The following is a 57,671-nucleotide window of genomic DNA, read 5'->3' as shown; positions in this document are numbered from 1 at the left end:
GGACCTCGTCGACGCCACCACGGCCGACCCGGACCTGGCCGGCATGGGCACCACCGTCACCGCACTGCTGAAGTCCGGCAACACCCTTGCCATGGCCCACCTGGGTGACTCGCGCGCGTACCTCCTGCGGGACGGGACGCTGGCGCAGGTCACGGTCGACCACACTTTCGTGCAGCACCTCGTCGACACCGGCCGCATCACGCCGGACGAGGCCGAGAGCCACCCGCAGCGCAACGTCGTCATGCGGGTCCTCGGCGACTTCGACCTGGACCTGACCCCCGACCTCTCGATCCGCGAGGCGGTACCCGGCGACCGCTGGATGCTCTGCTCCGACGGCCTGTCCGGGTTCGTCCCGGACGACGAGATCGCCGAGGTGCTCAGCACCGTCCCCGAGCCGTACGACGCCGTCGAGCGCCTCGTCTCGATGTCCATGCGCTCCGGCAGCACCGACAACATCACCGTCGTCGTGGCCGACGTCCTGGACGACGCCGCCGCTGCCGGCACCACTGCCACCGTCACCCCCGAGATCGTCGGCTCCGCCGCCCTCGCGGGCGTGACCGCGGCGGGTGGCGGCACGCCGTCGGCGAGCGCGGCCCCGCACGCGGAGATCGACGGCGACACCGTGACCGGCTTCAGCCGGAACGCCTCGGCGGCGGGCGGCCAGCCCGCCCCGGCGCCCGTGGCAGTGGGCGTGCTGACCGACCCCGCGGCGCAGGACAACCTGGCCGACACGCTCGAGCAGGCCATGATCGCCGGCGGCTCCGACGAGGAGCAGTACCAGCCGGACATCCAGCCCGACGGCGACCTGGCCGAGGACGCCGAGGAAGAGGCGCCGACGCGGAAGAAGCGCGCCTGGCTGACCGTCGTCGGCGCGCTGCTGCTCGTGGTGGGCCTCGGCCTGGCGGGCTGGGGCGGCTACCGCTGGACCCAGACCCAGTACTACGTGGGCGAGTCCGACGGCCAGGTCGCGGTGTTCCGCGGCATCCCAGCGACGGCCGGGCCCCTGACCTTCTCGACCGCGGTGGAGCTCACCGGCACCCGTGTCGACGAGCTCCCCGGGTTCGTCGCCGACCGGGTGAACGAGACCATCCGCGCCACCTCGCTCGAGGACGCGCGCGGGCGCGCCGAGCGGCTGATCTCCGAGGCCGCGCCGGAGCCCGAGCCGCCAGCCTCGCCGTCGTCCACGCCGACGCCGACCGCCAGCTCGACACCCACGCCGACGCCGACGCCTGACGCCAAGGGGAACACCACGGGAGGGAACGGATGAGCGTCCTCCAGCCCGAGGTGAAGGCCCCGGCCCGTGTCGCCGAGGCCGTGCTGCTCGTCGTCGCGCTCGCGCTCGGCATGGGCGGCATGTGGATGGTGGGCTACTCGCTCGAGGACGGCCTGCCCGAGGGCTTCTGGACGTACTCGATCGTGCTGGCCGCGCTGGCCTTCACGATGCACATCGTGCTGCGCCTGCGCGCGCCGTACGCCGACCAGGTGATCCTGCCCGCCGTGGTGCTGCTGAACAGCATCAGCATGGCGATGATCCTGCGACAGGACCTGGTCGGCATCAACGGCGCGAACGCGTCCCGGCACCTGATGTGGACGTCGCTGGGCATCATCGTGGCGGCCGTCGCCCTCTTCGTGATCCGCGACCACCGCAGCCTGCGCCGCCTGACCTACACGGCGATGATCGTCGGCATCGTGCTGGTGGTCCTGCCCCTGATCCCGGGCCTGGGCCGCGAGATCAACGGCGCCCAGATCTGGATCTTCATCGGTCCGTTCTCCCTGCAGCCCGCCGAGTTCGCCAAGATCGCGTTCGCCGTGTTCTTCGCGGGCTACCTGGTCGCGAACCGCGACACGCTGGCGCTGGCCGGCAAGAAGTTCGTGGGCCTGCAGCTTCCGCGCCTGCGCGACCTCGGCCCCATCCTCATCGTCTGGGCGGTGTCGCTGGCGGTCCTCGTCGGCGAGAAGGACCTCGGGACCTCGCTGCTGTTCTTCGGCCTGTTCGTCGGCATGCTCTACCTCGCCACGGACCGCGTGGGCTGGATCGTCATCGGCCTCGTGATGTTCGCCGGCGGCGCCGTCGTGGCCTGGTCGATCTTCAGCCACGTGCAGCTCCGCGTGGACATCTGGCTGGACGCGCTCAACCCCGAGCTGATGACCGGCCCGTCGTACCAGCTCGTCCAGGGCCTGTTCGCCATGTCCTACGGCGGCATGTTCGGCGCCGGCTGGGGTGGCGGCTACCCCGAATACGTGCCGTTCGCCTTCTCCGACTTCATCTACGCCGCTCTGGGCGAGGAGCTCGGCCTCACCGGCCTGCTCGCGATCCTGCTCGTCTACCTGGTGATCGTGCAGCGCGGCCTGCGGCACGCGGTGGGTGTCCGGGACGGCTTCGGGAAGCTGCTCGCGGGCGGCCTCGCGTTCGTGATGGCGCTCCAGCTCTTCGTCGTGGTGGGCGGCATCACCCGAGTCATCCCACTCACCGGCCTGACCCTGCCGTTCATGGCGCAGGGCGGATCCTCCCTGCTCGCGAACTGGATTGTCATCGCCCTCATGCTGCGCATCTCCGACGCCGCCCGACGCCCCTCCGCGCTGCCCACCCGCGGCGCGCTGGCCGAGCCGGCGCCCGTCGCCGCAGCCACCAGCGGTGCCATCGAGGTCGGTGGCCCCGGTGTGGGCCCGGTGCAGGCCGGGACCGAGGCCGGCGCGGGCCGTAACTCGACGCCCGACGACGCGACCCAGATCGTGCGGGGGGTGGACCTGTGAACGCCACCCTGCGCCGCCTGTCCACCGTCGTCATGGTCATGTTCCTGGCCCTGATGGTGTCGACCACCTGGATCCAGTTCGTGTCGGCGGAGAGCCTGAACGACAACCCGCGGAACGTGCGCGGCACGTACAGCTCGCTCTCCCGGGACCGCGGCCCCATCGTGGTCAAGGGTGGGGAGGCGATCGCCACCTCCGTCCCCGTGGACGACAACTACAAGTACCAGCGCACCTACTCGGACGGCGACGCCGGTGCCGCCAGCGTCTACGCGCCGATCACCGGCTACTACTCCGTCATCGGCACGATCAGCGGCATGGAGCGGTACGCGAACAGCTACCTCGCGGGCGAGGACGACTCGCTGTGGCTCGACCGCCTGCAGAACCTCATCACGGGTGAGGAGGCGCAGGGGTCCTCGGTCGAGCTGACCATCGACCCCAAGGTGCAGAAGGCGGCCTGGGACGCCCTCGGGGACTACACCGGCGCCGCGGTCGCCCTCGACCCGAAGACGGGTGCCATCCTCGCGATGGTCTCCAAGCCGTCGTACGACCCGAACCCGCTCGCGTCGCACGACTCGGATGCCGCCAAGGCCGCCGCGGAGAAGGTCATCAACGAGAAGCCGGTGATCAACTCCGAGGACGGCGAGGAGCGGCGCAGCGTCTACGGCCCGACGATCAACCGCACGATCAACGCCACGTTCCCGCCGGGGTCCACGTTCAAGCTGCTCACGGCGGCCGCCGCCATCGAGTACGACGGGAAGACCCCGGGCACCCAGATCCCGGCGCCGGACACGTACACCCTGCCGGGCACCTCGACGCCCGTGGGGAACTTCGGCGGCTTCCCGTGCGCGGCCTCGCAGCAGATGACGCTCCTGGAGGCGCTGGAGATCTCCTGCAACACCGCGTTCCTCAACCTGGCCGACGAGGTCGGCAAGGACGGGATGCAGCAGATGTTCCAGGAGTTCGGGTTCACCGACTCGATCGAGGTCCCGATGACGACCTCCGTCGGCGCCTACCCGGGCCTGATCGGCGGCGAGAACGACGACGACTCGGACGCGCGCATCGCGCTCTCCGGCATCGGCCAGGGCAGCGTCCGCATGACGCCGCTCCAGGTCGCCATGATCTCGGCGGCCATCGCGAACGACGGCGACCTCATGGAGCCGTACCTCGTCCAGAGCGTCCGGGACAGCGACCTCGAGCTCGTCAGCCAGACCAAGCCGAGCCGCTACAAGAGCCCGTTCTCCTCGTCCACCGCCGACGCGCTGACCGAGATGATGCAGGCCGTGGTCGACAACGGCTCGGGCAAGGGCGCGCAGATCCCGGGCGTCGCCGTGGCCGGCAAGACCGGTACGGCGCAGGACGAGCCGCGGTCGCCGTCGCTCTGGTTCACGTCGTTCGCCCCGGCCGACGACCCGCAGGTCGCGGTCGCGGTCGTCCTGGAGAACGAGGGCCAGTCCACCAACGAGACCACGGGTGGCGCGCTCGCCAGCCCGATCGCCAAGCAGATCATGCAGGCGGCGATCTCGAAATGAGACCGGTCGAGGGTCTGTCGCTGGGCGATCGCTACAAGCTGGTGCGGCGTATCGCCATGGGCGGCATGGGCGAGGTGTGGGTAGCGCGCGACGAGAAGCTCGCGCGCGAGATCGCCGTGAAGGTGCTCCGTGAGGAGTACACGGGCAACGAGGACTTCCTCCGTCGCCTGCGCACGGAGGCACGGAACTCGTCGACCCTCGTCCACCCCAACATCGCGCAGATGTTCGACTACGGCGAGGAGAACGGCGCCGGCTACCTCGTCATGGAGCTGGTCCTGGGCGAGCCGCTCGCCGACCTGCTCGAACGGGAGCCGGTGCTCCAGCCGGCGCGGCTGCTGCCGATCCTCGCGCAGACCGCGCGCGGCCTCCACGCCGCGCACCTCGCGGGTGTGGTGCACCGGGACGTGAAGCCGGGCAACATCCTGCTGGAGCACTCCGGCACCGTGAAGATCACGGACTTCGGCGTCTCGGTCGCGCAGAACCAGGTGCCCATGACCGCCACCGGCATGGTCATGGGCACCGCGCAGTATCTGTCGCCGGAGCAGGCCGTGGGCCAGTCCGCCACGGGTGCCTCGGACATCTACGCGCTCGGCGTGGTCGCGTACGAGGCGACGGCGGGCCGCCGCCCCTTCACCGGCCGGACGCCGGTCGACATCGCGATCGCGCACGTCAACGCGCCGATGCCGCTGCTGCCGACCTCGGTGCACCCGGGGCTCGCCGAGACGATCACCCAGATGCTGGAGAAGGACCCGGCGCAGCGCATCGCGTCGGCCGACCAGCTCGCACGACACCTCGACATCCTCGCGGCGGAGATCGCCGAGGACCCGTTCGGCAGCTCGCGCTACGCGCGCCGCTCGCGCCGTGACGGCCAGTCCTCCTCGACGACGCGCTCCGGCAACGGCCGGCCGAGCGCGCCGCAGCCCGGGCCGTCGCACGCCCGCAAGCAGAACCCGTTCAGCCCGACCGGCGGCGGGCGGCACACGACCGTGGCCAACGCCCAGTCCGCGCCGCCCCAGCCGGCCGCCGGTCCGGGAACCCCCGCGGGCGGCTACGGCTCCGGCACCGCGGCCGGCGGCTACGGCACGGGCACCGACGCGGGCGGCTACACCCCCGACGGCGGCTACGGGCAGGGCAGCCCGGCGGGCGGTTTCGGTTCCGGCCCGTTCGGCTCCGGCTCCTACGGTTCCGACTCGGCCGGGTACGGCACGACGTCGGGCACCTACGGGACGGACGCCTACGGCCGCCCCTACGCCCCGGCCCCCGGCACCCCGGCCGGCGGCCCCGGTTCGGGGGCCTACGGCACCGACTCCGCCGGGTACGGCTCGGACTCCGCGGGATACGGCACGACGTCGGGCTCCTACGGCTCGGACGCCTACGGCAGGCCCACCGCTCCCGGGTACGTACCACCGCCGGCGGGCGCCGGGAACGGGACCGCGCGCTCCTACCCGTCGCGCCGCGACCTGCACTCGACACGCCAGGACGGGCGAAGGGTCCCCCAGCAAGGGCGCTCGGGAGGGCACCCTGGGAAGGGACGGCGCAGCCTGTCGTCCGACATCCGAGGCTGGGTGAACGGGATCGAGGACCGCCTGGGGGTCCGCGTGTCCTGGCCGCTCGTCGCACTGGTCGCGTTGCTGCTCGTGGTCCTCATCATCACGCTGGTCACCGTGAACGGCAACGACGGCGCTCTGCAGGAGCCGTGGGGTTCCTCCGAAATCTACGCCGAAACGCTGAATCCCCCGGCAGCGGCCGGACTGGCCGCTTCTGGGATGATGCTCTTCAACGAGTCGTATGCCCTGAGGCAGACGGCCACGACATCAAAGGACCTATGAGTGGTGGAGAACACGCCCCGCGTACTCGCCGGCCGTTATGAGGTCGGCGAGCTCGTCGGCCGTGGCGGTATGGCCGAGGTGCACATCGGCCACGACACCCGCCTCGGTCGTACGGTCGCGATCAAGGTGCTCCGTTCCGACCTCGCTCGCGACCCGTCGTTCCTCACGCGCTTCCGGCGCGAGGCGCAGTCGGCCGCCGCGCTGAACCACCCCGCGGTCGTCGCCGTGTACGACACCGGTGAGGACATCCACCAGAACGCCGCCGGCGAGGACGTGCACGTCCCGTTCATCGTGATGGAGTACGTCGAGGGCCACACCGTCCGCGACATCCTGACCGACGGCTCGGCCGTGCCGATCGAGGAGGCCGTGGAGATCACGGTCGGCGTGCTGAGCGCCCTGGAGTACTCCCACCACGCGGGCATCGTGCACCGCGACATCAAGCCCGCGAACGTGATGATCACGCCCACGGGCGCGGTCAAGGTGATGGACTTCGGCATCGCCCGGGCCATGGCCGACTCCGCCGCGACCATGACGCAGACGAACGCCGTGATCGGCACCGCGCAGTACCTCTCCCCGGAGCAGGCGCGCGGCGAGCAGGTCGACACCCGCTCGGACCTGTACTCGACCGGCTGCATGCTGTTCGAGCTGCTCACCGGCCGTCCGCCGTTCCAGGGTGACTCGCCCGTCGCCGTGGCCTACCAGCACGTGGGCCAGGAGCCGCAGCGCCCGTCCGAGGTCGCCACCGACGTCCCCGACGTGCTGGACCGCATCACGCTCAAGGCCCTCACCAAGGACCGGGACCACCGGTACAGCACCGCGGCGGAGTTCCGCCACGACCTGGAGGCCGCGATGCGCGGCGGCCAGATCAGCGCGCCCATGGTCGGCGCGATGATGGGTGCCACGCAGGTCGCGGGCCAGCCCGCGTACGGTGCCACGCAGGTCATGACGCCGGGCCAGGGCGCCTGGGGCCAGACGACGGCGCAGCAGAGCCCGGTCACGCCGGGCAACGGCTACCCGGGCCCGCAGACGCGCGCCGGCCAGCGCGAGCCCGAGAAGAAGAGCAAGGCCCTCATGTGGTGGCTGCTCGGGATCGCGCTGGCCGCGGTCGCGGCCATCGTCATCGCCATGGTGATCAACGGCGGTGGCGAGGAAGAGCCGACGACGGTCGCCGTGCCGAGCATCCAGGAGGGCATCTCCGCCGACGAGGCGAGGGCCCAGATCGAGGCCGCCGGCCTGACGTTCCAGCAGGCCATCGACAAGGACTCCGACCTCGACGAGGGGCTGACCACCGGTCAGACCGACCCGGGGGCCGACGAGCAGGTCGACCCGAGCTCGACGGTCACCGTCTTCGTCGCGGGCGCCCCGGGACAGGTCACCCTCCCCGCGCTGAAGAACCTGTCGGAGAGCGACGCGCGGGCCCGGCTCGAGGAGCTGAACCTCACGGTCAGCGGCACCGAGACGGAGAACAGCGCGGACGTCGGCCAGGGCCAGGTCACCAAGAGCGAGCCCAGCGCCGGGGAGACCGTGCAGGAGGGGTCGGAGGTCGTCCTGTACCTCTCGACCGGCCAGGTCACCGTTCCCGACCTCGCGGGCCAGTCGCGAGCGGCCGCCGAGCAGCAGCTCAAGGCCGTGGGGCTGAGCTACGAGTTCAAGAACGAGCCGAGCGAGGACGTCACCGAGGGACTGGTGGTGCGCACCAACCCCAACGGCGACGTGGACCAGCGGTCCTTCGTCACCGTGTTCCTCGCCTCCGCGCCGGAGCCGAAGGAGACGACGGTCCCGGCCGACCTGCTGGGCAAGCAGCTCGAGGAGGCCCAGGTCGCGTGCACCGGGGTGCAGATCACCTGCCGGGAGGTCTCGCAGGAGCCGTCCGCGATCTTCCCCGAGCCCGGCCAGGTCATCAGCTCGAACCCGGCTCCCGGCTCGACGGTCGACGTCGGCGGCGTCATCGACCTGGTCATCTCGTCCGGCCCTGAGGGCGGCGGCGAGGGTGACGGCGAGGACATCATCCCGTAGCGCGAACGGCCCTGACCGGGAACCCGGTCAGGGCCGTTCCGCACATGGCGTCGCAGGTCACGAGGTGACCAGCGGCGCCATTCCCTTCGCCCGCTCGACCGCGCCGTCGAGCCCGCAGGTCTCCAGCCAGTTCGCCAGCAGCCGGTGCCCGCCCTCGGTCAGCACGGACTCCGGGTGGAACTGGACGCCGTGCAGCGGCAGCTCGCGGTGCTGCAGCCCCATGACGATGCCCGACGCCGTCGTGCAGGTCACCTCGAGCTCGGACGGAACGCTGTCCGGCGTGACCGCCAGCGAGTGGTAGCGCGTCGCGGTGAACGGCGCGGGCAGGCCGGCGAGCACACCCTGGCCCGAGTGCTCGACCAGGCTCGTCTTGCCGTGCATGAGCTCGGGCGCGTGCGTCACCTTGCCGCCGTACACCTCGGCAAGCGCCTGGTGCCCCAGGCAGACGCCGAGCATCGGGGTGCGCGACCGGGCGCAGGCGCGGATCACGTCCTCGGAGGCACCGGCCTCCGCCGGTGTGCCGGGGCCGGGGGAGACGAGCACGCCGTCGTACGGCACGCGCGCGCCGTCGTCGCCGTCGTACCAGTAGCGGCCGTCGGCGTCCGGGGTGGGCACGGCGTCGTTCCGGACCACCACGGTCCGGGCGCCGATCTGGTCGAGGTAGCCGACGATCGTGTAGACGAACGAGTCGTAGTTGTCGACGACGAGGATGCGCGTCATGGACACATGCTACGGCGAGGACCGCTAGGCGCCGACGGTGGTGTCGTTGAACGGCATGTACTCGCTGAGCCACGGGAAGAACTGTGTGAAGCAGACCGCGATCAGGCCGAAGGCGAGCACGAGGCACACCACGAGCTTGAACCAGCCCGGGCCGGGGATGGCCCGCCACAGGAGCGCGTACATCAGCTCACCAGCTCCTTCGGCTTGCCCTCGCCCACGGGCGACCAGTACTCCAGCTCGCCGTGCACGATGTACCGCTCGGTCGCGGAGAACATCGGGTGGCAGGACGTCAGCGTGATGAACCGCTGCGTCAGCTCCGGCATCGGCTGGTCCTTGGTGACACCGGGGACCGGCGCGATGACCTCGACGTTCTGCGGGTAGACGATCTTCGCCTCGGTCACCTTGTAGACGTACCAGGTGTCCTCGGTACGGACCACGACCGCGTCGCCGTTCTTGAGCTCCGCGATCTGGTTGAACGGCTTGCCGTAGGTGGTCCGGTGCGCGGCGACGGCGAAGTTGCCGAGGTCGCCCGGCATCGCGGTGTCCACGTAGTGCCCGATGCCGATGGTGTCGAGCACCGTGGCCTTGTCCGTGCCCTCGGCGACGGGCTTGACGTAGTCGTCCCCGAACCGCGGGATGTACATCTGCGCGAAGAGGGTCCCGGCGTCCGGCGGCTCCGCCATCACCGGCGGCGGCCCGTGGTTCTCGACGGCGGTCTGCGGGCCGGCCGGGGCGGCCTCCCAGTCCATCTCGGCGATGATCTCGCTCTGGGCCCGCGCGCCCTCGACGTCGGTCCACCAGAGCTGCCACACCACGAACAGCCCGAGCACCAGGCCGGCCGTCACCAGGAGCTCGCCCATCACGCCGATCAGCCAGGCGACGGGCCGCATCGGGCCTCCCGACGACTGGGGGCGGCGTGCGTTGCGCGGCCCCATCCCGGACGGGCCGCGCTGGTACGCGATGGGAAACACCTCTTGGGGCAGCGGCACGTTGTGTCCGGCCTGCGCGTGGGTCATCCAAAGACCTCCGTACCATCGGGAACCGTCGCGTACTGCAGACCGCCGCCGTCGTACGCGGGGAGGTCCAGGTGGTCGCTACGTCGCACGTCCCAGCCCAGGTGTACCCAGTCCACGTACTCGAGGTACGTCTGCACACCCTCGGACCTGTCGAGCGACGCCTCCATCTTCGCCGGGTCTCCCACTGCCGTCACCTTGTAGGGCGGTGAGAAGACCTTTCCGTGCAGCAGGAGGATGTTTCCGGAGCACCGGAACGCCGACGTCGACGTCACGCGCTCGCCCTGCAGCGTCATCGCCTCGGCCCCGCCGGCCCACAGCGCGTTGATCACGTGCTGCAGGTCCTGCTGGTGCACCACGAGGTCGTCCGGCTGCGGCTCGACGCCGCCCGGACCCGCGCCCACCGACGTCGACGGCGCGTCGTCGAGGGTCACGGTCAGGCCGGGGCCCTGGACCGGCTCCGTGCCCGACACGACGCCCTCGCGCCGCACGAGGTCGTCGTCCAGCGTGGGGACGGCGGTACCGGCACGGGCGCTCAGCGTCTCGATCTCTCGGTCCAGCACGCCGGTGCGCTCGGTGAGGTCGGTGACGCGCCCTGTCTCGGTGTCCACGAGCTGCGCGAGGTCCTGCGGGTCGCGGTTGTCGGCCCCACCGCCGTCGGCCAGGCGCGCGCTCGCGCTGAACATGAGGCCGGCGAGCACGGCGACGGCGCCCACGCTCAGCCACGAACGCCAGCGCGCGTGGGTGAGTGCACCAAGGAAGCCTCCCGCACCGCCCTTGGGCGACGGCGCGGAGGTCGGCTCGGGTCCGGTCACACGCGTCCCTCCTGCAACATTCGACCAACCCGCGGACGCGTCTGGTCACGACTCGGGCTGTGGACCACTACGCTAGTCCACGAGCAAGCAGACGTCGGCTCGGCACACCCGTCGGGCGGACCCCCCAGGACAGGAGCCCGCCTCGTGCCCGAGTCGAAGTCACGCAACAAGAAGAAGGTCACGCCCAAGGCCGACAAGGCCGAGGCCAAGGTCGCGCTGCCCGGAGAGGCCGTCAACCCGCGTTGGCTCGCCCCCGTGATGGTCGGCCTCATGGTCCTGGGTCTCGCCTGGATCGTGACGTACTACCTGACGAGCTCCGAGCTCGGCCTGCCGATCCCGCCGATCGGTCAGTGGAACCTCGCGGTCGGCTTCGGCCTGATCATCGTGGGGTTCGGGCTCACCACCCGCTGGCGCTGAGAACGGCGGCTCCGCGGCCGCACCGAGGCGGCCGCGGAGCTGTGTACCCATTTATCCACAGCTGTGGGTAAAGCTGGGGAAAAGAGACCGGTGCCACACCGCCGGCCCCGTCGACGACCTGTTCACAGGACGCCGACGGAGGCGTAGCGGAACACCGCCAGGCCGACCAGGACGGCCACGCCGACCACCGGGACGGCCCACGCCACGAGCGCGCGCCGCTCCTTGGGGGCGTACGCGTAGGCGGTCGCCACGAGCGCGCCCGTGACCAGCCCGCCCAGGTGCGCCTGCCACGAGATGTTCGGCACGAAGAACCCGATGGCGCCGTTGAGCGCGAGCAGGACGAGCACCTGTCCCATGCTGCGACCCAGCCGGCGCATCACCGGGAGCATCGCGCCGAACAGGCCGAACACCATGCCGGACGCGCCCACGACGGGCGTCACCCAGGCGTCCGACGTGAACGGGTCGCCCGCGAGGAGCAGCACGCCGACCGAGCCGCCCACCGCGGAGAGCAGGCACAGGACCGTGAACCGCGCCCGGCCGAGCAGAGGCTCGAGGAACTGGCCCGTTATCCACAGGGCGTACATGTTGAACAGGATGTGCAGCGGCGACGTGGAGTGCAGGAACGACGCCGTGAGGAAACGCCACGGCTCGACCGCTCCACCCCAGGGCCAGAACCACAGCGCGTGCGTCCACGCACCTCCCGTCACCAGCTGCAGCAGCCAGCTCACCACGCAGATGCCGATGATCGTCAGCGTGACGACCGGCCGGCCGTTGGCGGTGGTGGTCGTCGCCGTGCCGCCGAAGACCGTCCGGATGCGCGGGGCGGCGCGCTTCGACTCCCGGACGCAGTCCACGCACTGGATGCCGACCGCGGCCGGCCGTTGGCACTCGGGGCACGTCGGCCGGCCACAGCGCTGGCAGCGCACGTAGGACACCCGGTCGGGGTGTCGCGGGCAGACGGGAGCCGCGGCCTCGGTCGGCTCCTCGGCGGCCGGGTCGTTCATCGCGATACGTCCTCAGTCCCCTCGGTCATCGGTGCTCAGGTCGTGCGGGTCCGGTCCGACGGCGGAGCGCCGGTACGACGGCGGAGCGCCGCCAGGGCTCAGGGCTCGATGGTGACGGACTCGATGGTGATGTCCTCGACGGGACGGTCGCCGGGACGCGTGCGCGTCTTGCCGACCTTGTCGACGACCTCACGCGACGCGTCGTCCGCGACCTTGCCGAAGATCGTGTGCTTGCCGTTCAGCCACGGGGTCTCGGCGGTGGTGAGGAAGAACTGGGAGCCGTTGGTGCCCTCGATCTCCCCGGTGACCGGGTTCCGGCGCTTGCCGGCGTTGGCCATCGCGAGGATGTACTTCTCGTTGAACTGGAGCTCGGGGTGGATCTCGTCGTTGAACGTGTACCCCGGGCCGCCGGTTCCCGTCCCGAGCGGGCACCCGCCCTGGATCATGAAGTCGTCGATGACGCGGTGGAAGATCAGGCCGTCGTAGAACGGGTCCTTGCGCTCCTCGCCCGTGCGCGGGTCCGTCCAGGCCTTCTCACCCGTCGCGAGGCCGACGAAGTTCTCGACAGTCTTGGGCGCGTGGTTCGGGAAGAGCTCGATGCGGATGTCACCGGAGGTGGTGTGCAGGATTGCGAACATGTATCAATCCTCCCACGGAGGAGGCCGCAGATGCTGCACCGTCGTCGCGCCGCCCTCGCCAGTAAGGTCAGGCGATGGCAGAGTGGCACCTTGAGGAGTATTGAACAGTTCGGGGGGAGTTACATGACCCGCAAGAAGGTGACCGACTACGTGGACACGAGCAAGATCGACACCGAGAAGGTCAAGGAGAGGGCCGCGGAGGCCAGTGCTCTGCTTTCCGACGTCAGCTCCAAGGCCGCGACACAGGCCGGGTCGTTCGCGGCCCAGGCCAAGGACCGGGCCTCGAACGCGAAGGACTGGGCCCAGCCACGCGTGCACGACTTCATCGCCTGGCTGACACCGCGCGCGGAGAAGGCCTGGCAGGACAGCCTGCAGGCCGCCGCGCCCCAGGTCGAGAAGGTGGCGGGCAAGGCAGCGCCGCTGATCGACACCGCGCACGACAAGCTCGTGGACGACCTGCTCCCGAAGATGGTCTCCGCGTTCAACGCCGCAGCGGACAACGCCGCGGTGGCACAGGGCAAGACCGCCGCACTCGCCGCGAGCGTCACGGACGCGGCGGACAAGGCCAGCAAGAAGGGCTCCAAGAAGGGCTGGCTCATCGCGCTGGCCGCGGGCGGCGCAGCCGTCGCGGGCTACGTCTTCTGGAAGCGCGCACAGCCCCAGACCGACCCGTGGGCCGAGCCCTGGGAGCAGAGCTCCGGGGCCGACTACTCCGACGGCGCCGCCAAGCACTCCTCCGGCGTCGGCTCAGCGGCGGGTTCCGTCGTCGCGAAGGGCAAGGAGGCGGGGGCCAAGGCCGCACAGACGGCCAAGGACCTCGGTGCCCGGGCCTATTCGGCCGCGAGCCCCGCGTTCGAGGCGGCGAAGGAGAAGGCCGGTCCGGTGCTCGAGAAGGCCGCCCCGGTGATCGACGCCGCCAAGGAGAAGGCCGCTCCCGTCATCGACGCCGCGAAGTCCACGGCGCAGAAGGCGAGCAGCGCGGCGTCGGACGCCGCGCAGAAGGCCGGCCGTCCCGGCGACAGCTCCACCGAGCCGCCGGCGAAGGCCACGGACCCGAAGGACGCCAAGCCGGCTCCGCCCGTCAAGGACGAGCCGGTCGTGGACCAGGTTCCGCCCGGGGAGAGCAAGCAGGGCAGCTGACCCTGCTCGTCCCCACGCACACCAGGAGGGCCCGGCCGACTCGGCCGGGCCCTCCTGTCTTCTGCTTGAGCGCCCGACGCGGGGCGACGGGCGGACCGGCGTCAGCCGCCGATCGGTGTGGCCGATCCCGAGAACGGGTCGAGCTGGATGAACGCCTCGGTCGGGTCACCGTCATGCACCAGTGACTCCTGCGCGACGACGTCGTCGAACGCGAATGCGTACGCCTTGCCGTCCGCCATCTGCTCGTGGATGTACTTGGCGTAGTAGTTCGTCACCGAGTCCTGGTAGAAGCCGGCCGGGTCCTGGGTGGGCTGGGTGCTGCTGTCGAGCAGCGAGGACCGGTTGAACCCGGCGCACAGTGTGCGCGCGATGGCGCCGATGTCGTCGTTCGGCGCCGCCAGGTCACCCGCGCAGCCGAAGATGGACTCGCCCGACGGCTTCGGGAACGTGGTCACCACTGCGCCCGAGGTGTCGGTGAACGTCATGGTGTCGCCCGAGACCGCGCCGAGGAACTTCTTCTCCGGCTGGTCGCCGTAGGGCACGACGGTGAGCGTCTCGCTCGAGTACTTGCTCCAGACCCGGTCGACGTAGTCGGACAGGATGTTCGCGTCGACCTGGCCCGTGCCGACGCCGTGGCCGGGCGAGAGGACCCGGAGCACTGAACCGTCAGGTCCGGTCTGCGCGAGGCCGTCCCAGCCGTCCTGCTGCGAGAGCGACGTGACGACGTTGTCCCAGCCGTCGGGCTTGAGCATGCCGGTACGCATCAGCTCGCCGCTCGAGGAGCGCAGACCCGTCTGGTACGGGGCCGAGAAGAAGTCGACCTGGGTGCTGTTGATCCACAGGCCCGAGTCGTTGAGCGTGTACTCCGTCCAGTTGAACAGGGTGTCCCGGTTCGGGTCGCTCGGGTTCTGCACGGCCGGCTGCACGAGCTGGCCGTCGTTGACGATCTTGAAGTCGAGCTTGCTGCCGTACGAGAAGTACACCCGGCCGGACAGCTTGGGCATCTGGATCGTGACGTCCTGCCCGTCCGCGGGCCCGGCGATCGACGCGTCGGGCGCCGGCTCGGGTGCGCTCCCGGCGTCCGGCCAGGGGTGGAACGTCCCCTCGGCGTCGGCGTAGCCGAGCTGGCCGCCGGTCTCGCCCAGGACGTAGATGAACACCTGGTCGCCGCGACCGGAGTCGTTGGTGATGGTCAGCGGGATGGTGTCGGGTACTGCGGTGGCTGTCGGCGTGGCGACCACGGCAGCCGACAGGGCTGCGGTCAGTGCGGCGGCAGTGCCGACGAGCTTCCTGGTCAGGGACACGCTGTCCTCCTCAGATCACGAGGGGCCGAACAGTTGGGTGGTGCTGCCCCTCGCGATCGACGATATGGAAGGGGTCCTGCCGTGTCAGTAGCCCGGAGCAGATCAAGGGTGAAAAATTCGCAGAACGGCCCGAACCTACGGGTATCCCCTCAGGAGGGCGTACGTGGAATCGCTGACGCGGGACGGCCGACCATGAGAGACGGCGGCGGGCCCGGCTCTCGGCGTGCGGCGACAGAGCCCGGGAACGACAAAAGCCCGGACGAATCCGGGCTTCGGTCTGTGGGGTGGAGCCAGGGGGACTCGAACCCCCAACCCCCTGCTTGCAAAGCAGGTGCGCTACCAATTGCGCCATGGCCCCGGTGAGGGCCGCTCAGTCGATCGAGTCGGTGACCTCGGACCAGAGATCGCGGCCAGCCGCGTCCTCACTCAGCTTGCGCCAGAGAACGTAGCCGGCGCCGGCCGCCAGCAGCACTATCAGCAGCTTCTTCACGAGTTCCTCCTGGGGAGCCTCTGCAGGTCCGGGAGTGGGGCTAGGAGGACTTGAACCTCCGACCTCTTCCTTATCAGGGAAGCGCTCTAACCGTCTGAGCTATAGCCCCGGACGAGCGTTACGCACGCTCTTGCGACACTGGAGATTACCCCAGGTCGGGACGATGTCCCAAACCGAAATGATGGTCCGCGGTGTGACGTGCGCCGAGCCGTGCGTGAGAACGCACAGGAACGCTCTGGCAGCGCTGGTCAGTCGTCGGTCAGCGTCATGTGCACGCCGCCGACGAGTGCTGCCGTGATGTTGTACAGGAACGCCATGATCGTCGCGATGGCCGTCAGCAGCACGATGTTGCAGATGCTGATCAGGGTCGCCAGGGAGATGACGCGGGGGAACTCCACGAACTGCGTGAGGTTCACGTTGCTCTGCGGGCCGACGGCGTCCTCCACGAAGCTCTGCACCGTGGTGAACACGCCGAGGCTGTTCAGCACCGACCAGAACACCGCGGTGGCGACCACGGTCATGATCGCGACGGCGACGGCCAGCAGGAAGGCGAGCTTCATGACGGACCACGGGTCCACCCGGGAGAGCGCGAGACGCACCCGGCGCGGGCCGGCCGGAGCCGGACGCGGCGCCTCGGGCGTCGGGGCCGACGCCGGCTGTGCCGGCGCCTGCTGGCCCGGCACGCCGTCGGCGGTCGCACCGACCGGCGTCGCGGTGCCGCGGACGCCGGCGGCCGTGTAGTGCATCTCGGGCCGCGGCTTGGGCTCGTTCTGGGCCGACGCCGTCTGCCCCTCGTCGTCAGGCATGATCGAGGACACCTTCTTCGCCGCGCTGCGGGCCGCGTCGAGAGCGGCCTGAGCGGCCTTCATCGCGCCGGCCTTCACGCCGTCCGCGGCTCCCGCCGGCGCGGCCGCCGGCGTGCTCCCGGGGGTGCCGGGTGCGGGGACTCGGTTCCAGGACTTCGCGTCAGGTTCCGTGGCGGGGGAGGCTTGCGACGCCGAGGCGTCGTTCTTCCCCGAGGCGCGTCCGATCGCCGAGCCGAGCCCCGCGGTCTCCTTGGCCTCGCCGTTCGACGACGCGGTGGGCTGTCCCGCCTGCGGAGACTTCTGCTCCTTGCCCGACTTGCCCGCCTCGTAGGCGGAGCGCCAGACCCCGCCCGTCGTGGGCACGTCCGTGCTGGAGTCAGCGGGTGCGGCCGGCTTCGCCGACTTGCTCTCCGGCTTGGGCTGGTCCGTCTTCGCCGCCGGGGAGGCCACCACGACCGGCTCGGAGAGCTTCTCGCCGCCCTTGCCCTGCGCGGCGCCGGCAGCGGCTCCGTTCGACGTGCTCCCGGCGCCGGCCGGCCTGGCCGTGGCCGAGCCGTTCGACGCGGAGCCCTTCTCCGAACCGGCCCCTGCCGGTTCCGTGTCCGGGGTCGCGGCCGGGGCCTTGTCCTCCGTCACGGCCTTACGATCCCGGGTGATCTCCAGGTCTTCTTCGAGCGCAGGCGTCGCGATGCGCACGGGCCCGTTCTTGTCACTCGTCATCAGCTGTCCTCGCGTCCGGTGCTGTCCTGCTCAGGGGTGCTCGGAACTTCGTCGGGGGTCGGATTGTCTTCCACGGTAACCCGCTCGGTCGGATCGCCGTCGGAGTTCTCGTCCGCGGCACCGACCGCATCGCCCGCGTCCTCACGCTCCGCGTTGCGCGCGACGGCGATGATCCTGTCCCCCTTGTCCGGCTTTGCGAAGGTTACCCCCTGGGTGTTCCGGCCGGTGAGGTTAACTTCTGCGACGGCCGACCGCACGATCTTGCCGCGCTCCATGATGACCAGCACCTCGTCGTCCGTGTGGGTGACGAGCGCGCCCACGAGGTCGCCGCGAGCCTCCACGAGGTTCGCGACCTTGATACCGAGACCGCCACGGCCCTGGATGCGGTACTCCGAGATGCGGGTGCGCTTGGCGAACCCGCCCTCGGTGACGACGAACAGGTCGGCGCCGTCGATGACCACGTCGGCGGACAGCAGCTCGTCCTCCTCGCGGAACTTCATCCCGGTCACGCCCGACGTCGCGCGGCCCAGCGGCCGGATCGACTCGTCGTCGGCGTGGAACCGGATCGACTGGCCCTTGCGGGAGACCAGGATGAGGTCGTCGTCGGCGTTCACCAGACGGGCCGAGACCAGCTCGTCCGCGGCGCCGTCGGCGTCCTCCCGCAGGTTGATCGCGATGAGGCCACCCGAGCGCGGCGAGTTGTACTCGCTCAGGCGGGTCTTCTTCACGAGCCCGCGCCGTGTAGCGAGCACCAGGTACTCCGCGGCCTCGTAGTCGGGGATGTCCAGCACCTGGGCGATCTTCTCGCCGGGCTGGAACGCCAGGAGGTTCGCGACGTGCTGGCCCTTCGCGTCCCGGCCGCCCTCGGGCAGCTCGTAGCCCTTGGCCCGGTAGACCCGGCCGAGGTTCGTGAAGAACAGCATCCAGTGGTGGGTCGTCGTCGTGAAGAAGTGGTCGACGATGTCGTCCTCGCGGAGCTGCGTGCCGCGCACGCCCTTGCCGCCCCGCTTCTGCGAGCGGTAGTTGTCCGTCCGCGTCCGCTTGGCGTAGCCGCCGCGCGTGATCGTGACGACCACGTCCTCCTCAGGAATCAGGTCCTCCATGGACATGTCCCCGTCGTACGGCAGGATCGTGGTGCGGCGCTCGTCGCCCCAGCGGTCCGTGACCTCGTCGAGCTCCTCGCCCACGATGAGGCGCTGGCGCTCCGGCTTGGCGAGGATGTCCAGGTAGTCCTCGATCTCGGCGCGCAGCTTGGCGTGCTCGTCGAGGATCTTCTGCCGCTCGAGGGCCGCCAGCCGGCGGAGCTGCATCGACAGGATCGCGTTGGCCTGCTGCTCGTCGATCGTGAGCAGGTCCATCAGGCCCGTGCGCGCCTCGTCGACGTCGGGGGAGCGCCGGATCAGGGCGATGACCTCGTCGAGCGCGTCGAGGGCCTTGAGGTAGCCCTCGTAGATGTGGATCTGGTCCTGGGCCTCCTTGAGGAGGTACTCCGTGCGCCGGCGCACGACCTCGATCTGGTGCGTGGTCCAGTGGCGCACGAACGCGTCGACGCTGAGGGTGCGGGGCACCTCGTCGACCAGCGCGAGCATGTTGGCGCTGAAGTTCTCCTGCAGCGGCGTGTGCTTGTAGAGGTTGTTCAGCACGACCTTCGCCACCGCGTCGCGCTTGAGCACGATGACCAGGCGCTGGCCGGTACGGCCTGACGTCTCGTCGCGGATGTCGGCGATGCCCTGGATGCGGCCGTCGTTGACGAGGTCCGCGATCTTGGACGCCAGGTTGTCCGGGTTCACCATGTACGGCAGCTCGGTGACGACCAGGCAGATCCGGTTCTGGATCTCCTCGACGCTCACCACCGCGCGCATCGTGATGGAGCCGCGGCCCGTGCGGTACGCGTCCTCGATGCCCTTGTGGCCCAGGATCTGCGCGCCCGACGGGAAGTCGGGGCCCTTGATGCGCTGCAGGAGCGCCTCGAGCAGCTCCTCGCGGGACGCGTCGGGGTGGGCGAGGTGCCAGCGCACGCCCTCGGCGACCTCGCGCAGGTTGTGCGGCGGGATGTTGGTGGCCATGCCGACGGCGATGCCGGCCGAGCCGTTGACCAGCAGGTTCGGGATGCGCGCCGGGAGCACGACGGGCTCCTGGGTGCGCCCGTCGTAGTTGGGCCGGAAGTCGACGGTGCCCTTCTCGATGTCGCGCACCATCTCCATCGCGAGCGGCGCCATCTTGCACTCGGTGTACCGCGGGGCGGCCGCGGGGTCGTTGCCCGGCGAGCCGAAGTTGCCCTGACCCGCGACCAGCGGGTACCGCAGCACCCAGTCCTGCACGAGGCGCACCAGGGTGTCGTAGATCGCGGTGTCACCGTGCGGGTGGTACTTGCCCATGACGTCGCCGACGACGCGCGAGCACTTCGAGAACGCGCGGTCGGGGCGGTAGCCGCCGTCGTACATCGCGTAGATGACACGGCGGTGCACCGGCTTGAGGCCGTCCCGCACGTCGGGCAGCGCGCGCCCGACGATCACGCTCATCGCGTAGTCGAGGTACGACCGCTGCATCTCGAGCTGCAGGTCGACCTGCTCGACACGACCGTGGTGGACCGCTACCCGCGCGTCCTCCAGGGGAATGCCGTCGTCGGAGTTCTCCACGCCGGGGGTCTCGTCCGTCACCGTCTTTACTTCCTTTCCACGCCGCTGGGCGTGTCACTTCGTCGCGTGCGGGGGACGCCGCGGGGCCCTGTCGGACCCCACGGCGACGCGCCCCATCAGATATCGAGGAACCGCACGTCCTTGGCGTTGCGCTGGATGAAGGTGCGGCGGGACTCGACGTCCTCGCCCATGAGCACCGAGAAGATCTCGTCGGCCGCGGCCGCGTCGTCCATGGTCACCTGCAGCAGCGTCCGGTGGTCCGGGTCCATCGTGGTGTCCCAGAGCTCGGAGTAGTCCATCTCGCCGAGACCCTTGTAGCGCTGGATGCCGTTGTCCTTGGGGATCCGCTTGCCCTGCGCGGCGCCGGCCTCCAGGAACGCGTCGCGCTCCCGGTCCGAGTACACGTAGTCGTGCGGGGCGTTGCTCCACTTGATCCGGTAGAGCGGCGGCTGCGCGAGGTACACGTGGCCGTGCTCGATCAGGGGGCGCATGTAGCGGAACAGGAGCGTCAGCAGCAGCGTGCAGATGTGCTGGCCGTCGACGTCGGCGTCGGCCATGAGCACGATCTTGTGGTACTTCAGCTTGCTGATGTCGAAGTCCTCGCCGATGCCCGTGCCGAACGACGTGATCAGGGCCTGGACCTCGGCGTTGGAGAGCGCCTTGTCGAGGCGCGCGCGCTCGACGTTCAGGATCTTGCCGCGCAGCGGCAGGATCGCCTGGTTGTGCGGGTTGCGGCCACGCACCGCCGAGCCGCCGGCCGAGTCGCCCTCGACGATGTAGATCTCGCACTCGTCGGGGAACCGGGACTGGCAGTCCTTGAGCTTGCCCGGCATGCCGCCGCCGTTGAGGATGCCCTTGCGGCGGGTGGCCTCACGCGCCTTGCGCGCCGCGATCCGGGCCTGCGAGGCCTGGATCGCCTTGCGGATGACGTCGCGCGCCTCGTTCGGGTGCGCGTCGAACCAGTCGACGAGCTGCTCGCGGACCACGCGCTGCACGAACGTCTTGGCCTCGGTGTTGCCGAGCTTGGTCTTGGTCTGGCCCTCGAACTGGGGCTCGCCGAGCTTGACGGAGATGACGGCGGTCAGCCCCTCGCGGATGTCGTCACCCGTGAGGTTCTCGTCCTTCTCCTTGATGATCCCCTTGTCGCGGGCGTAGCTGTTGACCAGCGTGGTCATCGCCGCACGGAAGCCCTCCTCGTGCGTGCCGCCCTCGGTGGTGGAGATCGTGTTGGCGAACGTGTGGACCGACTCGCTGTAGGCGCTGGTCCACTGGAGCGCGACCTCGACCGAGATCTTGCGCTCGGTGTCCTCGCTCTCGAACGAGATGACGTCGGGGTGGACGAGCTCCACCCGCTTCGCCGAGTTGAGGTGGTGGACGTAGTCCATGAGGCCGTTCTCGTACTTGAACGTGACGGTGCGCCACGCGTCGGCACCCTCGGCCGCGTCCTGCGGCGCTCCGCCGGCGTCCGGCTGGCCGTCGGCACCCTGCTCGACGCCGTCGGCCGCGGGCTCCGCACCCGTCACCTCGTCCGTCGCGGAGGAGTGGCCCGCCCGCTCGTCCGTCAGCGTGATCTTCAGGCCCTTGTTGAGGAACGCGTACTGCTGGAAGCGGGCACGCAGCGTCTCGAAGTCGTACTCGGTGGTCTCGAAGATCGACCCGTCGGCCCAGAACGTCTGCGTCGTCCCGGTGTGCTCGTCAGGACCGAGCGGCTCGAGCTTCTCGACGCCGGTGATCGGGTTGCCGCCCTCGGTGTACTCCTGGCGCCAGTTGAACCCGTCGCGGCGCACCTCTGAGACGAACCGATAGCTCAGGGCGTTCACCACGGACATACCGACGCCGTGCAGGCCGCCGGAGACGGCGTACCCGCCGCCGCCGAACTTTCCGCCGGCGTGCAGGATCGTCATCACGACCTCAAGCGTGGGCTTGCCCTCGGTCGGGTGCATGGCGACCGGGATGCCGCGGCCGTCGTCGGAGACGCGCACCCCGCCGTCGGCCAGAAGGCGTACGTCGATCTCGGTGGCGTGGCCCGCGAGGGCTTCGTCCACAGCGTTATCCACAATCTCGTACACAAGGTGGTGAAGCCCACGCTCACCGGTTGATCCGATATACATGCCCGGTCGCTTACGAACGGCCTCGAGACCTTCCAGGACTGTGATGTTCCCGGCGTCGTAGCCGCCGTCGATTCGCTCTGTCACGGGCGGGGTTGCTCCTCGTCTTTCAGGCACACGATGTGCACGACGACGGACGTACCAGCTGCTGCGCGAGCGACTCGGACCCGTTGGGGTCCCTGCCATGCTCGGGTGCCACGTACTGTCCGACGGCTCGTCGGTGCTCAGCGTTCCGGGCCCTCAGGACGTTCCTGGGAACCCGGCGCGGTTGACCCCCTCATACTACCTTCTGAGCGGCGAAAACCCGGGATCCGAGGGTGTTTGTAGCCACTCCTCCACAACCTTTCTCCACAGGGTGATTTCTGGGGGCCTGGAAGGGCTCCGAACGGGTCACCGGAGGGCCGATCCGTGACGCGATCGGGACCCGGATCCGGGTGTTGATCCAGGGTCGGGCGGAGCCCCGGTCGCAGCTTCCCGACAGCGCTGTCCGCCGGCTGCGCGCAGACCCCGGCACGGGCATGTCACGACTACGCCCGAGCATGCGGATGACCACCGGATCGCAATGCCACTGCCTGACGAAGGTCAGAAAATTTATACGCAGAAGTAGACATTTCGTTGATTTCTCTTTTTCTGCTCTAATGGCACCGACCGGTCACATGCGCGCGCTCGCGCACTCTCACTTCGAAGGGCTATAGAGTGAAGAAGCTTCTCGCCGGCGGAACCCTCGCCGTCCTGGCATTCGGCGGCATGATCGCCACTGCCACCTCCGCATCCGCACACACGCCGAGCGTCTCCTCGGACTGCGGTTTCGTGAACGTTGATCTCAAGTACTACCAGGATGCCAAGGTCACGGTCGTCATTGACGGTGTGACCGTCGAGGACACCGAGTTCAACGGTGGCTTCCAGAAGCGCTACGAGGAGAACCTCGGGCTCGACAAGGCGCACGAGTGGACCGTCACGGTCGACGCCTACGACGGCCGCGACGGCACGCAGTACGACTGGTCGCAGTCGGGCTCCATCGGTGTCTGCCAGACGCCGCCGCCCGCCGAGGTCGTCACGCCGGTCGTCCCGGAGGCCGTTGCCGGCTGCGCCGCCAGCCTCGACGACATCGTGCTCCCGGAGAGCACCGAGGCGATCACCTACACCAAGACCGAGGCCGGCATCGTCGCCACCCTCAACTCCGAGGACTTCATCTGGCCCGAGGAGCTCGGCGCCTACGTCCCGCAGGAGGACGGCTCGGCCCTGCTGCCGACCGATGTCATCGTGCTCGAGGAGGACTGCGAGCCGTCGCCGTCCCCGTCCGTCGAGCCCAGCGAGGAGGCCCCGGCGCCTTCTGACGAGCCGACCACCGCCTCGCCGAGCCCCGCCCCTGCGGAGACCGAGGAGCTCGCCGCGACCGGTGCGACCGTCGGTGGCGCCATCGCGTTCGCCGCTCTGCTCGCCGCTGGTGGCGTCGCCCTGGTCTGGGCCCGCAAGCGCATGCAGCAGAACGCGTGAGCTGACCGCTCCTGGCTGACGCCACGGCGCAGCTGAGCAGAGAAGGGCCCCCGGCTTCGGCCGGGGGCCCTTCGTGCGTGTGCGGAGTGCTCGTACGGGCTGTGCAGGGGCCTGTGCGGGCGCGTGCTGTGCGCGGGGCGTCAGCCCCAGGTGTCCCGGGGGCCGGGGCCGCGCACCGACCGGGGGCCGCGCCGGAAACCGGGGCCCGCGGGGCCGAGGACCGTGACCTCCTCGACGACCCCCTCGCCGATCTCCTCCGCCATGCGGCGGATCAGGTTCGGCACCAGGAGCCGCAGCTGGGTCGCCCAGGCCGTCGAGTCGGCACGCACGACGAGCACCTTGTCCTCGAACGTCTCGGGCGTGCAGTGGTCCGCGATCTCCGAGCCGACGACCTCGCGCCAGCGGCCGACGACGCCGCCGACCGACACCTCCTCGGTCCAGCCCTTCTCCCGCAGCAGCCGGCCCACGACGGAGCCGAGGAGCTGTGGATCGCGCGCGCCCGGACCCGAGCCGCTCGACCGCGGCTCCGCCAGGGGAGAGCGGCGCGAGGGTGACCCGGGCCGCAGCCCGCGGGCGCGGGCAGCCGCCTTGGCGCGGTTGAGCGCGGCGCGCGCCACCTCCGACGGAGGCGTCAACGGGGGCTCAGAGTTATCCACAGGCCCCTGTGGAGATTCATCAGTCACGGGTCACCGTCCCGGGTTCCACGTGAAACCGTACGCCGTCGAGAGCCGCCGGGATGTCCTCCGGCACGGCCGCCGTCACGAGCACCTGACGGGCCGGGAGCACCAGGTCCGCGAGCCGTTGCCGGCGCCGCACGTCGAGCTCCGCGAACACGTCGTCGAGGATGAGGACAGGGTCCGCGTCGGTGCCGAGATCGGGGTCCCAGAAAGTGGGTGAATCCGCCGAATTCTGCGGATCTCCGCCCAGCAGACGGAACGATGCGAGACGTAGCGCCAGGGCGAACGACCACGATTCGCCATGGCTCGCGTACCCCTTCGCGGGCAGTCCGCCGAGGGTCAGGACGAGGTCGTCGCGGTGCGGTCCGACCAGGCTGACCCCGCGCTCGAGCTCCTGCGGCCGGGCCGCGACGAGTGCCTCGAGCAGCAGGTCACGGAGGCTTCCGACGTCCGAAAAGTTATCCCCAGAGCCTGTGGACAACTCCGGTGGATTGTCGGTCGAGAGCGCCGGCAGCGACGACCGGTAGGCGATCTCCGCGTCGCCGTCGGCATCACTCACCTGCTCGTACGCCGCGGCGACCGCGGGCCGCAGCGCGTGCACCAGCTGAACGCGCAACGACAGGATCTCCGCGCCCAGCTCGGCCAGCTTGGCGTCCCAGACGTCGAGCGTCGCCAGCTCCGCCGCGGCCGAGCTCTCGGACCGCGCCGACCCGCCGGACCGCCGTGCGGACCGCGCCGACTTGAGGAGCGCGGACCGCTGACGCAGGACCCGCTCGTAGTCGGAGAGCACGGCGGACACCCTCGGCATCATCAGGACCAGCAGCTGGTCCATGAAGCGCCGTCGGCCGTCCGGGTCGCCCTTCACCAGGGCGAGGTCTTCGGGGGCGAACAGGACCGTCCTCAGGACCCCCAGCACGTCCCTCGCCCGTACGGGCTGGCCCCGGTTGATCCGTGCGCGGTTCGCCTTGCCCTGGGTGATCTCCAGCTCGACCGTGCTCGCCCGGTCGCCCCGGACGATCCGCGTCCGCACCACCGCCCGCTCCGCGCCCGAACGCACCAGGGGTGCGTCCGTCGCGACGCGGTGCGAGCCAAGGGTCGCGACGTAGCCGATCGCCTCGACGAGGTTGGTCTTGCCCCGGCCGTTGCGCCCTACGAAGGCGTTGACCCCGGGCTCGAGCTCCACGTCGGCCGACGCGTACGACCGGAAGTCCAGCAGGGAGAGGTGGGAGACGTACATCGATAGGAGATCGTACGTCCCGGCCGCTACTCCGCCGACTTGACCGCGTGGCCGCCGAACTGCTGGCGGAGCGCGGCGACGGCCTTCATCGCCGGCGACTGCTCCTGGCGGGACGCGAACCGCGCGAACAGCGCGGCGGAGATCACGGGGAGCGGCACGGCGAGGTCGATGCCCTCGTCCACGGTCCAGCGGCCCTCGCCGGAGTCGTCGACCCAGTCGTCCAGCAGCGCGAGCTTCGGGTCCTCCTCCAGCGCCTTGACCATGAGGTCCAGCAGCCACGAGCGGACGACGGTGCCGCGGCTCCAGGCCCGCACCGTGCCGTGCACGTCGTCGATCAGGTCGGACTTGGCCGCGAGGAGCTCGTAGCCCTCGGCGTATGCCTGCATGAGGCCGTACTCGATGCCGTTGTGGACCATCTTGGCGTAGTGGCCGGCGCCGACGCCGCCGGCGTGCACGAAGCCCTCCTCGCGCGGTCCCTCGGGGCGCAGCGCGTCGAAGACCGGGAGCACGCTCTCCACGTCCGCGGCCGAGCCGCCGACCATCAGGCCGTACCCGTTCTCCAGGCCCCAGACGCCGCCGCTCACGCCGACGTCGAGGTAGCCGATCCCGTTCTTCGCGAGCTCCGCGGCCCGCTCCTGGTCCTCGACGTAGTGCGAGTTGCCGCCCTCGATGACGATGTCGCCCTCGGACAGGATCTCGCCCAGCTGGTCGAGCACGCCACGGGTGGGCTCACCCGCGGGGACCATCACCCAGACGACCCGCTTCTCCTCGGGGAGCGCGGCGGCCAGGTCGGCGAGCGTCGCGACGTCGGACACCTCCGGCCGCGGGTCGAACCCGGTGACCTCGATGCCGCCCTTGCGCAGACGGGCCCGCATGTTGTTGCCCATCTTCCCCAGGCCGACCAGACCGATGTGGGTAACCATGTGCGTGAAATCCTCCTGGGTCGTTCGACGGGGTCGCTCGTGGCGGCCGTCCTTGGTGCGGGCTGACGTTGCTCTGGATGCATGGAGCCGCTCCCGCCGCGAGAGGGGGAGCGGCGGGCCGTCAGCCGGTGAAGCGGATCGGGACCAGCAGGTACCGGTACGCGGAGTCGTCCTCGCCGTCCAGGCTGCCCTGACCGGTGAACTCGACCGGCTTGTTCGGGTGCGTGAAGGACAGGCGGACGAAGTCCGTCCCCAGGGCGCCGAGCCCGTCGAGGAGGAACTGCGGGTTGAACGCGACCGCGATGTCCTCACCGACCAGGACCGCCTCCAGGGCCTCGGACGCCTGTGCGTCGTCGCCCTGGCCGGCGTCCAGCACGACCTGACCCTCGCTGAACGAGAGCCGGATGGGCGTGTTGCGCTCCGCCACCAGGCTCACACGCTTCGCCGCCTCGATCAGCGGCGCGGTGGCGACCACGGCGTGGATGGGGGTGCTGTCGGGGAACAGCCGGCGGACGGCGGGGTAGTCGCCGTCGACGAGCTGGGACGTGGTCTGTCGACCGCCGGCCTCGAAACCCACGAGGTCGAGGCCCTGGCCTGTGGACAGACCGACGTTCACGAGGCCGCCGCCCGAGCCGAGCGACTTGGCGACGTCGTTGAGCGTGCGTGCCCGGACGAGCGCGACGGCGGAGAAGCCCGGGGTCGCCGGGGTCCACGTCAGCTCGCGCAGCGCGAGTCGGTAGCGGTCCGTGGACAGGAGCGTGATGCGCTCGCCCTCGATCTCGACGCGGACGCCGGTCAGCAGGGGGAGCGTGTCGTCGCGGCTCGCGGCGACGGTGACCTGTGCGACGGCGTGGGTGAACGCGTCGCCCGAGACGGTGCCGCTGACGTCGGGGAGCCCCGGCAGCGCGGGGTACTCGTCCACAGGCATGGTGAGGAGTGTGAACCGGCTGGCGCCGCAGGTGACGATGACCTTGCTGCCCTCGAGGACGACGTCCACCGGCTTGTTGGGGAGCGCCCGGGAGATCTCCGCGAGGAGACGGCCGGAGACCAGCACGGTGCCCGGCTCCGCGACCTCGGCCGGGATCTCGGAGCGTGCCGACGTCTCGTAGTCAAAGCTCGCGAGGTTGATCACGCCCTGTGCGTCCGCCTCGATGCGCACACCGGCGAGCACGGGAGCCGGGGGACGCGTGGGGAGCGTGCGAGCGGTCCATGTCACGGCATCGGCGAGGACGTCGCGCTCGACCCTGAACTTCATGCCGTTGCATCTCCTCTTGTTCCTGGGCTGTCGAGGGAAACCCTACGCGAGTTGAGGACCTCGCGGCACTCGACAGAGGAGCGCTGTGGATGGACTTCTTCACTGCTCTCGTACTAGTGTTCGAACGGCGCCCGAAGCGCTCGACCGGCTTATGAAGGCGTGTGGATTCCCCCTTAGAGATAACTGTCGTAGTAGTAGTCGGTGTTGTGGAAACTGGGGAAATCGTGTCTTTCCGCAGGTCAGACGGCATTTCCTCCTGTGGAGGAACTGTGGGTCGATCTGTGCATGAACTACGGACCCCTGTGGACGGCCAGTTTTTGCACACAGGCTGTCCACCGATTCGGGTCCCTCCGCCCACAGAAAACAGGCGGTTGTCCACACCCGTCCACAGGCTTGTCCCCAGGTGTGTATCGGCAGGTCAGCGTCGCGGACCAAGTTCTGCACAGGGTGTGTCCACAGTGCTGGGGACGAGCGAACCAGAGTCCCCGGATTCCGCCGTTCCGCGTGTGGATAGACCTGTGGAGGTGCGTATACGCAACACCCCCGTGCACCGGTTCGGTTGTGCACAGGGGTGGGGAAAAGTGTGGATCGAGGCTCTATGCCGGATTTTTGGGCAGCACGAAGCCCGGTGGAAGAGGGGTTCGTGCGGAGCAGGGGGAGCGGGCCTCAGCCGCGCTGCTGCTGCTTGATCCGGCTCGTGAGCTCGGTGACCTGGTTGTAGGTCGAGCGGCGTTCGGCCATCTGGCCGGCGATCTTCTTGTTCGCGTGCATGACCGTGGTGTGGTCACGCCCGCCGAACTGCTGGCCGATCTTCGGCAGCGACAGGTCGGTGAGCTCGCGGCACAGGTACATGGCGATCTGCCGGGCGGTGACGAGCACGCGGGACCGTGACGAGCCGCACAGGTCGTCGATCGTGAGCCCGAAGTAGGCGGCCGTCTGGGCGATCACGACGGCGGGCGTGATCTCCGCGCTGTCGTCGTCGTCCGTGATGAGGTCCTTGAGGACGATCTCGGCCAACGCCAGGTCCACCTGCTGCCGGTTCAGGTTGGCGAACGCGGTGACCCGGATGAGCGCGCCCTCGAGCTCGCGGATGTTCGTCGAGATCCGGGAGCCGATGTAGGAGAGGACGTCGGCGGGCACGTCGAGGTGCTCGCTGGCGGCCTTCTTCCGCATGATGGCGATACGGGTCTCGAGGTCGGGGGGCTGGACGTCGGTGATCAGGCCCCACTCGAAGCGCGACCGCAGCCGGTCCTCGAACCCGTTGAGCTGCTTGGGCGGGACGTCGGACGTGATCACGACCTGCTTGTTCGCGTTGTGCAGCGCGTTGAAGGTGTGGAAGAACTCCTCCATCGTCTGTTCCTTGCCCTGCAGGAACTGGATGTCGTCGATGAGGAGCACGTCGACGTCGCGGTAGCGGCGCTGGAAGGCGCCGGCCTTGCCCTCGCCGATGCTGTTGATGAAGTCGTTGGTGAACTCCTCGGAGTTCACGTACCGCACCCGGATGTGTGGGTACAGGTTGTGGACGTAGTGCCCGATGGCGTGCAGCAGGTGGGTCTTGCCCAGCCCCGAGTCCCCGTAGATGAACAGGGGGTTGTACGCCTTGGCCGGTGCCTCGGCGACGGCTACGGCGGCCGCGTGCGCGAACCGGTTGGACGAGCCGATGACGAACGTCTCGAAGATGTACTTCGGGTTCAGCCGGGTGGGCTCGGCGGACGGCTTCGGCGCGGGCTGCGGCGCGATCGGCATCTGCGCCTGCTCCGGCTCCGGCGGCTCCTGCTCGAGGGAGAGCGAGAGGGCCGCGGGCCCGGAGATCTGCGACGGGCCCGCAAGGGTGCTGCTGCTCAGCTCCGGGTCCACAGTGATGCCGAAGCGGACGTCACGCCCCAGGACCGACGACATCGCGGAGACCAGGTCGTCGCGGACGGCCGTCTCCAGGTAGGTCCGTGTCTGCTCGTGCGGGACGGCTATGAAGACCATGTCGTCCAGGACGGCCATCGGCTTGGCGAGACGGATGAATGCGAGCTGCCGGGGGCTCATGTCGGGCCGGGCCTCGAGCGCTGTCAGGGTCTGCGCCCAGACGTCGCCGATGTTCTCGTCCGGGTTGGCCACTGGCTTTCCTTAGTCTCGTGCGTGGGGTGATGCGCGATGCTGGGGTGTGTTGGAGTCTGCCATGATGAAGCACCGTCCACACAGTTGTCCACAGGTTGTGGATGGCGGGGATCATGGCTGGGTAAGTGGTACGTAGCCAGGGCGGACGGGGTCGCCGAGAGCCCCGGCGAGGCGCGCGGTGTGGCGCGTCCGACACGCATGATCCCGCGGTTCTGGTTTGACCCGGAGGGCCGCGGCGGCGTAACGTCATACAGCCGTTCCAGGTACTTCTGCGCGCCCACACACGGATTCGAGCCACGTCATCCGACGACGGTGAGACCACGTGGGCCAGGCCCCGGGTCGGTCCGGTCGTCCGAAGTACTGAACGACCACCATTCACTGCATCGTCGAGGACAGACGGTGTGCCTACCCCGACGTTCTTGGAGTACCTCGTGAGCAAGCGGACTTTCCAGCCGAACAACCGCCGTCGTGCGAAGACCCACGGCTTCCGACTGCGCATGCGCACCCGTGCCGGCCGCGCCATCCTGGCGGCTCGCCGGCGCAAGGGTCGCGCCGAGCTCTCAGCCTGAGCCATGTTGCCCGCGGCGCACCGTTTGCGCCGTTCCGTCGACTTCGAGCGGACGGTGCGCCGCGGCACGCGCGCAGGTCGATCGACCTTGGTGGTTCACCTCCTGGTCCAGGACGAAAAAGTCTCGGACCCAGGATCGGGAACTCCACAGGTCGGTTTTGTCGTTTCCAAGGCTGTGGGTAACTCCGTGCAGCGCAACCTGGTGAAGCGCCGGCTCCGTGCCGCGGCGCTCGGCCAGCTCTCCGTGCTGCCCAGCTCCGCTCGCGCCGTCGTCCGCGCGCTGCCGCCGTCGGCAGACGCGACCTATGCGGACCTCGACCGCGACCTCGACGCGTGCCTGCGGCGCGCCGTCACGCGTGCATCCGGAGACGGGAAGAGATGACCACCATCCCCGCACCCGAGGGTGAGGCACCGACGCGTGAGCCGTCGCTGATCGGCCGGCTCCCGGTGACCCTCCTTGTGGGGATGGTCCGCTTCTACCAGGCGTTCATCAGCCCGATGAGCCCTCCGAGCTGCAAGTACTACCCGTCCTGCTCGCAGTACACCGTGATCGCGCTGCGTCGCCACGGTGCGCTGCGCGGGCTCGGTCTCGCGCTGTGGCGCCTGCTGCGGTGCAACCCGTGGAGTCTCGGCGGTGTCGACGACGTGCCGCCCGCGCGCGGCACGCACACCCACACCGAGGGCTGACCTGCCCCGGATCGTGCCGCCGTACACGACCCCCCTCGCACCTCTCGCAGACTTCGCGTCACCAACACTGGAGCTTCTTGACCGATGGACTTCTTCGCCTTCCTCTACCCCATCGAGTGGGTCGTGGCCTGGATCATGTACGGGTCGCACTGGCTGTTCACGTCGCTCGGGATGTCCAGCGGCCCCGGCACCGCGTGGGTGCTCTCGATCGTCGCCCTCGTGATCGTCATCCGTATCGTGCTCATCCCGCTCTTCTTCAAGCAGATCAAGGCTTCGCGCGGGATGCAGATGATCCAGCCCGAGCTGCAGGCGGTGCAGAAGAAGTACAAGGGCAAGACGGACCCTGCGTCCCGCGAGAACATGACGCGCGAGACCATGGAGCTGTACCGGAAGCATGGTACGAACCCGTTCGCCTCGTGCATGCCGATCCTGCTGCAGTCGCCGATCTTCTTCGCACTGTTCCGGGTGCTGAACGGCCTGCAGCCGATCTCGACCGGCGCCCAGGACCCGATCGGTCCGATCACCCGTGAGGTCGCCGGCGACATCGAGTCGTCGACGCTGTTCGGCGCGCAGCTGAGCGACGTCTTCCTGCAGACCGACTCGCTGACCTCGCGCATCGTCGTGATCGGCCTGATCGTCGCGATGAGCGTCACGACCTTCACCACGCAGCGCCAGCTCACGATGAAGAACATGCCGCCGTCGGCCCTCGAGGGCCCGATGGCGCAGACGCAGAAGCTCATGCTCTACATGCTGCCGATCGTCTTCGCGATCTCCGGCGTGAACTTCCCGGTCGGTGTGCTGATCTACTGGACCGTGACGAACCTCTGGTCCATGGGCCAGCAGTACTACACGATCAAGCGGATGCCGACCCCCGGTTCGCTCGCCGAGAAGCAGATGAAGGAGCGGCAGGCCGCGAAGGCCGCGCGCAAGGCTGCCAAGAGCGGCGTGGTCGTCGAGGAGGACGTCCCGGTCGTCGAGGAGCCGAAGACCGGTCAGCGTGTGCAGCCGAAGCGCAAGAACCGCCAGAAGACGACGGGCCCCCGCCCGGAGCCCACGCGTCCGGCCATCGCGCAGGCCGCTCCTCAGGACGCGACCGATGTGACCGACGCGCCGGTCGACGGCCAGCCGGGCCCCAAGCCCAAGCAGTCCGGTGCCGCCAAGCAGTCCGGTACGCCGAAGCAGTCGGGCTCGCCCAAGCAGTCGGGTAGCCCGAAGCAGTCCGGCGGCACGGCCGGGTCCCAGCCCGGGTCCAAGCCGAAGCAGTCCGGCACGGCGCCGGGGGCGACCCCGACGTCGTCGGGCAAGCGCAAGCAGAAGAAGTAGGAGGAGACGCGATGAACGCGAGCACAGGTACGGCCGCCCCCGATCCCGCGGCCGCGGTCGCCGATCCGGAGGACCGGACCAAGCGCCTCGAGGAGGAGGGCGAGATCGCCGCCGACTACCTCGAGGAGTTCCTCGACATCGCCGACCTCGACGGCGACATCGACCTCGACATCAAGCACGACCGGGCCGCCGTCGAGGTGGTCGCCGACGACCCCCAGTCTCTGTCGCACCTGATCGGTCGCGAGGGTGAGGTGCTCGACGCGATGCAGGAGCTCACCCGCCTCGCCGTGCAGACGCGGACCGGGGACCGGAGTCGGCTGATGCTGGACATCGGCGGCTACCGGGCGGCCCGTCGGGTCGAGCTGACCCGCATCGCGGAGAAGGCCGTCGAGCAGGTGCAGGCCTCGGGCGAAGAGGTCGAGCTCGAGCCGCTGAACGCCTTCGAGCGCAAGGTCGTGCACGACGCCGTCGCCGTGGCCGGCCTGGTCAGCGACTCGCGCGGGGTCGAGCCGGAGCGGTACGTGGTGGTTCAGCCGGCCGGCACGGTGGCCGCGGTCACCGACTGATCCAGTGGCTTCGGCCGAGGGCCGGTGCGCGTCCCGAGGACGTGCACCGGCCCTCGGTGTGTTTGGCTTCTTACGACAGCAAGTGGAGGACGGGACGTGGAAGGTTCGGACGTGGCAGGGGAGGCCGGCTCGGCGGAGGCCGAGGTGTTCGACGGCGAGACGCTCGGCGCCAGCGACGCGGTCAAGGCTTACCTGGGTGACGGGTATGACGGCGTGGTGCGCTACGGCGAGCTGCTGCGCGACCAGGGTGAGCTGCGGGGGCTGATCGGTCCGCGCGAGGTCCCGCGCATCTGGGAGCGGCACATCCTGAACTCCGCGGCGGTCGTCCCGTACCTGCCGCAGTCCGGTTCCGTGACTGACATCGGTTCGGGGGCGGGGCTGCCCGGGATCGTGATCGCGGCGATGCGGCCCCAGCTCCAGGTGATCCTGGTCGAGCCCATGGAGCGACGGACGACGTGGCTGGCCGAGGTCGTGTCGGAGCTCGGACTGCCGAACGTGGAGATCAAGCGCGGTCGGGCCGAGGAGTACCACGGTGCCTTCGAGGCGGACGCCGTCACCTCACGGGCGGTGGCCGCCCTGTCGAAGTTGGTCCGGATGAGCATGCCGCTCGTCCGGGTGGGCGGTGAGCTGGTGATCCTCAAGGGGCGCAACGTGGCGCAGGAGGTCGAGCCGGCCCGCAAGGTGCTGCGGAAGTACGCCGTGGGCGACCCGGAGATCCTGGAGGGGGCGACGGTGGACGGCGTCGAGACCACGACGATCGTCCGGGTGCGTCGGGGGAAGTAGTCCCGAGCGATGTTTCACGTGGAACGGGAGCGGCCGCCGATGGCGGTCGCTCCCGTTCTTTCATGCGCCGGTTGCACGCGTCAGGCGTGCTGTGGGGTGTGGCGGGCCGGTGTCAGCAGCCGCCGCAGTTGTAGTAGAGGATGTCCCAGTGGTTGCCCTCGTCGGTGTAGAGATTCCCGGCGCCTGAGCGGTACTGGTAGCCCCAGCCGGAGATGTACCCCACGTACGTGAAGTTGTTGGCGATGTAGCTGTCGATGCAGGTGCTCTGCCTGGTGTCGAGCTTGTAGCCGTTCCAGTGGCTGTAGGTGCCGCCGGAGTGACCGGTCTCGGTGCCGCCCGTGACGGTGATCGCACACCCGCTCGCCGACCGGAGGGTCTTGATCCCGTCGATCGTCGTCTGCCGGACCTGGTCGAACGACGTGCAGGTGGAGACGTTCCGATCGCTGCAGCCTCCGCTCGACGTCCAGGAGATACCGGCGGCGCTGAGCTGGCTGGTTGCCTGTGCGTGCGTGAGGAACGTGGCGGCGCTGGCCGGAGCCGCGAAGGCGAGGACGAGGGCTGCCGTGAACGCGGTGACAAGTGCGGTGGCTCGGGTGATGGGTCTGGACAAGACGCCTCCCTGCGTGGAGTCAGACGTACCTGGGCAGTTCGAGGATAGGTGCGGCCGGCGCGGCTCGGGGCATACCAGTTTTGCCATAGCGGCGGGGGTGAGCCGCAGGTGGCCTCGGCGCCGTGATGCGGAAGCTCGTGGGGGGAGGACTCGGCTGGGTCTGTTTCACGTGAAACGCAGGAAGAGGTGTGAAGCCAGTGGATCTGGCTGTCGCCCTGTTTCACGTGAAACGCTCGGCACCCGAGCGCCGCAGAACCGGACGGACCCGGCGCGTGCCGTGCCGGTTGCCGCGTGGAGCGGATCTGATCCCTCAGGCGACGGCGTTTCGGCACGCCCGAACAGGCACCCGACCGTAGCGTTACACGGGTGTGCTTCTTCAGACGAAAGTCCAAGCGAGCGGCGGCGGCTGCGGCTCTAGCGGCGTCCGCCGCTCAGCCAGATACGTCCGACTCGTCCGCTTCGGAACCGGCTGCCGCGGCACGGTCCACCTCGAAGGCAGGCACGGGGGAGGTGGCGGCCCAAGAGGCGTCGAGAGCCGGCGCGTCCGTAGCGGTGCTCGATGACCGACCTGCTCCGGTTGTGGAGACGGACGGAGAGACGGAGGCAGCAGACAGTCGTCCCGTGGAACCGTCGAGTGGCGGTGCCTCCGGAGATGCGTCGGTGGTGTCTGACGGCCGGGCGGTGCTGGACGGGCGGCCGGTATCTGACGGTCGGGCGACGCAGCTCGACCAGCCCGCGGACGTCGACCAGTCGGCACAGGTCGGGCAGCCCAACGAGACTGACCAGGCCGCCGAGACCAGCGAGACCGCGGCGGATGACCAGGCCGCAGAGCCTGAGGCGGCGGCCGAAGTTCCGGATGAAGCACCGACCGCCCAGGAGGACGGGACGACGTCGGCGTCTGCCTCGGAGCACCAGGTACCCGACGCGGCAGAGACTTCCCCAGGGGAGACCGGTTCGGCCCGCGCCGTCGAGGTGAGCGAAGAAGCCGCCGCGGAGGCTCCGTCTGCCGCTCCGACCGGCGATGCCATTGCCACGGCGAACGCCGTCTCCGGAAGCGCTGTCTCCGGGAGCACTCCGGGGGAACCGGGGGAGGAGCTCGACACGAGCAAGATGCCGGCAGAGAGCGTTCCGACAGCGACTCCGTCGGAGAACGTCGTGGACACGCATCCCGGGAGCGCACCCGAGGCAGGTCCTGACACAACCACGGTGGACGACGAGGTTCCGTCGACCGTGGACATGGCTCCGCCGGCGGCCGAGGTCGTGAGCGATGCGCCGCGTGACGAGGTCTGGGGTCAGGACCGCCCCGATCCCGAAGGCAGGAGCGCCGCGGTGCTCAGCCAGCTGATCGAATCCGTGACGAAGTCGGCGCCGGCCGACGACGAAGACGCCACCGAGGTGGCAGAGGCTCTGGGGAACGAAGCGATGACCGAGGTTGTGGAACCGCAGACGGAGCAGGCCGCCCCGAGCCCTGCACCAGAAGCGGATGTGGAGTCGGCGCCTGATCTGGTCGCCGAGGATCCGGACCTCATGGAGGAGCTGCCGTCGCGCCGCCCGGTCCCGGCGGATGCGATCCGGCGAGCGACCGAGGCGCTGGACGCGGCGGTGAATGCCGCGCCCGCCGTGATCGGTTCCGCCACGATGACGTTCGACGACGAGCTGGGCGAGGTCGTCGACGCCGAATTCACACATTTCGACAGAGAAACCTCGTCGGGGCCCAAGCCAGAAGACGGGGCCAGCGATTACAGTGTCCGCGTGACGGATCCGATTCCTGTGCAGGGCCTCTCCGCTCCCGGTGTTTCACGTGAAACGCCCGGGTCCGCGCAGACGCCCAATGGCACTCAGCAGCCCACGGGCGGCCCGCACGGTGGCGATGACGAGCGGCGTTCGGCCCTCATCGCAACCGTCCCGGCCGTTGACGAGACGACTCCTGTCGCCGCCGAGCTTGCGATGGACGCTCGCCGACGCATCGAGCTTCAAGGGCGGAAGTTCCCTCGCCCGCCGAAGACTCGCATCATCACGGTGGCGAACCAGAAGGGCGGCGTCGGCAAGACGACGACCACGGTCAACATCGCCGCAGGCCTCGCGCAGTCCGGCCTGAATGTCCTCGTGATCGACAACGACCCCCAGGGCAACGCCTCGACGGCGCTCGGCATCGAGCACCGCGCGGGGACGCCCTCGGTCTACGAGATCCTGGTCGAGGGCGAGCCTCTGGCGAACACCGTGCAGCAGTGCCCAGACGTCCCCAACCTCTGGGGCGTGCCCGCGACGATCGACCTGTCGGGCTCGGAGATCGAGCTGATCTCGCTTGTTTCACGTGAAACGCGACTCCGCAAGGCACTCGACAAGTACCTGGACGACCGCGTCGCCGCAGGGGAGGAGCGCATCGACTACGTGCTCATCGACTGCCCGCCCAGCCTTGGTCTCCTGACCGTGAACGCGTTCGTCGCCGGCCGTGAGGTCTTCATCCCCGTCCAGTGCGAGTACTACGCGCTCGAGGGGCTGAGCCAGCTGCTCAAGACGATCGACCTCATTCGGTCTCACCTCAACCCGGAGCTCCGGGTCTCGTCGATCCTGCTGACGATGTACGACGGCAGGACCAACCTGGCCCAGCAGGTCGCAGGGGAGGTGCGGTCGCACTTCCCGGCAGAGACGTTCAAGACGACGATCCCGCGTTCGGTCCGCATCTCCGAGGCGCCGAGCTACGGCCAGACGGTGATGACCTACGACCCGACATCCACGGGCGCACTCGCGTATCTTCAGTCCTCCCGGGAGCTCGCCGAGCGCGGACAGGGCGGGTCGAGCCCGCGCCGCATGAAGGCGGAGACGGTCGGGGCGCAGGACTGATGATCGGCAGTGACGAACGAGGTGCGTTGCATCCCGTGTACGAGATGAAGCCCGTCCGCGCTCGGCGTCGGACCGGAACCGACGAGGAGACACGATGACTGCGAAGCGACGGGGGCTCGGGCGGGGCCTGGGCGCGCTGATCCCGACGGGTCCGGAGCTGGACGAGCGGGCTTCCGCGGCGGGAGAGCTGGACGGCGCGGACAACGTGTCGGCCGGCTCGGTCGCGACCGTCGTCGAGGAGCGCCCGAACCCCGCGATCGCCCTGGCCGGCTCCACCGCCACCGCCGATTCCACCACCTCGTCCGCTTCCACCGACGAGGTGCCCGCAGGCATCGCCTCCACCTCGACGATCGAGACGATCGAGGAGCCGGCGCCGGAGCAGGCGCCCGAGAAGAAGGCCCCCAAGAACACGGGGCCGCGACCGAGCACCGTGAAGTGGGACTCCGCGATCGCGAGCGGCCGCCTGTCGGTCGCGAACGAGGCCGGCGACAGCAGCAGCGCCTCGGCGCTCGACGATGCGTTCTTCAGCAGGGAAGAGAGCGCACCCGAAGCCGTTTCACGTGAAACACCGGATCTGGTCCCCGTCCCGGGGGCGCGGTTCGCGGAGCTTCCCGTCACCGCGATCCGGCCCAACACCTGGCAGCCGCGGACGGTCTTCGACGAGGGAGACCTCGACGAGCTGGTCGAGTCGATCAAGGAGATCGGCGTGCTCCAGCCGATCGTCGTCCGCCCGGACAAGGAGCACCCGGGCGAGTACGAGCTCATCATGGGTGAGCGGCGCTGGCGTGCGACGCAGGCCGCCGAGCTGGAGACCATCCCGGCGATCGTCCGCGAGACCGACGACGGCGACATGCTCCGCGACGCGCTGCTGGAGAACCTGCACCGCTCGAACCTGAACCCGCTCGAAGAGGCCGCCGCCTACCGGCAGCTCCTCGACGACTTCGACTGCACGCACGAGGAGCTGGCGAACCGGATCGCGCGCAGCCGGCCCCAGATCTCGAACACCCTTCGGCTCCTGCGTCTGCCTCCGCTGGTGCAGCGCCGCGTCGCCGCGGGAGTGCTCTCCGCCGGGCACGCGCGTGCGCTTCTCGGCCTGAGCGACGGCGCGGAGATCGAGCGCCTCGCGCAGCGCATCGTGTCGGAGGGACTCTCGGTCCGCGCGACCGAGGAGATCGTGATGCTCACGGAGTCCGACGGCACGGGCTCCAAGGCCCGCAAGGCGCCACGGGCCGGCACCCGGAGCGAGGCGATCGACGAGCTGGCCGTCCGGCTCTCCGACCGGTTCGAGACCCGCGTGAAGGTCGCACTCGGCAAGAACAAGGGCCGCATGACCGTCGAGTTCGCCTCGGTCGAGGACCTGAACCGCATCCTCAACGTCATGGCGCCGGAGGAGCGCGGCCTGCTCAAGCCGTCGTCCGACGACTGACGCGGACGCACACCGCAGGCGAACGGCTCCGGGCCGGCACCCCACGAGGGATGCCGGCCCGGAGCCGCGCGTGTCTGAGGAGCCTTCTGGCAGCGCGCCGTCACCGATCTAGCGCGCCGCCCACCAGCGCGCTGTCACCGACCTACCGCGCCGCCACCAGCGCCCGGTCGACGATCGCGCGGTACAGCGTCGGCAGGTCGTGGCCGCTGGCGGCAACGGCCTGCGGTAGGAGCGACATCTCCGTCATGCCTGGCGCGACATTGACCTCGAGCACGTGCGGCGTGCCGGCGCGGTCGAGGATCAGGTCGGTGCGCGACAGGTGCCGCAGGTGCAGCGCACGGTGAGCGCGCACCGCGACGTCGGCCACCAGGTCCGCCTGTTCCGCGGTGAGCCGGGCCGGCGCGAAGAACTCGGTCTCGCCTGCCACGTACCGGGCGGCGTAGTCGTACCCGCCCTCCGCCACGATCTCCACCGCGGGAAGCGCCTCCGGTCCGTCCGGACCCTCGATCACGCTGACCGCGAGCTCCACACCGTCGATCGCACGCTCGACCAGGGCGGTCTCGCCGTACGAGAAGCACTCCACCATCGCCCGCGGGAGGTCCTCGGCGCGCGTCACGACGGTGACGCCGAGCGCGGACCCGCCCTCCGTGGGCTTCACGACCAGGGGCAGCCCGATGCGCCGCAGGATCGTGTCGAGCACCGGCTGGGCGCCGAGGTCGCGGAAGAGGCTCTGCGGGAGAGTCACGTAGTCCGGGGTCGCCAGACCCGCGTCGAGCAGCGCGGACTTCGAGATCGGCTTGTTCCAGACCAGGCGGCTCGCACGTGGACCGGTGCCCACGTAGGGCAGGCCGGCCATGTCGAGCACGTCGCGGACGGAGCCGTCCTCGCCGGAGGCGCCGTGCAGCAACGGCCAGACGACGTCGGGCCGGGTCGTGCGCAGGAACGACAGGAGGTCGGCGTCGACGTCGTGCAGGAGGACCTCCAGGCCGGTGGAGCGCAGCGCCTCGGCGACCCGGCGGCCCGAGCGCAGGGACACGTCCCGCTCGTGCGACAGGCCGCCCGCCAGCACGACGACCAGCGGTGAGCTCCGCACGGCGCCGGGAGCGGCGTCAGGGCCGGCGTCGGGCACGACGGGCGTGGACGGCGAGCCCACAGGGGGTCCCGACGACGCCGGCGCGGTCGGGACAGGGGAGGGACTGGTCATCGAGGACTCACTCGCTCGGGATCGGTGGAGGACGGTCGGCCTTCATCGTGTCAGACACACAGGTCACCCGGGTGACCTGTGTGTCTGACAGCGGGCCGTTCAGGTCAGGCCGTTCAGGCCAGGTCGGGTGCGGGGCCCCCGACGTCGTCCGTGTCGGGGTCGGGCTGACCGGAGGTGCCGAAGATCTGTACCAGCTCGGCCTCGCCGTTCACGACGCCGGCCAGCCGGCGCACACCCTCGCGGATGCGCTCCGGCGTCGGGAAGCAGAACGACAGGCGCATGTGGTCGGAGCCGCTGCCGTCGTAGTAGAAGGCGGTGCCGGGGACGTACGCGACGCGCGCGGTGACGGCGCGGGGCAGCATGGCCCGCGCGTCGAGACCGTCGGGGAGCCGCACCCACACGAAGAACCCGCCCTGCGGCACGTTCCACGACGCGCGGGGCAGGTGCTCGCCGAGCGCGCCGACGAGGGCGTCGCGCCGCTCGCGGTACGTCTCCCGGTAGGTCTTGATCTGGGCCTTCCAGTCGCAGGTCTCCAGGTACGTCGCCACGGCGAGCTGGGAGGCGTTGGACGGCGACAGGACCGCCGACTCGCTGGCCAGCACGAGCTTGTCGCGCACGGCGTGCGGCGCGATGACGAACCCGACGCGGTAGCCGGGGGCGAACGTCTTGGAGAACGAACCGAGGTACAGCACGCCGTCGGTGTCGTAGGAGCGCAGCGCGGGCATCGGCTCCGTGTCGAAGCCGAGCAGCCCGTACGGGTTGTCCTCCACGACGAGGACGCCGTGCCGCCGGCAGATCTCCAGGACCTGAGGCCGCCGCTCGGCGGACAGCGAGACACCGGCGGGGTTCTGGAACGTCGGGACGGTGTAGAGGAACTTCACGCGGCGACCCTCGGCGGCCAGCCGGGTCAGCGTGGCGTCGAGCTCCGCCGGGACCAGCCCGTCGGCGTCGAGCGGCACCTGGACGACGTCGGCCTGGTACGAGCGGAAGACGCCCAGCGCGCCGACGTATGACGGCGCCTCGGCGATGACCACGTCGCCCGGGTCCACGAAGATGCGGGTCACGAGGTCGAGCGCGGACTGCGAGCCGGTGGTGACCACGACGTCGTCGGGGTGGGCGGACACACCCTCCAGCGCCACGACCTGGGTGATGTGCTCGCGGAGCACCTCCTCGCCCTGGCCGGAGCCGTACTGCAGGGCGGTGGTGCCCTTGGTGGCGATGAGCCGCTGCATCGTGTCGGCGATGACGTCGAGCGGCAGGCCCTCGAGGTACGGCATGCCGCCCGCCAGTGACACGACCTCGGGCCGGTTCGCGACCGAGAAGAGCGCCCGGATCTCCGAGGCGCGCATGCCGTGCGCTCGCGCCGCGTACGAACCGAACCACGGGTCGAGGCGGTTACCGGCGGTCTCGGGAAGCTCGTTCACGCACGTCAGTCTCGCACGCACCGCGTGCCCGGCCCAGTACCCGTTCGTGGCGAAGTTCGTGGCGAAATGGTGAGACCGACGCAGAAGAGCGCGTGCCCGGCGCCGCACCCGGTGACGTCACCAGGGAGGGCCGGGCACGCGCTCGTTCACGCGGCGGAGGGGTCGGTCAGCCCGCGAGGACCTCGTCGATCTCCTCGGTCAGCGCGCGCTTCGGGCGGGCACCGATGATCGACTTCACGACCTCGCCGCCCTTGTAGACGTTGAGCGTCGGGATCGACACGATGCCGTAGTCCATCGCGGTCTGCCGGTTCTCGTCGGTGTCGATCTTGACGATCTTGATCTTGCCCTCGTACTCGTCGGAAAGCTCCTCGAGGATCGGCGCGACCATGCGACACGGGCCGCACCAGGTGGCCCAGAAGTCGACGAAGACAGGAATGTCAGAGTCGAGGACCTCGGTCTTGAAGGTGTCGTCGGTGACCTTGATGGTGCTCATCCAGCATCTCCTTGTTCATGGCCCCTCGCGGGGGCCGAGTGGGGCGGGCCGGTGGGAGCCGGCCGGAGATCAGTCGTTCAGCGAGTCCAGGAACGCCTGGGCGTCGAGCGCCGCGGAGCAGCCCGAGCCGGCGGCCGTGATCGCCTGGCGGTAGGTGTGGTCGACGGCGTCGCCGCAGGCGAAGACGCCGGAGAGGTTAGTGCGCGTGCTCCGGCCCTCCACGACGATGTAGCCGTTCTCGTCGAGGTCGACCTGGCCCTTGACCAGGTCGGTGCGGGGCTCGTGGCCGATCGCGACGAACAGGCCGGTCGCGTCCAGGTCCCGGACCTCGCCGGTGACGGTGTCGCGCAGGCTGAGGCCGTCGACCTTGCTCTCGCCCGTGATGCCGGCGATCTCGCTGTTCCACGCGAACTCGATCTTCGGGTCGGCGACGGCGCGCTCGGCCATGATCTTCGAGGCACGCAGGTCGTCGCGGCGGTGCACCACGGTGACCTTCGAGGCGAACCGGGTCAGGAACGTCGCTTCTTCCATCGCGGAGTCGCCGCCGCCGACGACGACGATGTCCTGGTCGCGGAAGAAGAAGCCGTCACAGGTGGCGCACCACGAGACGCCGCGGCCGGAGAGCCGCTTCTCGTCGGGCAGGCCCAGCTCGCGGTACGCGGAGCCGGTAGACAGGATCACGGAGCGGGCGCGGTAGGTGTCGCCGCCGCCCGTCACGATCGTCTTGACGTCGCCGGTCAGCTCGACCTGCTCCGCGTCGTCCCAGACGACCTTGGCGCCGAACTTCTCCGCCTGCTCCCGCATGGCCTCCATCAGGTCAGGACCCTGGATGCCGGCCGGGAAACCGGGGAAGTTCTCGACCTCGGTGGTGTTCATGAGTGCGCCGCCCGCGGTGACCGAACCCGCGATGACCACGGGCGCGAAACCGGCACGAGCCGCGTAGATGGCCGCGGTGTAGCCCGCGGGACCGGACCCGACGATGACGACGTCGAGCACGGGGCCGTCGGTGGTGCCGGCGGCCGGAGCGGTGGTCTGTTCGGTCAAGGTGTTCTCCTCGAGTTCCATGGGCACACGCAACAACACGCGGGCGGGTCCCAGTGTTCCAGCCCAGGTGCCCTGGGGCCCGGTCGTGGACGTGAATCTCGCCACACGACATCGACATCCGTCGATGTGTGGGGCTTCCGAGCCGATCCTGTCACGAAAGAACACCGGCGGGTACGAACCCATCGACATGATGTGGTTCGTACCCGCCGGTGTTCCGGACTGGTCCCGAGCGCCGAGGGCGGTGAACGCCGACAGCGGCCGGTCAGCTCAGCACTACCTCGTTCAGCTCCAGCCGGAAGCCGTCCGATACCTGCGGCAGCTCGGTGATCCAGATGGTGAACGTGTCACTCACGACCGGCTCGGAGAGCTCGAACGTCGTCGTGTTGGAGAAGGTGCCCTCCGCGAGCACGTCGCCGCCCTCGCCGCCCTTGAGGATCTGCACCTTGCCGCCGGGGGTGTTGGTGAGCAGCTCGATCTTGGAGACCGAGGCCGGCTCGCGGAGCCGGAGCTCCATCCCGAGGAAGTCCTTGAAGCCACCGAACTGGGCCTGCTGATAGGTGGTGGTGAAGTAGAACGTGGCGGGGTCGGTGTCGTACGCCAGCTCGACCTTCTCCGTGTGGTCGATCGGCTGGCCACCCGACTCGAGCGGGCCCAGGAGCGTCGCGGAGTCGATCACCGGGCGCGCCTCGGTCTCCGTGGGCGCCGACGGCTCGCTGCTGCCCTCGCCGTCGGCCCCGGCGGATGCCGACGCGGACGCGGAGGGGGAAGCGTCCGCGATCATGTCGGACGACGGCGACATCATGGCGTTGATGGCCCAGATGAGGCCGGCCACGACGGCGACGCCGACGAGGCCCAGCACGATCGGCGTCGGGTTGACGCCGCCGCGCTTGGGCGCGGGCTGGGTGGCGAAGCCGCCGTCCTGCTCGTAGTAGCCGCCACCGCCACCGCCGCCCTCCGGGGGGTAGCCGCCCGGCGCGAAGGACTGCGGCGGGTACTGCTGCGGCTGCTGCTGGTTGTACTGCTGCTGGCCCTGTGCGACCGGCTGGCCGTACTGGTCGTAGCCCGCCTGGTCGTAGCCCGCCGGCGGGTAGCCGGCCGGCGCGCCCTCGGGCGGCGGGGGAGGCACGGGGGCGTGCTGCCCGTAGGCCTGCGGTTCGTAGGTGTAGTCGTTCTGAGGCTCGGGATAGCCGGCGGGAACGTTGCCCGCCCCCATCGCCATTGTCTCGTCTGTACGTGCGATCCGGCCGGTGACGGGGCGCCGCGCGGGCGGCACCCCCTCGCCACCGAAGGCCTCGGCGATGGACTGCCGCCGCGGCTCCTCCGGCTCGGGCTGCACGAATCCAGGCAGCGATGCCACTACGGAAACCTCTCCCCACGGCTGGAGAGCCGCGGTCACGTCGTCGGGGTTCATCGGCCCTCCGGTGCCGCCGGACGCGTCGAACGTCCGGGCCACCAGGGCATCGATCTCGGTGTCCACGTGCGGGACCAAGCTGGAAAGAGGCGCCACGGCGCCGGAGTCGTCGAGCTGCGCCGGCAGCGGGATCAGGGTGTCCTTCGCGATCCAGTCGGCCTCGAGGTCCTGGCCGGGCCAGCGCGCCGTCATCGCGTAGTAGAGGAGGGCCACGAGCCCCTGGGCGTCGAGCTGCGCGGGCTTCACGTTGAGCGTCTCGCCGGAGGCGAGCCCGCCGTCCAGCCCGAGGCCGGTGACGCGGACCTGGTGCCCGTCGACCCGCACGGCCTCTGGCCGTAGCGCGGCGTGGTGCACGCCGCGGGCGTGGGCCACGGCCAGCGCGCTCGCCGCCTCGCCGACGATGACCCGGGCCTGCTGCTCGTCCACCAGCCCGCTCGAGATGACCTCGGTCAGCGTGGTGCCGGTGTGCGGCTCGGTGACCACGTACTTGTTGCCGTCCCCGTCGGAGCCGGCGTCGAGCACGCGGACCAGGCGGGGGTCCGTCACGAGTGCCGCGCGTCGGGCGGCGTCCAGGGCGTCACCGGTATAAGGCCCGGTCACCAGGGTGACCCGCACCTCACGGTCCAGGATCTGGTCGTACGCCTCCCAGGCGGTCGCCGCGGCGAGGTCGGTCGACGCCTGCTGGCGCAGCCTGTACCTCTCGACCAGCACGGTGCCTGGTTCGACTGTGCTCACGCGGACCTCCTCGCTCGGTCGGGGGACAGTAGCAGGTACGTGACCAGAGGGATCACGCACCATCGCCATGCTACGCGGAACCGCTGGGCACCCGCCGAGGCGTCGTCCTTATGTACGAAAGCGCAGCCCACGCGTGCGGGCTGCGCTTCCGGTACGACGGCGGCGGGGGTCAGCGGCGCAGGCGTGCCAGGACCGGGCCGAGCAGCCGGTCGAGCTCCCTGACGCGCAGCAGGCGCAGCAGGAGCACGTAGATCAGGATCATCACGAGGCCGCACGCCGCCGACACCCAGAGGCCGCTGAGCATCGTGAGCACCCAGCCCTGCCCGAACGACAGCACGTCGAACCCGCCGACCAGCTGGTAGACGCCCCACCCGGCCCCGCCGGCCACCGCGGCGGCGAGCACCGTCTTGGCGTGCAGGGCGAGGATGCGCCCGCCGTCGAGCCGCCCGCCGAGCTTGCGCTTCAGGCCGCCCGTGCGCAGCAGCACCGTGATCCAGTTGGACAGGGCGTAGGCGCCACCGGCGGCGACGACCCAGAGCTCGATCGGCAGCCAGAGCTGCGCGGCCACCAGGCCGGCCACCAGGGCGACCGTCGACGGCACGGTGATCCAGAACACCGAGCGGCCGTCCTCGTAGGCGAAGTAGACCCACTTCATGAGCGCCATGCCGCCGAGCGGCACCAGGCCGAACGAGAGCGCGACCAGGACGGGCGCGATGAGCGCGGTGTTCTCGGCGCCCGCGGTCGGGACGATGAACGCCGTGGCCGGCGCGGCGAGCACCACGAGGGCTGCGGTGGCGAACACGGTGAAGACGCCGACGGTGCGCAGCCCCAGGGAGAGGTCGTCGCGGACCCGGTCGGTGTCGCCCTCCTGCGCGGCCTTGCTGATGCCCGTGAAGAGCGCGGTGGCGATGGACACCGTCACCAGAGAGTGGGGCAGCAGGTAGATCAGGAGCGCCTGCGTGTAGGACGCGTTACCCGCGAAGGCCTCCGTGGGCGTGCTCGCGGCGCCGGCCTCGGAGGCGACCCGCGTCAGGTACAGGACGCCCGCCTGCTCCAGGACCACGGCCGCGAAGGTCCACAGCGCGACGGCGCCCGCGGAGCGCAGCCCGATGCCCCGCAGGCCCAGGCGCAGGTTCCAGCGGAAGCCGGAGCGCAGCAGCGGGACGAGCAGCACCAGGGCCTGCGCCACGATGCCGAGCGTGGCCGTACCGGCCAGCAGGATCGTGCGCGGGGTGTTCCACTCGGAGAGGTCGTTGATGCCGTTGTCGGCGCCGCCGAACACGGCCAGGAAGATGGCGAAACCGAGCACGGAGACCACGTTGTTGGCGACCGGCGCCCACATGAACGGCCCGAACTGCTCGCGGGCGTTCAGCACCTGGCCCAGCAGCGTGTACAGGCCGTAGAAGAAGAGCTGGGGGATGCACCAGTACGCGAAGACGGTGCCCAGCGCGAGCTGCTCGGCCGACCAGCCGTCGGTGTAGAGCATGACGACCCACGCGGCGGCACCGGTCAGCACGGCGGTGATCGCGAGGATGCCGACCGCCGAGATCGTGAGCAGCTTGTCGACGCGCTCCTGCGCGTTGTGCGCGCGGAACGCCTTGACGATCTGCGGCACGAGGACGGCGTTCAGCATCCCGCCCGCGAGGATCGCGAACAGGACGTTGGGCAGCTTGTTCGCGACGTCGAACGCGTCGGCGACGGTGCCCGTGGCACCGATGGCGGCCACGAGCATCAGGTTGCGGACCAGGCCGCCGAGGCGGGAGGCGGCCGTGCCGGCCGCCATCACCACGGAGTTACGCCCCAGGCTGCTGGCCGACGACGCCGCCGAGGTCGGTGTCTCGGGCGCGCCCGGACCGCTCGCGGCCTCGGCGCTCGGGTCCGACGTCGGGTCGGTCGGTGCGGTCACGGCGTTCTCCTGGGTCAAGCGACTACTCCCGTGGTCTGGGGCCCTGCCCGGCGCTGTCGGCCGAGGTGTGCGGCGGCCGAAACACTACTCTGCCCGGACGGTCACCGAGTCCGCCGACGCCGCCTGGGCGGACTCCGGCGCCTCGGCACCCGTCCCGGTCGCCTCCTCGACGTCCTCGCTGGTGGCGCGGTACGGGGAGCGCCCGCGGCGCGCCGTGCGCCAGATCCCGGCCAGGAACAGCAGCGCGACGACGCCGGCCGCGATCCACGTACCGAGCTCCTCCCAGCCCGCGCGGACGCGGACCTGGAACGACGAGTCGTCGCTGATCTTGGCGCCGGACGGCGTGAGCACCTGGGCGGTCACCTCGACGTCGCCCGAGCCGATGGCACGCACCGGTACCTGCACGTCCACCTCACGGCGGGCGGGGATGACCTCGGTGGTGCGCGCGTCGACGGTCAGGCGCGGGTGGTCGGGGCGCAGGACCACGGTCACCGTCGCGTCGACGCCGAGCGTGTTGCGCACCCGCACCGGGATGTCCCCCGAGTCCGTGATGAAGTTGATGTCCTGACGGGGGACGACCGTCACCGACTGCTGCGTCAGCTCGTTCGTCGACTCCAGGGTCTGCTGGACGAGCGCCTCGCGGAGCCCGGTGTCGGCGCGGTGCGCCACGGAGAGCGGCGTGGCCAGGCGGGTGACGCCCGGCCGCCAGATCTGCGCGGAACCGTCGACGCCGACCGCGGAGAACGTGACGACGGCGTCGCGCCCGCGCTCCAGGGCCGCCACGTTCGACGCGCCCAGCTCGGCCTTGGCCACGCGGCGCTGCTCCAGGGGGGTGCGGGCGACGTCCGGCGCGTCCTGCTCGAACAGCGTGTCGACGGTGGTGAGGTCCACCCAGCCCGCCTCGTCGAGCTCGGCCAGGACGGTGTTCGCGCTCTCGGCGTCCGGCGTCCAGGTCCGGGGTGCGACGATCGCCAGCGCCGGCGGGTCGGTCGGCGACTGGCTCGCGACCGCCGCGGTCTCCGCGAGGAGCCGCTGCGTGCCCTCGGCGGTGGTGGACACCGTGGTGGCGGCCGTCGCGGTGGCGGAGCTCTCGGTGGACGAGGCGGTGTCCGCGGCCGACAGGTCGGTGGCGGCGAGGAACGCCCGCGTGAGGTCCGTGTCGGCCAGGACGGCGTGCGCCATGCCGGACGGGGTGCGGACCTCCGCGCGGCCCGTCACGGTCTGCGTGCCGTCGTACGCGAGCCCGCCGCTGCCGACCACGACGTTCCGGCGCCCGGCGGAGACCGCGAGGTTCAGGGTCTCGACGTCCGGCACGACCCCGTCCGCGGGCCAGGCCAGGTTCGACTTCCACGCCTCCGGGACGTCCCAGTTCCCCCGGCGGGGGGAGTGGAGGAAGCTACGCGCCCCGGTGGTCCGCACGTTCGCGTGCGCGAGCGCGGCGAGGTCGGGGTCGTGGCTCGGGAGGGTGTACGTCGTGGTCTTCCCGGCGGCCGCGAGCATGCGTTCGGACCAGTCGATGAGGGCCGGGTCGTCCGACCCTGCGGCCACGCCCATCGTGTCCGGGTCGATCGCCAGCGACAGCCGGGACTTCTCGGCGACCTGCAGCACGCCGTCCAACCGCTGGCCGCTCGCCGTCTGCTGCGCGAGCTCGATCTGGGCGGTGCTCGGGTCGGCCGGGTCGATGGCCGGGCTCGTCACGGCGGCCAGCACGCTGAGCTGCATCGGCTCGCGCTCCAGGCCGTCGGCGTCGTACACGAGGAAGGAGCGGGCGATGCCCAGGCGGCCCGTGGCGTCGCCCACTGCGACGGCGAGCTTGCGCGCGCCGAAGCCCTGGAACGTCGCGGCGCCCGGGTCGTAGGTGAACGAGACGGTCTTGGACGCGCCCGGTGACAGCTTCCCGACCGACTTCTGCGTGGGAGCGCCGGGGACCGGGTCGAGCAGGCTCGCGGAGGCCCACTCGTCGATCTGGGTGCGCGACGTCAGCGCCACGTAGTCGATGGTCAGCTGGGCCGTGGCGTCCGGCACCACGTCGTCGCTCGTGTTGGTGACCTTCGCGCGGATGGTCACCTCGTCGCCGGGGTGCGCGACCGGGTGCGAGATACTGACGACGGAGACGTCGACAGAGCCCTCCTCGGCCTCGGCGGCACGGACCGGCGTGCCGGCGGGGAGCGCGGCGGTCGCCGCGTCCGCGCGCGGCGTCGTCGGGACGACGGCGGACGCCGTGGGCAGGACCGACCCGGCGAGCACCGCCCCCGCCAGGAGGACGGCGCCGAGCGTGCCGGGACGGCGGGCCGCCCGGCTGCGGGCGGGACTGCGGGAGAAGTCGGGGTGCTGCGTCATGGCAGGTCTGGGCGCTCCGTGGGGAAGGCGTCGGCGCGCAGTGCGTCCCGGAGGTTCCTCGACGACACGAGGAGATCCAGGGCGGCCGCGGCCAGTCGCTGCTCGTTCGGGTACGACAGGCGCTCGGCGAGCTCGTCCACCCTGACCCAGAGAGCGTCCTCGGCTTCGCCGTCCGGATCGTTCTCCACGGTCAGGTGACCGCCCTCCGCGCGCAAGAGGTAATGGTGCACCACCTTGTGCACCCGCCGGTCCTCACCGGTGAACCAGTAGTCGATCACGCCGAGCTCCGCCTGGATCGAGCCGCGGATGCCGGTCTCCTCACGGATCTCGCGGATCGCGGCCTCCTGCGGGGTCTCGCGCCCCTCGAGGTGCCCCTTGGGCAGGCACCACTCCAGGCGGCCCGTGCGGTTGCGCCGCAGCAGCACCGCGGCGCTGAACTCCTCGGGCCGCTCCGACTCGGCCCGCAGGACGAGCCCGCCCGCCGAGGTCTCGTCCACGATCGGCAGGTGCACGGGAGCGGTCGCGGCGGCGGCACGCCGGGCAGGGTTCACCCGCAGCGGAGCCCCGCCGGGCGGCGTGGGCACCTCCGGGCGACCGTCGGGACGGTCGCTCGCCGGAACAGGGGTGGACATGCCCCAACACTACCGACTGACCACCCTTGATCTGGTCAGGTGAGGGGGTGCGGGCGGTTTCGGGCAGGGGCTGGTCCCCGGTGAGTGGGGCCGCGCCGGGTCTGGGAGAATCTTGGGCTGTGTCTACCCCTGAACAGGATCTGCTGCGTCGTGCGCTCGGCGTGCTGACCGAGATGGCGCCCGCCGCGCTCGAGCTGGGCGAGCAGTTCCGCGCCGCCGGCCACGAGCTCTCGCTGGTCGGTGGTCCGGTCCGCGACGCGTTCCTCGGCCGCGCGAGCAACGACCTCGACTTCGCGACGTCGGCGTCGCCGGACCAGACGCAGCGGCTCCTCGCACGCTGGGGCGACGCGCACTGGGACATCGGCAAGGAGTTCGGCACCATCGGGGCGCGCCGGGGCGACGTCGTCGTCGAGGTGACGACGTACCGGACGGACAAGTACGACCCGGCCTCGCGCAAGCCGCTCGTGGAGTTCGGCGACTCGCTCGACGGCGACCTGTCGCGCCGCGACTTCACCGTCAACGCGATGGCGGTGCGCGTGCCCGAGCTGACCTTCGTCGACCCGTACGACGGGCTGAGCGACCTCGCCGCCGGGGTGCTGCGCACGCCGATCGCGCCCGAGCGGTCGTTCGACGACGACCCGCTGCGGATGATGCGCGCCGCGCGGTTCGCGGCCCAGCTCTCGTTTCACGTGGAACCGGGGACGCTCGCCGCGCTGGTCGCCATGGCGGACCGGATCGAGATCGTGTCGGCCGAACGGGTGCAGGCGGAGATCACCAAGCTGCTGCTGAGCGACAACCCGCGCGCGGGCCTCGAGGTGCTGGTCGACACGGGCCTCGCCGACCAGGTGCTGCCCGAGCTGCCGGCCCTCCAGCTCGAGATCGACGAGCACCACCGGCACAAGGACGTCTACCAGCACTCGCTCACCGTGCTCGACCAGGCGATCGCGCAGGAGACCGGGGCCGACGGCGCGGTGCCCGCGCCCGACCTGGTGCTGCGCCTCGCCGCGCTCCTGCACGACATCGGCAAGCCGGCCACGCGGCGCTTCGAGTCCGGCGGCGGCGTGAGCTTCCACCACCACGAGGTGGTCGGCGCCAAGCTCACCACCAAGCGGCTGCGGGCGCTCAAGTACGAGAAGCAGGTGGTGAAGGACGTGTCGCGGCTCGTCGAGCTGCACCTGCGGTTCCACGGGTACGGCGACGGCGCGTGGACCGACTCCGCCGTCCGGCGGTACGTGACCGACGCCGGCCCGCTCCTGGAGCGGCTGCACCGCCTCACCCGCGCCGACTCGACCACGCGCAACAAGCGCAAGGCCAAGCGGCTGTCCGACGCGTACACCAACCTGGAGCACCGCATCTCCGCGCTGCGCGAGCAGGAGGAGATCGACGCGATCCGGCCCGACCTCGACGGCACGCAGATCATGGAGATCCTCGGGATCTCGCCGTCGCGCGAGGTCGGCGAGGCCTACAAGTACCTGCTGGGCCTGCGCATGGAGCGGGGGCCGCTGGGCGAGGAGGTCGCGACCGAGGAGCTCAGGAAGTGGTGGGCCGAGCGGGGGTGACCTGGTACAGGTCGGCTGGTACTCCATCGCTGGTCGAGCTTGTCGAGACCCTGAAGCGCCTCACCGCGTTCTGACGCCTGTCCTCGAGCGAGCAAGCTCCGGCAGTGCTTCCAGGCGATCTTCGATGAGCGCCAGCCGTTTCGCTCGAGACCAGCCCTGTACCTGCTTCTCTCGGGCATACGCGTCGTCGATGCGGGAGAACTCCTCGGAGTGAACGAGCTCGACGGGTCGACGCCGACGCGTGTATGCGGCACCCTCGCCTTCGTTGTGCTGACAGAGGCGCCGTTCGAGGTCGACAGTGCTCCCGACGTAGAACGAACCGTCGCCGCACCGGAGTATGTACATGTGGGCCATGGGGTGACGGTGCCATGGGGAGCTGGGTCCGGAGATGCTTGTCGCGGATCTGTGGATAACCCAGGTGTCAAAGAAAACTGTTCACGGGCCGAGTCTTGAGCTATCGAGCGGGGTCTCGACAAGCTCGACCAGCGGGGGGTGCAGCTCGACCGGCGGGTGCGGTCGAGTGGCGGGGTCTCGACAAGCTCGACCAGCGGCGGGGCGCGGCCTAGACGTGGGTGGGGTCGAAGAGGGCGCTGACCGACTCGCCGCTGTGGATGCGGCGGACCGCCTCGGCGAACGCCGGGGCGACGCTGATCACCGTCAGCTTGTCGTGCGCCAGGAGCCCGGTGGACGGCACCGTGTTGGTGGTGACGATCTCGACGACGTCGGGGTCGGCCGCGATGCGGTGCGCGGCGTCGTTGGCGAAGATGCCGTGCGTGCAGGCGATCCGCACGCTGCGCGCGCCGTGCTCGCGGAGCAGGTCGAGGATCGCGAGGATGGTCGACCCGTTGGCGATCTCGTCGTCGAGCACGATGATGTCGCGGCCGGTGACGTCGCCGATCAGGGACGTGATCTCGACCCGGTCGCCGTCGAACCGCTCCTTCGCGGCCGCCGCGACGGGGACCCCGAGCATCTTCGCGAACGCCGACGCGCTCTTCGCGTTGCCCAGGTCGGGGGAGACCACCGTGGCCTTCGAGAGGTCGCTCGGCAGGAAGTGCTCCGCGAGCTCGCGGAGCGCGTTGAGCTGGTCGGTCGGCACCCGGAAGAACGCGTGCACCTGCGGCGCGTGCAGCGTCATCGTGAGGATGCGGTTCACGCCCGCCGTCTCCAGCAGGTCCGCGACGAGGCGCCCCCCGAGCGAGATGCGCGGTGCGTCCTTCTTGTCCGAGCGGGCGTACGCGAAGTGCGGCATGACGGCGGTGATCCGGCCGGCCGACGCGCCCTTGGCGGCGTCGATCATCAGCAGGAGCTCCATGAGGCTCTCCTGCGCGGGGCGCACGACTGGCTGCACGAGATAGACGTCGCGTTCGCGGCAGTTCTCCAGGAGCTGGACCTGCAGGCAGTCGTTCGCGAAGCGCTGGATGTTGATCGGGCTCAGCGGCACGTCGAGATCAGCACACATCTCCCGAGCGAATCGCTGGCCCCCGGTACCGGCAAAGACCCTCACCTCGGCCATGGCTGGAGTCTACGGAACGTCGGGCCGACACGCCGAGCGGGAACAGGCATCATGTGGGTCGTGAGCCTCACCGAGTGGCAGACCTGGGCACCCTTCGTCGACGCGCTCCGACGCTCGGCGCCACCCGGGACCGACGTCAGCGAGTTCGCCGGGACCGTGGGCGGCGGCGCGTGGGACGGGTCCTACCTGGACGACGGCGACGCCGATGCCCGGCGCGCGCACTACCGCGAGGCCGCGCGGGAGGCCGCCCGGACCGGCGGGCGCGGGCCCAAGGCCGAGCTGGACGACGCCCTCCGCGCGATCGCGGACCTGTCGCCCGACGACGGGCAGACGGTGCGGGTCGTCGCCGGCCCGCGCCCCGCCGACGACGTGGTCGAGCTCGTCGACCTGCCGCCCTCGGTGGTGTCCGGGCCGGTCACGCCGGTGCTCGAGGTGGTGCTGGAGCCCGGCGCGCTGCCGGCGCGGTACCGGGAGACGATCTCGCCGCCGCCGGACGGCGCACCCGCGGCGTCGGCCGACCCGGACGCCGTGACCCGGCTGATTGCGGACCGGATGCCCGACGCCGCTGGCGCGGAGGCCGCGGAGATCGACGAGGCTGAGGCGGCGCTGCCCGACGGCGCACGGCTGCCGGACGAGGTGCGGGCGCTGTACGCGGCGGCCGGATCGGGCAACCTGAGCCTCGCGGCCGAGCAGGGTGGGTTCGGCGGGTTCGAGATCGTGCCGCTGCGCGGGAGCTTTCTCCGCGAGGCGTTCCTGCCCGCGGCCCGCTTCAGCACCTGGACCGCCGACGCCGGCACCTCGGCCCCGGCCGACCCCGCGGGCCGGGTGCGGGCCGCGATCGGTTCGCCTCTCTGGTTCCCGGTCGGGACCGACGGCGCCGGGAACGTCTTCGCCGCCGACCTCGCGCCGGCGTCGAACGGCCGCGTGGGTCAGGTCGTATTGCTTGACCACGAGCAGCACGCCGGGGCGGTGTATCGGGCCGAGAGCCTGACGGCGCTTCTCGTGGGGCAGGGGTCCGGGTCCGGCGACGTCGACCTGGAGGGCTCCGGCCGAGCCAGCGTGGGCCGAGCCGGCTCGGACCCGACGGTGGACGGGCCGGACCGGGCGGACAGGTCGGAGGACGAGGAGGCCGACCCCGGCTCGTCGTCGGACCCCGAGTTCCTGAACCTCGACCCGGCCGTCTGGGCCGAGCAGCTCGACGCCGGGACCGTGCCGCCCGGCCTCAAGGCCGCCGGGTTGGTGCCCGACCGTGCGAACCCGCCGGCGCTGCCCGACGCGATCGCGGTGGCGAACCGGCTGCTGGAGCTGCACGGTCAGGCGCTGATCGAGGTCACCCGGCTGACCCGCCCGGAGGGCGACCGTCCGGGGGCTCCGGAGTCCAAGGAGTCCTCGGAGGGAGCGGATCGTCCGCGACGCAAGGGTCTGCTCGGCCGCCTCTTCGACCGCTGACCGGCACCCACACGCGACGAGGGCGGGAACCCGGATGGGTTCCCGCCCTCGTCAGTCCCGCGGCGACCGGCCGCTCAGGTGTCAGTGCCCGCCGTGGAACTCGCCGTCGGTCTCGGGCCGCCTGATCATCACGGCCAGGCCGATGGTCAGCGCCATCACGCTGGCGCCGATCGCGAAGGCCAGGCCCGCACCGGCCGTCAGGGCGTCGGCGGCGGACTCACCGGCCGCGGTCAGCGTGTCCGAGCGGAGCGTCATGATCGCGATGAAGAGAGCGATGCCCGCGGCACCCGCGACCTGCTGGACCGTGTTGATCGTGGCCGACCCGTGCGAGTACTGGTGCGGCTTGAGCACCCCGAGCGCCGCGCTGAACAGCGGCGTGAACACCGCGGACAGGCCCAGGCTCAGCAGGACGTGCGCGCCGAGCACGTAGAGCGGGGAGATACCGGGGTGCAGGAACGCGAGCATCCCGATGCCGAGGGTCACGAGCACCGTGCCGGGCACGAGGATCGGACGCGGCCCGATCTTGTCGTACCAGCGGCCGACGACCGGGCCCAGGAGGCCCATCGCGAGCGCGCCGGGCAGGACGATCAGCCCGGACTGGAGCGGCGAGAGGCCCATGGCCTCCTGCAGCACCAGCGGCAGCACGATCAGGGTGCCGAGCATCGCCAGCATCGCGACCGCCATGATGCCGATCGCCACGCGGAAGTTGGGCTCGAGGAACGTGCGCAGGTCCAGCAGCGCGGACTCCGTCCGCTGCCGCACGATCTGCCGCCAGACGAACAGGCCGAGGAATACCAGGCCCGTGACCAGCGGGATCCACGGGTTCAGCGTGCCGCCGCCGGCGTGCGCGCCCTCACCCAGGCCGGACAGGCCCCACACCAGACCACCGAACGCGACGAGCGTGAGCAGCAGCGACAGCGGGTCGAGGGTGTGGTGCTCCTTGTCGTTGACGTCGCGGATCCAGAGCAGGCCGGCGACCAGCGCCAGCACCGAGATCGGCAGGACGACGCCGAACACGCCGCGCCAGCCGAGGGGCTCCAGGATCGCGCCGGACAGGGTGGGGCCGAGGGCCGGCGCCGCCGCGATGACCAGGCCGACGTTGCCCATGATCCGGCCGCGCATGTGCGGGGGCACGATGGTCATGATCGTGGTCATGAGCAACGGCATCATGATCGCCGTGCCGGTCGCCTGCACCACGCGGCCCGTCACCAGGATGCTGAAGCCCGGCGCGATCATCGCCAGGGCGGTGCCGACGGTGAACAGGGACATCGCCAGCAGGTAGGCACCGCGCGTGCCGAGCCGGTTGATGAGGTACCCGGTCGCCGGGATGACGACCGCCATCGTCAGCAGGAAGGCCGTGGTGAGCCACTGGCCGACCGTCGGGGTGATGCCCAGCTCGTCCATGATCGGCGGGAGCGCCACCGACATGGTGGTCTCGTTGAGGATCACGGTGAAGGCGCTCGCCATCAGCAGCGCGATGGCGCGGAAGTGGCCGGGGGCCAGCTTGTCGGACCGCGTCCCGTAGGGGGCGTCGACGACGACGGCGTCCGCCGTCGGACGGACGGGTCGGTCGTTGAGCGGATCTGTGGTGTCGAGTGTTTCGGTCGTCATGGGGACTGCCCTCTCGGTACGGTGCGCGGGCCGAGATCGAGGGCGACATTGCACACGACCTACGTCTAACGACGCCGGATCATCGTCCGGTATTCCCGATGACGATCGCGACCTGTTTTTGTCGACGTCTGCGGTCGGCAGAAATCATCGGTCGGGTGCCGGCCTCAGTTGCCCGACGCGTCGGCCGGCTCCGCGCCGTCGCCCGCGGGACCGCCCGAGGGCGAGACCGGCTCGGTGACCGGCGTCGCGACGCCGAGCGTCACGCCCTGCCCCGCCATGAACGGTTCGGGGTCCACGGCCTCGCCGTTCATCCGCACCTCGTAGTGCAGGTGGCAGCCCGACGACGTGCCTGCGCCCGCCGGGTCGATGCGCGAGTCGCCGCCCATGGACGCGATCTGCTGTCCCGCCTGCACCGTCTGGCCGACCCGCACCAGGTTGGTGCCCGTGAGCAGGTGCCCGTAGGTCGAGTCGAGGCCCAGGCCGTGCTCGATGCGGATCGTGTTGCCGGTGCCCCAGCCGGTCGCGCCGGAGATCACCACGCGCCCGGCCGCGGCCGCGTACACCTGGGTGCCGCAGGACGCCGCGATGTCCTGGCCGAGGTGGTAGGTCGACGCGCCCGCGATGCCGGTGTTGCGGGGCCCGAACCCCGACGCCTTGGAACCGACCGCCGGGTTGGCCCAGCCGCCGGCGCTGACGGCCGCCTGGCCGATCGAGCCGCTCATGCAGGGCGCGGCGGCCGAGGAGCCCTGGATGGACCGCGAGAGCGCCTCGAGGTCCTGCGGGTCGGCGCCGCTGACGAGCTGGATCACCTGGAGCGCCTGGTCCCAGTACTTCTGGTAGTGGTACGGGTCGGCGTTCCGCTGCGCCTTGTGCGCCGCGATGGTCGGCTCGAGCGTCTCCCAACCGGTGACGGCGAGCAGCCGGTCGTAGAACCGGCCCGACGACTGCACCGGATCGAGCCGCTCCTCGACCGTGCCGTACCACTTCTGCTCCTGGAACATGCCGATCGAGGAGGTCAGCGTGCCGTCCGGGTTGCGCACCCCGAACCGGTCGTCGCCGTAGTCGATGTTGCGCATGCCGGACTCGCCGAGCGCCGTCATCACCGCGACGGCCTGGGCCCGGGCCGGGACCCCGCGCTCCTCGCCCACCTGGAGGATCACGGCCGCGTTCTGCATCTGCTCGGCCGTGAAGCCGCCGGCGGCGTCCACCTGCCCGGCGGGCACCACCGACGCCGACATGCTGCAGCCGTTCTGCGACTGGTTCTCGCTCACGGCGCCGCCCACCAGCACGACCATCGCGACCACCGCGGCGGGCACGGCCAGGGCGGCCGCGACCAGGACGGCCAGCACGAGCACGGCGCGCCTGGTCGCGTCGTCCTTCTTCCTGCCGTTGCGGGACCGCGAGGACCGGACCGCCTGCGACACGACCCGCGTCGCGACCCCGACGCCGTCCCGCCCGCTCACGACCCCTCCGGCGGCCTGATCTGCTCGGCCAGCCAGGGCGCCGCGCCGTCGGCCCGGGTCAGCAGCACCGTGTACGAGCCCACGTCCGTGGGCACCGCGACCTCGGCGAGCAGCGTGGACGTCTCGTCGGTGACCTCCGGGTCGCCCGTCACCTCGGTGACCGGGACGAGGCGCGGGTCGACGTCCTGGTAGACGGGCTGCGCCTGCGGGGTCAGGTGCGGCTTCAGGCCGTCCCACCAGGCGTCCTCGCCCCGGGCCGTGGCGGCGAACGCCGAGACGGTCGCGAGGGCCGCGTCCCGCGCGGCCTGCCGGACGCCGTCGTTCCACCTCGCCTCGACGGGCTCGGCGGGGGCGGCCTCGTCGAACTCCGGCTCGCCCGTCACCTCGACCGCCGGGTCGCCCGCGCCCGGCTGCTGGTCGACCTCCTCGGTCGCGGCGGCGTC

At 70.6% G+C, this 57,671-nt stretch carries 47 protein-coding genes, 2 tRNA genes and 1 pseudogene (2 of these 50 only partly in view); 18 read left to right on the top strand and 32 right to left on the bottom strand.

The window, feature by feature from the left end:
* The 5 genes in view from FHX71_RS23995 to pknB are tightly spaced (each overlapping or abutting the next) and all read left to right on the top strand, a layout consistent with a single transcriptional unit that may run on beyond the window.
* Positions 1–1,267, top strand: partial view of a PP2C family protein-serine/threonine phosphatase gene (locus FHX71_RS23995; protein WP_182619882.1) — the 3' portion only. Its footprint begins 239 nt before the window's first position; only the last 1,267 of its 1,506 coding nucleotides appear in the window; its start codon lies beyond the left edge, outside the window; the stop codon is at positions 1,265–1,267.
* Positions 1,264–2,754 (top strand): FtsW/RodA/SpoVE family cell cycle protein, encoded by a 1,491-nt coding sequence (locus FHX71_RS23990; RefSeq protein WP_182619881.1) that lies wholly within the window; start codon positions 1,264–1,266, stop codon positions 2,752–2,754. The genes FHX71_RS23995 and FHX71_RS23990 overlap by 4 nt, the downstream gene beginning before the upstream one ends.
* Complete coding sequence (locus FHX71_RS23985) at positions 2,751–4,280, top strand: peptidoglycan D,D-transpeptidase FtsI family protein (RefSeq protein ID WP_182619880.1); 1,530 nt, start codon at positions 2,751–2,753, stop codon at positions 4,278–4,280. The genes FHX71_RS23990 and FHX71_RS23985 overlap by 4 nt, the downstream gene beginning before the upstream one ends.
* Entirely contained in the window at positions 4,277–6,109 is a 1,833-nt protein-coding gene (locus FHX71_RS23980; protein WP_182619879.1) for a serine/threonine-protein kinase, read from the top strand. The genes FHX71_RS23985 and FHX71_RS23980 overlap by 4 nt, the downstream gene beginning before the upstream one ends.
* Positions 6,110–8,125, top strand: a complete 2,016-nt coding sequence (gene pknB / locus FHX71_RS23975) for a Stk1 family PASTA domain-containing Ser/Thr kinase (RefSeq protein ID WP_182619878.1) — start codon at positions 6,110–6,112, stop codon at positions 8,123–8,125.
* A gap of 57 nt (positions 8,126–8,182) precedes the next feature.
* Here the strand turns inward: pknB and FHX71_RS23970 are convergent, their stop codons facing one another.
* The 4 genes from FHX71_RS23970 to FHX71_RS23955 are packed head-to-tail and all read right to left on the bottom strand — an operon-like array spanning position 8,183 to position 10,673.
* Complete coding sequence (locus tag FHX71_RS23970; protein ID WP_182619877.1) at positions 8,183–8,845, bottom strand: aminodeoxychorismate/anthranilate synthase component II; 663 nt, start codon at positions 8,843–8,845, stop codon at positions 8,183–8,185.
* 24 nt (positions 8,846–8,869) lie between these two features.
* Complete coding sequence (locus FHX71_RS23965; RefSeq protein ID WP_182619876.1) at positions 8,870–9,028, bottom strand: hypothetical protein; 159 nt, start codon at positions 9,026–9,028, stop codon at positions 8,870–8,872.
* Positions 9,028–9,861 (bottom strand): class E sortase, encoded by an 834-nt coding sequence (locus FHX71_RS23960; protein ID WP_182619875.1) that lies wholly within the window; start codon positions 9,859–9,861, stop codon positions 9,028–9,030. The genes FHX71_RS23965 and FHX71_RS23960 overlap by 1 nt, the downstream gene beginning before the upstream one ends.
* Positions 9,858–10,673 (bottom strand): DUF881 domain-containing protein, encoded by an 816-nt coding sequence (locus tag FHX71_RS23955; RefSeq protein WP_182619874.1) that lies wholly within the window; start codon positions 10,671–10,673, stop codon positions 9,858–9,860. Before FHX71_RS23955 ends, FHX71_RS23960 begins: the two co-directional genes overlap by 4 nt.
* A 144-nt stretch (positions 10,674–10,817) precedes the next feature.
* On the opposite strand from FHX71_RS23955, the gene FHX71_RS23950 reads away from it, so the two are divergent.
* Positions 10,818–11,090 (top strand): cell division protein CrgA, encoded by a 273-nt coding sequence (locus FHX71_RS23950; protein WP_182619873.1) that lies wholly within the window; start codon positions 10,818–10,820, stop codon positions 11,088–11,090.
* A gap of 122 nt (positions 11,091–11,212) precedes the next feature.
* Here the strand turns inward: FHX71_RS23950 and FHX71_RS23945 are convergent, their stop codons facing one another.
* Complete coding sequence (locus FHX71_RS23945; protein ID WP_182619872.1) at positions 11,213–12,094, bottom strand: rhomboid family intramembrane serine protease; 882 nt, start codon at positions 12,092–12,094, stop codon at positions 11,213–11,215.
* 98 nt (positions 12,095–12,192) lie between these two features.
* Entirely contained in the window at positions 12,193–12,732 is a 540-nt protein-coding gene (locus FHX71_RS23940; protein ID WP_182619871.1) for a peptidylprolyl isomerase, read from the bottom strand.
* A 123-nt stretch (positions 12,733–12,855) separates the two neighbouring features.
* On the opposite strand from FHX71_RS23940, the gene FHX71_RS23935 reads away from it, so the two are divergent.
* Positions 12,856–13,872 (top strand): hypothetical protein, encoded by a 1,017-nt coding sequence (locus tag FHX71_RS23935; RefSeq protein ID WP_182619870.1) that lies wholly within the window; start codon positions 12,856–12,858, stop codon positions 13,870–13,872.
* A gap of 101 nt (positions 13,873–13,973) precedes the next feature.
* Here the strand turns inward: FHX71_RS23935 and FHX71_RS23930 are convergent, their stop codons facing one another.
* The 7 genes from FHX71_RS23930 to gyrB form a co-directional block, all read right to left on the bottom strand.
* Complete coding sequence (locus FHX71_RS23930) at positions 13,974–15,176, bottom strand: beta-1,3-glucanase family protein (protein ID WP_182619869.1); 1,203 nt, start codon at positions 15,174–15,176, stop codon at positions 13,974–13,976.
* A 285-nt stretch (positions 15,177–15,461) separates the two neighbouring features.
* Positions 15,462–15,534 (bottom strand) — tRNA-Ala (locus FHX71_RS23925).
* A gap of 12 nt (positions 15,535–15,546) precedes the next feature.
* A complete protein-coding gene (locus FHX71_RS28890) occupies positions 15,547–15,666 on the bottom strand; it encodes a DLW-39 family protein (RefSeq protein ID WP_253874143.1) in 120 nt (39 codons plus the stop codon).
* A gap of 35 nt (positions 15,667–15,701) precedes the next feature.
* Positions 15,702–15,775: transfer RNA gene (locus FHX71_RS23920), tRNA-Ile, on the bottom strand.
* A 139-nt stretch (positions 15,776–15,914) separates the two neighbouring features.
* Complete coding sequence (locus FHX71_RS29540; RefSeq protein ID WP_246403380.1) at positions 15,915–17,192, bottom strand: DUF3566 domain-containing protein; 1,278 nt, start codon at positions 17,190–17,192, stop codon at positions 15,915–15,917.
* Positions 17,192–19,852, bottom strand: coding sequence for a DNA gyrase subunit A (gene gyrA / locus FHX71_RS23910; protein ID WP_182619868.1), 2,661 nt, complete (start codon positions 19,850–19,852; stop codon positions 17,192–17,194). The genes FHX71_RS29540 and gyrA overlap by 1 nt, the downstream gene beginning before the upstream one ends.
* Positions 19,853–19,947: 95 nt before the next feature.
* On the bottom strand, positions 19,948–22,125 hold the full coding sequence (gene gyrB / locus FHX71_RS23905) for a DNA topoisomerase (ATP-hydrolyzing) subunit B (RefSeq protein ID WP_376770160.1): 2,178 nt from the start codon (positions 22,123–22,125) through the stop codon (positions 19,948–19,950).
* Between the two features lie 510 nt (positions 22,126–22,635).
* On the opposite strand from gyrB, the gene FHX71_RS23900 reads away from it, so the two are divergent.
* Positions 22,636–23,436: a hypothetical protein gene (locus FHX71_RS23900; protein WP_182619866.1), complete on the top strand. Its 801-nt coding sequence runs from the start codon at positions 22,636–22,638 to the stop codon at positions 23,434–23,436.
* Between the two features lie 140 nt (positions 23,437–23,576).
* Here FHX71_RS23900 and FHX71_RS23895 read toward each other — a convergent pair whose 3' ends face one another.
* The 5 genes and pseudogenes from FHX71_RS23895 to dnaA all read right to left on the bottom strand — a co-directional run bounded on the left by FHX71_RS23895 (position 23,577) and on the right by dnaA (position 29,637).
* The gene (locus FHX71_RS23895) at positions 23,577–24,071 is read right to left on the bottom strand and encodes a DciA family protein (protein ID WP_220490250.1); all 495 of its coding nucleotides are present in this window, start codon (positions 24,069–24,071) and stop codon (positions 23,577–23,579) included.
* A gap of 40 nt (positions 24,072–24,111) precedes the next feature.
* On the bottom strand, positions 24,112–25,350 hold the full coding sequence (gene recF, locus FHX71_RS23890; protein WP_182619864.1) for a DNA replication/repair protein RecF: 1,239 nt from the start codon (positions 25,348–25,350) through the stop codon (positions 24,112–24,114).
* Between the two features lie 26 nt (positions 25,351–25,376).
* A pseudogene (gene gnd, locus FHX71_RS23885) lies at positions 25,377–26,324 on the bottom strand (phosphogluconate dehydrogenase (NAD(+)-dependent, decarboxylating)); the annotation flags it as partial.
* 70 nt (positions 26,325–26,394) lie between these two features.
* A complete protein-coding gene (gene dnaN, locus FHX71_RS23880) occupies positions 26,395–27,528 on the bottom strand; it encodes a DNA polymerase III subunit beta (protein ID WP_182619863.1) in 1,134 nt (377 codons plus the stop codon).
* 666 nt (positions 27,529–28,194) lie between these two features.
* On the bottom strand, positions 28,195–29,637 hold the full coding sequence (gene dnaA / locus FHX71_RS23875; RefSeq protein ID WP_182619862.1) for a chromosomal replication initiator protein DnaA: 1,443 nt from the start codon (positions 29,635–29,637) through the stop codon (positions 28,195–28,197).
* A 431-nt stretch (positions 29,638–30,068) separates the two neighbouring features.
* Here dnaA and rpmH point away from each other — a divergent pair, with 431 nt between their 5' ends.
* The 6 genes from rpmH to rsmG all read left to right on the top strand — a co-directional run bounded on the left by rpmH (position 30,069) and on the right by rsmG (position 33,564).
* Positions 30,069–30,206, top strand: a complete 138-nt coding sequence (gene rpmH, locus FHX71_RS23870; RefSeq protein WP_010849920.1) for a 50S ribosomal protein L34 — start codon at positions 30,069–30,071, stop codon at positions 30,204–30,206.
* 3 nt (positions 30,207–30,209) lie between these two features.
* Complete coding sequence (rnpA, locus tag FHX71_RS23865) at positions 30,210–30,587, top strand: ribonuclease P protein component (RefSeq protein WP_182619861.1); 378 nt, start codon at positions 30,210–30,212, stop codon at positions 30,585–30,587.
* Complete coding sequence (gene yidD, locus FHX71_RS23860) at positions 30,584–30,892, top strand: membrane protein insertion efficiency factor YidD (protein WP_182619860.1); 309 nt, start codon at positions 30,584–30,586, stop codon at positions 30,890–30,892. The genes rnpA and yidD overlap by 4 nt, the downstream gene beginning before the upstream one ends.
* A gap of 84 nt (positions 30,893–30,976) precedes the next feature.
* The gene (yidC, locus tag FHX71_RS23855; protein ID WP_182619859.1) at positions 30,977–32,215 is read left to right on the top strand and encodes a membrane protein insertase YidC; all 1,239 of its coding nucleotides are present in this window, start codon (positions 30,977–30,979) and stop codon (positions 32,213–32,215) included.
* Positions 32,216–32,226: 11 nt separating this feature from the next.
* Positions 32,227–32,781: a Jag family protein gene (locus FHX71_RS23850; RefSeq protein ID WP_182619858.1), complete on the top strand. Its 555-nt coding sequence runs from the start codon at positions 32,227–32,229 to the stop codon at positions 32,779–32,781.
* Positions 32,782–32,892: 111 nt separating this feature from the next.
* On the top strand, positions 32,893–33,564 hold the full coding sequence (gene rsmG, locus FHX71_RS23845; RefSeq protein WP_182619857.1) for a 16S rRNA (guanine(527)-N(7))-methyltransferase RsmG: 672 nt from the start codon (positions 32,893–32,895) through the stop codon (positions 33,562–33,564).
* Positions 33,565–33,676: 112 nt separating this feature from the next.
* Here rsmG and FHX71_RS23840 read toward each other — a convergent pair whose 3' ends face one another.
* The gene (locus FHX71_RS23840) at positions 33,677–34,174 is read right to left on the bottom strand and encodes a hypothetical protein (protein WP_182619856.1); all 498 of its coding nucleotides are present in this window, start codon (positions 34,172–34,174) and stop codon (positions 33,677–33,679) included.
* A gap of 621 nt (positions 34,175–34,795) precedes the next feature.
* Here FHX71_RS23840 and FHX71_RS30335 point away from each other — a divergent pair.
* Positions 34,796–37,018, top strand: a complete 2,223-nt coding sequence (locus tag FHX71_RS30335; RefSeq protein ID WP_376770159.1) for an AAA family ATPase — start codon at positions 34,796–34,798, stop codon at positions 37,016–37,018.
* Between the two features lie 94 nt (positions 37,019–37,112).
* On the top strand, positions 37,113–38,444 hold the full coding sequence (locus FHX71_RS23830; protein WP_182619855.1) for a ParB/RepB/Spo0J family partition protein: 1,332 nt from the start codon (positions 37,113–37,115) through the stop codon (positions 38,442–38,444).
* A gap of 142 nt (positions 38,445–38,586) precedes the next feature.
* Here the strand turns inward: FHX71_RS23830 and FHX71_RS23825 are convergent, their stop codons facing one another.
* The 8 genes from FHX71_RS23825 to FHX71_RS23790 form a co-directional block, all read right to left on the bottom strand.
* Entirely contained in the window at positions 38,587–39,648 is a 1,062-nt protein-coding gene (locus FHX71_RS23825; protein ID WP_182619854.1) for a D-alanine--D-alanine ligase family protein, read from the bottom strand.
* Positions 39,649–39,761: 113 nt separating this feature from the next.
* Positions 39,762–41,072: an aminotransferase-like domain-containing protein gene (locus FHX71_RS23820; protein ID WP_182619853.1), complete on the bottom strand. Its 1,311-nt coding sequence runs from the start codon at positions 41,070–41,072 to the stop codon at positions 39,762–39,764.
* Between the two features lie 166 nt (positions 41,073–41,238).
* Positions 41,239–41,565 carry a thioredoxin gene (gene trxA / locus FHX71_RS23815; protein WP_182619852.1) on the bottom strand — a complete coding sequence of 109 codons (327 nt, stop codon included), beginning with the start codon at positions 41,563–41,565 and terminating at the stop codon, positions 41,239–41,241.
* Between the two features lie 69 nt (positions 41,566–41,634).
* Positions 41,635–42,630, bottom strand: coding sequence for a thioredoxin-disulfide reductase (gene trxB / locus FHX71_RS23810; protein ID WP_246403379.1), 996 nt, complete (start codon positions 42,628–42,630; stop codon positions 41,635–41,637).
* Between the two features lie 241 nt (positions 42,631–42,871).
* On the bottom strand, positions 42,872–44,755 hold the full coding sequence (locus FHX71_RS23805; protein ID WP_182619850.1) for a protein kinase family protein: 1,884 nt from the start codon (positions 44,753–44,755) through the stop codon (positions 42,872–42,874).
* A gap of 169 nt (positions 44,756–44,924) precedes the next feature.
* Positions 44,925–46,661, bottom strand: coding sequence for a murein biosynthesis integral membrane protein MurJ (murJ, locus tag FHX71_RS23800; protein ID WP_182619849.1), 1,737 nt, complete (start codon positions 46,659–46,661; stop codon positions 44,925–44,927).
* Between the two features lie 84 nt (positions 46,662–46,745).
* Entirely contained in the window at positions 46,746–49,001 is a 2,256-nt protein-coding gene (locus tag FHX71_RS23795) for a DUF6049 family protein (protein ID WP_182619848.1), read from the bottom strand.
* Positions 48,998–49,633 carry an NUDIX hydrolase gene (locus FHX71_RS23790; protein WP_182619847.1) on the bottom strand — a complete coding sequence of 212 codons (636 nt, stop codon included), beginning with the start codon at positions 49,631–49,633 and terminating at the stop codon, positions 48,998–49,000. Before FHX71_RS23790 ends, FHX71_RS23795 begins: the two co-directional genes overlap by 4 nt.
* Positions 49,634–49,752: 119 nt before the next feature.
* Between FHX71_RS23790 and FHX71_RS23785 the strand changes: the two genes are divergently transcribed.
* On the top strand, positions 49,753–51,192 hold the full coding sequence (locus FHX71_RS23785) for a CCA tRNA nucleotidyltransferase (RefSeq protein ID WP_182619846.1): 1,440 nt from the start codon (positions 49,753–49,755) through the stop codon (positions 51,190–51,192).
* 60 nt (positions 51,193–51,252) lie between these two features.
* Here FHX71_RS23785 and FHX71_RS23780 read toward each other — a convergent pair whose 3' ends face one another.
* Both FHX71_RS23780 and FHX71_RS23775 read right to left on the bottom strand, forming a co-directional pair.
* Complete coding sequence (locus FHX71_RS23780) at positions 51,253–51,546, bottom strand: GIY-YIG nuclease family protein (RefSeq protein WP_182619845.1); 294 nt, start codon at positions 51,544–51,546, stop codon at positions 51,253–51,255.
* A gap of 208 nt (positions 51,547–51,754) precedes the next feature.
* Positions 51,755–52,705 (bottom strand): ribose-phosphate diphosphokinase, encoded by a 951-nt coding sequence (locus FHX71_RS23775; protein WP_182619844.1) that lies wholly within the window; start codon positions 52,703–52,705, stop codon positions 51,755–51,757.
* 60 nt (positions 52,706–52,765) lie between these two features.
* On the opposite strand from FHX71_RS23775, the gene FHX71_RS30220 reads away from it, so the two are divergent.
* Entirely contained in the window at positions 52,766–54,154 is a 1,389-nt protein-coding gene (locus FHX71_RS30220; RefSeq protein ID WP_182619843.1) for an SMI1/KNR4 family protein, read from the top strand.
* Between the two features lie 81 nt (positions 54,155–54,235).
* Here the strand turns inward: FHX71_RS30220 and FHX71_RS23765 are convergent, their stop codons facing one another.
* The 3 genes from FHX71_RS23765 to FHX71_RS23755 form a co-directional block, all read right to left on the bottom strand.
* Positions 54,236–55,765 carry an MDR family MFS transporter gene (locus tag FHX71_RS23765; RefSeq protein ID WP_182619842.1) on the bottom strand — a complete coding sequence of 510 codons (1,530 nt, stop codon included), beginning with the start codon at positions 55,763–55,765 and terminating at the stop codon, positions 54,236–54,238.
* 164 nt (positions 55,766–55,929) lie between these two features.
* Positions 55,930–57,228, bottom strand: a complete 1,299-nt coding sequence (locus FHX71_RS30215; RefSeq protein ID WP_182619841.1) for a M23 family metallopeptidase — start codon at positions 57,226–57,228, stop codon at positions 55,930–55,932.
* Positions 57,225–57,671, bottom strand: partial view of a hypothetical protein gene (locus FHX71_RS23755; RefSeq protein ID WP_182619840.1) — the 3' portion only. The gene runs 183 nt beyond the window's last position; the window shows 447 of its 630 coding nt (coding positions 184–630); the start codon falls outside the window, past its right edge; the stop codon is at positions 57,225–57,227. The genes FHX71_RS30215 and FHX71_RS23755 overlap by 4 nt, the downstream gene beginning before the upstream one ends.

Source organism: Promicromonospora sukumoe, assembly GCF_014137995.1.
In the GTDB taxonomy this organism is placed as follows: domain Bacteria; phylum Actinomycetota; class Actinomycetes; order Actinomycetales; family Cellulomonadaceae; genus Promicromonospora; species Promicromonospora sukumoe.
The sequence above is the reverse complement of the archived record's forward strand: the minus strand, read 5'-3'. Positions and strand labels throughout refer to the sequence as shown.

What these genes read in the sequence shown, in the direction of transcription:
- rnpA (WP_182619861.1), top strand. Translation starts at nt 30,210, where the DNA reads ATGTTGCCCGCGGCGCACCGTTTGCGCCGTTCCGTCGACTTCGAGCGG.
- FHX71_RS23940 (WP_182619871.1), bottom strand. Translation starts at nt 12,732, where the DNA reads ATGTTCGCAATCCTGCACACCACCTCCGGTGACATCCGCATCGAGCTC.
- FHX71_RS23830 (WP_182619855.1), top strand. Translation starts at nt 37,113, where the DNA reads ATGACTGCGAAGCGACGGGGGCTCGGGCGGGGCCTGGGCGCGCTGATC.
- FHX71_RS23850 (WP_182619858.1), top strand. Translation starts at nt 32,227, where the DNA reads ATGAACGCGAGCACAGGTACGGCCGCCCCCGATCCCGCGGCCGCGGTC.
- FHX71_RS23790 (WP_182619847.1), bottom strand. Translation starts at nt 49,633, where the DNA reads ATGTCCACCCCTGTTCCGGCGAGCGACCGTCCCGACGGTCGCCCGGAG.
- trxB (WP_246403379.1), bottom strand. Translation starts at nt 42,630, where the DNA reads ATGGAACTCGAGGAGAACACCTTGACCGAACAGACCACCGCTCCGGCC.
- FHX71_RS23965 (WP_182619876.1), bottom strand. Translation starts at nt 9,028, where the DNA reads ATGTACGCGCTCCTGTGGCGGGCCATCCCCGGCCCGGGCTGGTTCAAG.
- FHX71_RS23765 (WP_182619842.1), bottom strand. Translation starts at nt 55,765, where the DNA reads ATGACGACCGAAACACTCGACACCACAGATCCGCTCAACGACCGACCC.
- FHX71_RS23780 (WP_182619845.1), bottom strand. Translation starts at nt 51,546, where the DNA reads ATGGCCCACATGTACATACTCCGGTGCGGCGACGGTTCGTTCTACGTC.
- FHX71_RS23825 (WP_182619854.1), bottom strand. Translation starts at nt 39,648, where the DNA reads ATGACCAGTCCCTCCCCTGTCCCGACCGCGCCGGCGTCGTCGGGACCC.
- FHX71_RS23970 (WP_182619877.1), bottom strand. Translation starts at nt 8,845, where the DNA reads ATGACGCGCATCCTCGTCGTCGACAACTACGACTCGTTCGTCTACACG.
- FHX71_RS23990 (WP_182619881.1), top strand. Translation starts at nt 1,264, where the DNA reads ATGAGCGTCCTCCAGCCCGAGGTGAAGGCCCCGGCCCGTGTCGCCGAG.
- FHX71_RS29540 (WP_246403380.1), bottom strand. Translation starts at nt 17,192, where the DNA reads ATGACGAGTGACAAGAACGGGCCCGTGCGCATCGCGACGCCTGCGCTC.
- recF (WP_182619864.1), bottom strand. Translation starts at nt 25,350, where the DNA reads ATGTACGTCTCCCACCTCTCCCTGCTGGACTTCCGGTCGTACGCGTCG.
- trxA (WP_182619852.1), bottom strand. Translation starts at nt 41,565, where the DNA reads ATGAGCACCATCAAGGTCACCGACGACACCTTCAAGACCGAGGTCCTC.
- FHX71_RS23795 (WP_182619848.1), bottom strand. Translation starts at nt 49,001, where the DNA reads ATGACGCAGCACCCCGACTTCTCCCGCAGTCCCGCCCGCAGCCGGGCG.
- yidC (WP_182619859.1), top strand. Translation starts at nt 30,977, where the DNA reads ATGGACTTCTTCGCCTTCCTCTACCCCATCGAGTGGGTCGTGGCCTGG.
- FHX71_RS23980 (WP_182619879.1), top strand. Translation starts at nt 4,277, where the DNA reads ATGAGACCGGTCGAGGGTCTGTCGCTGGGCGATCGCTACAAGCTGGTG.
- FHX71_RS23775 (WP_182619844.1), bottom strand. Translation starts at nt 52,705, where the DNA reads ATGGCCGAGGTGAGGGTCTTTGCCGGTACCGGGGGCCAGCGATTCGCT.
- FHX71_RS23960 (WP_182619875.1), bottom strand. Translation starts at nt 9,861, where the DNA reads ATGACCCACGCGCAGGCCGGACACAACGTGCCGCTGCCCCAAGAGGTG.
- dnaN (WP_182619863.1), bottom strand. Translation starts at nt 27,528, where the DNA reads ATGAAGTTCAGGGTCGAGCGCGACGTCCTCGCCGATGCCGTGACATGG.
- FHX71_RS23935 (WP_182619870.1), top strand. Translation starts at nt 12,856, where the DNA reads ATGACCCGCAAGAAGGTGACCGACTACGTGGACACGAGCAAGATCGAC.
- yidD (WP_182619860.1), top strand. Translation starts at nt 30,584, where the DNA reads ATGACCACCATCCCCGCACCCGAGGGTGAGGCACCGACGCGTGAGCCG.
- gyrB (WP_376770160.1), bottom strand. Translation starts at nt 22,125, where the DNA reads ATGGCAGGGACCCCAACGGGTCCGAGTCGCTCGCGCAGCAGCTGGTAC.
- FHX71_RS23945 (WP_182619872.1), bottom strand. Translation starts at nt 12,094, where the DNA reads ATGAACGACCCGGCCGCCGAGGAGCCGACCGAGGCCGCGGCTCCCGTC.